Genomic DNA, 57,671 nt, shown 5'->3' on the forward strand with positions numbered 1-57,671 from the left:
CGTCCCCCCCTTTTTTAACCCACTTTAAAACTTGGGGGGGCCACTTCAACGGTACTCTAAGAGAATAATTGGCTTTTTACTGTTAAGTTGTTTGTAGTGATCGTAGGGAGTCTAATGATGCAATTTCTTTTATACTAAATCGGTATTTTCCTAGAATATTAATGTGTTCCCATTCTAATGGAGAAATATATTTCAATAATTCTTCATTAAGATGGGAATTACATAACTCAACTTTCGCACCTATAAAATAAGCGGGGAGATTTAGCTATATTGAATTTAGAGTCTATCAATTGTGTACTGTACAACTTGAGTAAAATGAAAAACACCTCGATCCTTGGTATAGTGAGATTACCTAGAAATCACTACCACAGAAGAGGTGCCTTAACTACAATAGCTCAAAATAACCAATATCATCAACTACCAAAAGAACTTAATTCTATTTTTTCCGAGCTTGAAATGAATATCCAGCTAAGGATGCAGTCTATCGCTTCTTATAAACGGTGCCAATGTTCAATTGGCTCCCTTTCCTGCTGCTGTTTAGTATGAATGCGATTAAAAAAGTAACTCGACTTACGAAAAAAACCGCTCCAAAGTTTTGATTGTGCTTATCATCGTAACCGCAGTAAAAAAGTTGAATTGCTAGCACACTATTTTGAAACCTTGATTAACTATTCCAACTTTGAAGTATTTCCTGTTTTTAATCAATGAGTAAGGGGCAAAATTCAAAGTATATGGTGGCACTATTTGTACTTCTTTCTGTAATCTCTACTCATCGAATAAATTTAGAGCTATCACTCATGCCTTCAGTTGAACACCCCGATGACTGAACTAAGATAAGTTATGGATGAAGCGCCCGTGCCATCGCATCAAAATAATTCTGACTGGCACGCTGACTCACTTCGGCTTCAGGCACAAGCACTTCAAAGCAATGGAAGCAGCCGGGGTAGAGATGAAATTCAACATCTACTCCTGCTTGTGCAAGTCGTGTTACATATTCAATAATTTCATCTCGGAATAAATCGAGTTGACCTACACATGTATAAGTTGGCGGTAGTCCTGCTAAGTTGTCTGCTCTCGAAGGTACGGCATAGGGATATGATTCGTTAGTATCGTTCTTCTTTCCCAAGTACATATTCCAAGCCGTTAAATTGTTTGATCTATTCCATGTTGCATTGTCTTCTATAATCTCATAGCTTGATGGTGTTATGTTGTGGCTATCAAGCATCGGGTACAGCGGCATCTGAAAAATAATAGATGGACCTCCTTTATCACGAGCCATTAACGCAAGTGCCGCTGTTAGTCCACCGCCTCCACTTGCACCGGCGATCGCAACTCTATTCACATCAATTCCAAGCGAGTCTGCCTCATTTGTCATCCAAACCAAGCATGCATAACAATCTTCAATAGCCGCTGGATAAGGATGTTCGGGCGCAAGTCGATAATCGACAGACACAACAACGCATTCAGCAGTCTGAACAAAGCGTTCACACAAAACATCGTCCATATCAGGGTGGCCCATTACGTATCCACCACCGTGAATCCACAGCATAGCTGGAAGTTTATCAAGATTTTTCTCAACGGGTTCGTAAATTTTAACTAACATATCGCCGGCTGCGCCAGGAATCATTCGCTTGGTCATGTGTACAAGCTCTGATTTTTCCAAATGTGGATTCGACAAGAGACTTCGACTCGCCTCCAAATCCCCCTCTAATTGAAAGCCTGGAAATTGTGAGAAAGCCTGTTTTAATTCTGGTAATACTCGACTGTCAATTTTCATATAAATTCCTCCAATTAAATAATGGAACTTGATGCAATCCTTATGGAATAATTAACGGAATAGATGTGTCTCCTGTTCTCCTTCAACTTCCCATTTGGCAATTTCCTCTCTTACACGAGGGGCAACTTCTGTTCCAAGCAATTCTATGGCACGCATGACTTGATCATGTGGCATGGTACTTAATGGTACATACATCATAAAGCGTGTAATCCCTACATGCTTACGAAGATGTATGATTTTTTCGGCGACTGTATCTGGATCACCAACATACAACGCCCCTTCAAAACTTCGTGCAGCATCAAAGCTGGAACGATCATAATAAGGCCACCCCCGCTCTTTACCAAGTTTATTCATGCCTGCCTGAGTGGAAGGGAAAAATGTATCTGCTGCCAATTCCGTATTCTCTCCAACAAATCCAATTGAATGAGATCCCACCTGAAGTTTTGATACATCATGACCAGCGTGAGCCGCCGCTTTCTTATATAGCTGTACAATTCGTGCAAAGTGCATTGGGCTACCACCAATAATCGCCAGCATAAGTGGTAATCCCAGAAAACCGGCACGGATAGCAGACTCCTGATTTCCACCGCTACCAACCCATATCGGTAAAGGATTTTGAACAGGTCTTGGATACACACCTAAATTATTAATTGCTGGTCGATGTCCGCCTTCCCAAGTCACTTTTTCGGACTGACGTATTTTGAGCAGTAGGTCCAAATGTTCTTCAAACAGTTCTTCATAGTCCTTCAAGTTATAGCCAAACAATGGAAAAGATTCGATAAAGGAACCACGACCCGCCATAATCTCTGCGCGTCCATTTGAAATGCCATCCAGTGTAGAAAAATCCTGAAAAACGCGCACAGGATCAGCTGAAGAAAGCACAGTTACTGCACTCGCGAGCCGTATCTTTTTCGTTTGTGGTGCCGCCGCTGATAGAACCATCGCTGGAGAGGATGCTGCATAATCCTTCCTATGGTGCTCACCAACACCAAACACATCAAGTCCTACTTGATCAGCAAGAACGATTTCTTCAACAACTTCACGCAATCGCTGTGCGTGACTTATCACTTCACCACTATGTACATCTGGTTTCGTTTCTACAAAAGACGTAATACCTATTTCCATTTGTTATCTCTCCTAGTCCAATTAGATTTTAAGTCAAAAAAATTAAGCATTTCCTTTATGGTAGTAACGTGTTTCTCATATTGGCTAACACACGTTTATTTCATGAAATCTTAACTCGTCTGGTCATAGCCCAAAAAAGAAGAGCGAAAGCACTGACAGAGGCTCCAAGTAAGGAAACCCCTCCCCAGCCAAAGTGTGCGTATATTTGAGTCGAAGCAATTGAACCACCAGCACTGCCGATAGAATAAAACACCATATATCCAGCAGTAAGTCGACTCCGTGCTTCTGTATGCAATGGAAGGATCATGGTTTGATTCGTGACATGTATTGCCTGTACGGCCAAATCAAGTAGAACTATCCCTATCACTAATGCGATTAACGACTGCTCTATATAACTGATGAACAACCATGAAATCAATAATAGAGCTAAAGCAATACCTGTCGTTCGTTGTCCGTAACCTTGATCGGCCAATTTCCCTGCCCGTGCCGCAGCTAAGGCTCCAGCCACACCTACAAGACCGAATGCGCCAATTGCACTATGAGATAGAGCAATTGGAGGTGTACTAAGTGGCAGTACTAGTGAAGTCCACAAAATGCTGAAATCAGCAAAAATCAGCATGGCTAGAACGGAGCGAACGCGTAACGTTCGTTCTTGAATAAACAAAGCAAGCACCGATCTAATCAACTGAGGGTAAGATAGCGATTTTACCTCGCGCTCAACATTGGGCAACATCTTTATAAACATAAAAACCATCAAAAGCATGAGCGCAGCAGAAAATAGATATACAGAACGCCATCCCGCAACATCTGTTAATATACCAGCAAAAGTACGTGCAAGAAGTATGCCAATAACAATCCCACTTGTTACAATGCCAACGACACGTCCTCTTTCTGTAGGGGAAGCGATGGTCGCTGCAAACGCCACGAGAGTCTGTGTCACAACTGCAAGCAGACCCACCAAAGCCATACCTGCGAAAAGTACCATGCTGGAGGAAGCAGTACCAACTATAACCAGAGCTGTTGTAGATAATAGCATCTGACCGACAATTAGACGTCGCTGGTTTAGCAAATCTCCAAGCGGTACGAGTAGCAGTAATCCCACTCCATAAAAAATTTGTGTAACGGTAATAACAATACCAATAATGGAATGGTTAATACTAAACTCATTAGATAGTTGATCAAGCAACGGCTGTGCAAAGTAAATATTGGCAACAGACATTCCACAGGCAGTCGCAAACAATAATGCCAAAGCGTGAGACATGGATGGCTGTTGATTCAAATTAGGTTTTGTTATGGAAGATTTATGACTTATCTTAGTGTAGAGTGGATCATCTTCTATATTTGTCTCTGTTCTGCACATACCTTAACCTCCAATCACATTAGATTTTCAATCATAACATACCGTTCAGTACAATATGATTACTGGTAAATATAACTTAGCCTTATTCATGATGTCAACGATTTTTTGCACTAAAATTAATATTGCATTAAATGAACGGAGCTTGATTTGACAGGAAGAATGGCTAATTATATAATAATTACATACTGTTTGGTAATAAAAACAACAATTGTAATTACCTACACACCTATCCTAAAACAATTAATAAAATCAAAGTTTGAGGAGGAGAATTCTTAATGGCAAGAACCCGTGAATTTGATGAGGATCAAGTTTTAGATGCAGCAATGCAGTTATTTTGGGAGAAGGGATATGAGGCTACCTCATTAAGTGATCTTACTTCTAGAATGGGCATTCAACGCCCTAGTATTTATTCGACTTTTGGAGATAAGAAAGAATTGTTTGAAGCCGCACTTCGCAGGTATACAATGTCTCGGGCCTCTGATATACGAAATAGGCTTCAAAGTCACTCCTCTGTAAAAGAGGCATTTTCTATTTTCTTTGCCGATGTCGTCAATGAAGAATACGCAGGGGATCTTAGTAAAGGTTGTTTTTGTATCAATACAATGGTTGAATTAGCACCTCATGATGAGAGATTTGAAATTTTGACCAGAGAACATCAAATGTACCTCGCCGTCATTTTTCAGGAGACGATCGAACGAGGAATCCAATCAGGTGAGCTGGAAGTCAACACAGATGCAAAGTCTTTGGCACAGGCACTGATTGTAGCGTTAATCGGTCTAACGGTTATGATGAAATCTCGCCCCCAACGTTCATTTGTCGACAATGTAATAGCAGCGACGCTCACATTACTTAAGTGACATGATTGTATATGAAAGTACGAAAACTATACCTTTATAGGGGTAGCGTCAAATCTCCATCAAATCAAAATCTCATACCACCTCCAGAACGAAAATTTTATGCATGTTGCTCGTATTTATTGTTTGGGGATAAATCGTTCTTTAAGCTTGATGGCGATTTCGTGCTATCCCTAAAACATCTGGACTTTAATAGCCAACTAAAAAATGCAAACAAAAAGACCTTTAATCAGTCGTTTTGTTTGCATTTCCTTTTTCTAAAACTACAGAAAAGATAAGTACTATAGTTAACACCATAATAAACCTTACTTCACTTCCATCACTTACAAAAAATGAATACAAAGTATAAATTAAAATTAATATTCCATAAATAACTTTGTGCAATGAACTCCCCCCTTTTTGCCGTATATATTTTAGTGTAAAAATTTAATTCAAGCCCTATATCAAAATGAAAATAAAAAGCACCTGTGATATACACAAAGTGCTTTTCTCTTGTCAATTTATCTATTTTCACTATATTTATCTATTTTCTTTTTATAACTCAAATTTCTTCGAATCGTACTTTTCTAGAGTTTGTTACAATTCATTTTGTTCATATGGAATATGTTTATCTGTCTGTACATCTTCAACATTTTCTCCACCTGTTAATAATCTCCTGTACTTAAAAGAGTGCCCTGTTAATACTGTTTAATCATTTTTTGTATTGCCCTCCTTTTGTTTGATTACTTGTATCATAAAACAAGTATCTGAAGTTAATATGTAGTTTATCTAGAGTGTATGTAAATTTAAAAAATCTCTAATAAAATGTTTATGTTGTAACGTTACCACCAAAACTAGTGCTTCAAACACCATGATTTGAAGAGACAGTAACCCATATTCTAGCTTGAATTCCCGCTACAGTTCTATATTGAGTAAAACTAGTTAATCCCTATAATATAAAAAGAGCACCACTTTTTGGATGCTCTTCGTTATAACTATATATTATTTAATTTCCTTCTTTTGTTGGTACCATTTTTCCTTCTTGAGAACCTGTGCCCTCTGTTCTTTCAACAGTTTTTGCATCTCCTTTAGGAGCTGCTGGCACTGCATCTTTAGGTACATCAAAGTTTTGTGAGAAAGATGTTGTTCCATCTGCACTCCGTGTAATTACTTGATTTGAACTATCTTCATTTGATTTTAAATTGTCCATTTTCGCATCATCTGCACCTACTGCACCCCCCGCTACCAATCCTGTACTTAAAAGTGCTCCTGCTAATAATGTTTTAATCATTTTTCATTACCTCCTTGTTTTGTTTGGAACTACATTTAGCATAAGACAAGAATCTATAGTTGATATGGACTGTATCTGGAGATTATGTAAAGAAAAATAGATGATCAGTTGTATATCCTAATGGGTGCTTAGGCAAGATTGAAACTTAATATGAGTTTGATAATTGAGTTTCCCTTCGTTTTTGGGTGTAAGGTTTTTGGCTGGGGTGAAGTGAGGAGCTAACCTTTTCTAATTTGAAACATTTACAAATAAATTTCTCAATATAGATATACTTGTTATTTATAGTTTCAATATTCAAAATTCAAAAAATAAAGTGTGATAAAAATATGATGATTATCCCTTATGTGTACTCCTTGTACTAAAGATAAGATTGAATTCTCCGATCTTATCTTTTTTGTTTGTAGAAATTTAATGCAAAAAAATAGAATCCTTGTAATAAGGATTCTGTAACAAGAAATGACAGATATATAGCAATAAAAAGAGTTACTTATATTATAATTTAAAATGCAACAACCACATTGATAAAATTCAAAACAAATTGAATATTACATATATGTTTCTCATGCAATTTTTGTTCAAAATCCCAATGTTATTTAAGACTTTCTCCACAATAACTGAATTAATTATCTTTAAACTGCAATTCTTCCGTAGAACCTTTCAGCGCTGTCGTAGATGAAGTTCCACCCGTAATCACTTGTGCTACTTCGTCAAAGTAACCTGTTCCGACTTCTCGTTGATGACGCATAGCAGAATAACCATGCTCTTCTGCTGCAAATTCGGCCTGTTGTAATTCAGAATACGCTGCCATACCACGTTCTTTATAGCCGCGTGCTAATTCGAACATACTGTGGTTTAACGAATGGAATCCTGCAAGTGTTACAAATTGGAGTTTGTAACCATATGATGCCATTTCTTTTTGAAAGTTTTCAATTGTTTTTTGATCTAATTTTTGTTTCCAATTAAACGACGGTGAACAGTTATATGCGAGTAACTTTCCTGGGTATCTCTTATGAATTGCTTCTGCAAAACGCTTCGCATCTTCTAAATTTGGTTCAGACGTTTCACACCAAATAAGATCTGCGTACGGTGCATATGCTAGGCCACGTGCAATTGCTTGATTGAGCCCCGCTTTTGTACGATAAAAACCTTCCGTTGTTCTTTCTCCTGTAATAAATTCTTGATCAATTGGATCAATGTCGCTCGTAATTAAATCTGCTGCATCTGTTCTTGCCACGATTACTGTCGGCACGCCCATAACATCCGCAGCTAAACGAGCAGAAATTAAATTACGTACCGCCGTTTGTGTCGGTAATAATACTTTTCCACCTAAATGTCCGCATTTCTTTTCTGAAGACAACTGATCTTCAAAATGTACACCTGCTGCACCTGCTTCAATCATTCCTTTCATTAATTCAAATACGTTTAATTGCCCACCAAAACCAGCTTCTGCATCTGCAACAATTGGTACGAAATAATCTATATCACTGCCACCTTCCATATGCTGAATTTGATCAGCACGTTGCAACGTTTGATTGATTCTTTTTACAACAGCGGGCACACTATTCACTGGATATAAACTTTGGTCTGGATACATATGTCCAGATAAATTGGCATCAGCAGCTACTTGCCAACCACTTACACAAATTGCTTTTAAACCTGCTTTCACTTGCTGCATTGCTTGATTTCCTGTTAATGCACCAAGCGCATTGATGTAGTCTTCTATATGAAGCAATTGCCAAAGTTTTTCTGCACCGTGGCGTGCTAGTGTATGTTCAATATCGATAGATCCTCGAAGACGAATAACATCTTCGGCACAATACGGGCGTTTTACCCCTTTCCAACGTTTATCTAACTCCCAATCTTCTTGTAATTGTTGAATTCTTTCGTTTTTCATTTCTTCCATCTCCTCGTATGTTATTTTTCAGTTATTCTTCCGAGTAACTATTGCACTAAATATTTTCTTGGCCGCCTGAGTATATTCCTGGATAATAAAGATAAGAATCAACGCTTTCTTTTATTTGTTCTTGGAAGAAAGATGCTAATATTTATTTTCCTGTTGAACAAATCCTATTTCTCTAGCTAATTTATCCAAGATATGTGATGACATATGTCGGGGGAATTTCTCAGTAAACAATTGTAGTTCATTTTTTCATTTTGGGGGAACAATGAGTTTCTTAACTTGATGGCAATGTGGCGGGACCACATGGCTATCAACCTAAAATTTTATAGTATCCCTAAAACGAGAAAATTGGCATCTCCAGATAAAAATATACATTTTTTGTTTTTGGGGTACTAGTTTCATTAGCTTGATGGGCATATTGGTGAAACCTCGAAATGGACATTTTGGTAGGCAATTCTTCTTCTCTTAAAATAACCTTAAATATATTATAGATTTAAGAATATTAGAAAAATAAATGGTATAATTTTCTAAAACATCCTGAATAAAGTTGATTTTAGAAAAGGAGTAGAGAGGAAATGTTTCAGAAGCTCAAATTTTATTTACTCAGTCTTGTAATTAGTTCAATGTTAGGTGGGATTATCATAGGTGCTAATTTCTTGGTCCATAACATCTACTATTTAGTTGTAGGTAAAGAATTTCATTTTAATATGTGGTCTTCCATTATTATATTTAGTATCGTATTTATTTCGGGTTTCTCGTATATGTTGAAAAAGGGTCCAGATATACTTGTTAATGATTAAACCAATAGTACTTATCGTAGGCGCTACCATGATCTGGTTCGCGTCTTGTTTGTTGTTAAGGAAAGAGAACAAAACAAAATTTCCTTAATCACAAGGCTTTAAAAGTAACCTATCCATAGTGATATTAAAGTTACTACTAACAAGGCAAGAAGAAATGTGATATTTCGAATCCACTTTTGTATATCATCAAAATACCGTTCTATAAATGCAACGTTGATATAAAACATGAGAAATACAACAAAGAAGGTAAAGTTACCAAATTTATCATTCAATTTTTCATTAGTAAATGTGCTTACATGAAGGAATAGTAAAGCAAAAGTTACTAAGAATAACTCAAATAGCCTTTTTTTGCTCACGCCACCACCACCCTACAGTAATTTCCTTTCGTTTTATTTTATCTGAACGTAGTGTGTAGCAGACTATGAATATTATACTTATGTAAAAAAAGGCTAACAATTCAAGATTGTTAGCCTTAATCGCGCCTTTTAAAAGAATAACTCAATACAACAAATGACTGATTCTTCAACTTGCAATATATTCTCCTTTAATTACAAAAAACGAACCTCGAATTGTTCCAGCAAGTTTAGACTTCTGTCTAGCAAACTTAAACTTCTCTACTAACTCCGTTGGTATCTCCATTCCCTCAGAAAGCTTAAATCCAACGGCCCGCTTCTTTGGGTTATCCAACGTATACATGACGTTGACTGCAAGACCATCCTCATAGAAGACATAGGCAAATTTAATATTTTCCACTTGAAAACACGATGTTTCTAAAGGTTTTACCGCAAACTCAATATCACGTTCTTCTTTCAAGATGCTGTTCACATAATCAAGAGTCTCCCCGCTTTCACTAGCTGGTACAACCGTAAATTCATGCTTGTATTTATTCATAAAGTAACGTGCTTCATGGGCACGTAAACCAGCAAGTGCTTCTGCTACAGGTGAAGACTCCATGCCAGCTGTAGTTACGTTTTTAAAATCAACTATATTGGACAATTCCATCTCTCCTTTTAACACTTTACTTCCTAACAACTGGAATCCATATTTCACCAAATACTAAGCCGTTTCGCTGCCCCATCTCAACTGTTGTATTTGGCCCACCAACATAGGAAAAATCTTTTACTTCTGCTAATGCTTGACCAAATGCAATACCAGTAAGCTTATTACTTAGCTCCTCAGCTGTATTGCCTTCCCCTTTAACTACTAGGTATTCTCCCCCCGGAAACTGGATAACTCTAGATTCTTCTTGTATCGTTGCCTCTGTCATGACACCAGCGTAATACATCATCTTGTTATTCACCGCTTCACTCACAGAAAAAATGTAATCATTTGTAGCTAAAGCTTTTAAAGTGTCCAACCTTCCATCTTGTTCGACGGCCAGCCAAAAGTCTGCCTTTTCCTTGTTTATGCCCGCAAAGTCTGTATAGTGGCTCTTAAGTTCAGTTCCAATACCTAACACGATAAAGCTATCTTTTTCTTCTATTGTATAATTTTTCATATTTAAAACCTTCCTCACTTTTAAATTAATCAAACGATTTATCTTTTCACTTGATGAGTTTATAATATCTTTAAATCATGTCAAAAAATGATACTGTTTAGGAGACCAACATGAAAAAAGTTGAACGGATTAATACGATCATGCGCTATATTAACAACCGCTCCCACTTTACAATTTCTGAAATCATACGAGAATTTAACATCTCACGATCGACAGCAATTAGAGACATTAGAGAGATTGAAGCCATGGGGATGCCGCTCGTCGCTGAAGTTGGAAGGGATGGGGGATATTTTGTCATGCATAACTCTATTCTGCCCGTTGTTCGCTTTACTGATAATGAGGTCAAAGCTCTTTTTATTGCCTTTATGGCCACAAGAAATCAACAACTTCCCTATCTAAAGAGTCGTCAGTCTTTAGCCGAAAAACTACTAGGACTCATCTCAGAAATCCAGCAAGATGACCTTGTTCTTTTAAATCAAATCTTGCTTTTTGAAGGGACTAACCCCCATAATCCCGACCTACTTGAGCTTTCTGACCTCCCCCATCCTATGTTAGAAAAACTCATCCAAATCCTTCTTTTGGATAGCCATTTATTGATTACCGTAAAAGAAGAGGAGGAAATCAAGTCTTATCCAATTTATCTACTACACCTTTATCAAGAAAAAAGCCATTGGATAATTGAAGGCTTTGGCATAAAAGAAGAAAAAAAGAAGATGTTTCTTGTCGATCATCTCATTAATGTCGAACCCTATACGACGAAAAAGAGATTAAGTAAGAAAAAGATTTTAGAAAAACTAAGTAAGAAGGACGAAGCACTCAACCTTGTACTTGAACTTGGTCCAAAAGCGATTGCCCAGTTCAAAAAATACCATCCCTTAAAAATTTCTATTTCCTATACAAATCCTTACCAATCCACAGCCATTCTAAAAACTTTTATCAATGTTAACAATCCCGATGAATTAACAGAAATAACAAATTGGCTACTTTTCCTAGGTAAAGATATCAAAATTAGGGAAGTTCCTGAAGAAGTGTTAGAAGGTTTAAAAGAGAGATTATGTTTATACTGCCCATAAGCAGTGGCCAGTTAAACCCAAAATAATATTGAGTTTGACTAGATGCCAGTTACCTCTATTTAAATACCTAGTAAAAACATTTTATTCGCTACCGCTACTTTAAACGCTCTTCTAAGAATAACGCCAACACAAAAAAAGACATGAACTAATCTTTGTTCATGTCTTTTTATATTAGAGTTTAACCCTCATAAAACAGCTTGTTTAAAATTCGAATATGGACTTATCTTATCCATAATCTCTTTCATTCTTTTTTCATATCCCACTATTTTAGCACTTGAACTAACAATAGCGAATTAGAATAATGACTTAATACTTGCTAGGACAGTAAGTATACCTACAACAATAACAAATACATTGCTCATTTTCCCTTTGTATTTAGCTAGTACTGGTACTTTACTAATCGCATACATCGGTAATAGACATAAGATAGCAGCAACTAATGGACCGCTCAGAGAATCAATAATTCCAAGAATACTTGGATTTGTATAAGCGACAAACCAGCATGTTAATACAACAAAAGTAAGAATCATTGTCTTAATTGTTTTTTCTTCAATAACTTTTCCACGTGTTTTACCGAACTTCATAATCACGTCACGCATTACCTCAAATGCTCCTATATAATGGCCAAGGAAAGACTTTGTAATAGCCACAAAAGCAATGATTGGAGCTGCAATAGTGATTACAGGCGAATTAAGCTCATTAGCAAGATATGAAAGGATTGATAAGTTTTGCTCTTTTGCCATTTTTAAATCCTCTGGAGTCAAACTCAGTGTACTACTCCAAACGAAGAACATAACTACAACGAATGTCATGATATAACAAACTTTTTGTATTTGTGCACATTTAGCATCAGTAGCTTCTATTCCATACGTAGCCTTCTGTTTCACAACAAATGATGAAATCATAGGTGAATGATTAAATGAGAATACGATGATTGGTAAAATCATTAATATCGTTCCAAAATATCCTGTTCCTGTTGAAGCAGTAGAAACACTTGAAAAGCTAAGCATTGACGTATTCCACTGTGGAATTAAAGATATTGCGATGAAAAGTAGAGAAGCTATGAAAGGATATACGAGCATACTCATGATTTTCACAGTAATATCTTGACCAAAATTTAGTATAGCAATAAGGCCGAGCACTAATACAAGAGATAAAATGGCCCTTGGAGGCTCCGGCATGTGCAATTGATGCACGATAAAACTACTTGCGGTATTTGTAAGCGCAACCGAATACATCAATACGATTGTATAAATTGAGCCGAAATATACGATGTTAAAAATGATACTTGCCTTATTTCCGAAATACTCTCTTATTGTGCCTGTAATCCCCTCATCAGCAGAATTAGAAGTGTAAATCATTTTAGCAAGTGCCCTATGTGAGTAATACATAACTGGATATGCAAGCAATGTAATTAGTAGTAATGATAATAAACCACCTGAACCTGCATTAATCGGTAAAAAGAGCACCCCTGCTCCAATTGCTGTTCCAAAAAGGCTCAATGCCCAGGTAGTATCTTGTTTATGCCACTTTTTAGGATCTAGATATTTCTCATTTTTCACTGCAGTATTTTCAGCTTGAAATTCTATTTTTTTTGCAGTATTCCCATTCATATAATAAATCCCCCTTGTATCCTATTTTTACGTCTCTTTTTAGGCTTAAGAATATAGACCATTCTTAAAAAATGAACCGCTTACTTGATGCACCATATTGTAAACGATTCCACCTAAAGCTGTCTCTCTTAATGTGCGAGGCATTTATCCTCCAACCCTATACTTACCCATTGATGATATTGTTTACACCAGCTAATACGATATCCGCTGCTGCTAAACTATTTTGAAGAAATCCCCCTTCTGGTCACACACCTTTCTGTAATTAATCGTTTCAGTCTGTCCAATTTTAAAATGTTTGATATTTTCTTCGTAGGTAATCGGTTACCTCTCGACGCCCTCATTATAACGTTTATATTTGCGAGTCTAATATTTTTTTATTTTTAGAAAGACAGAATAAACAGAATTATGAATAGATAATAAATTACAATTGGTATGTAGCAATTGTGTCTATTTTTTGAAGCTGTATTAGTTAATAGAAAAATAAACATAATACAGAGTTCCTTTCGTTAACACATTGATTATATTAGGAACTCGTTATAAAGATACTTATATTTCCCTTTGCCTTCACATCTTATCTTTGACATGAAGCTGTTGTAATAAATAATACACATTGATGTAAAGGAATAAATTTAGAAAACATAAAATTATTCTCATGAATTTTTATTACATATAACGAATTAATATTCATTTTTCAGAAAAGAAGAACTTTTCCAAAGGAGCCTACGCACCTTATATAATGGTTATCATGTTGAGCCTGTTAAAAGAATTACACCATAAGTTTCCATTTACTATATGTAATATTTATTAAGTGTAGTTTTTTCTAAATATGCATAATTACATATTTAGAAAAAGAGAGTATACTTTCGAATTGTGTAGTAAAGATATAGCCCACCTACGGAAATAGGTGGGCTTTTCATGTATAAAAATTGCATTTATTATATGGCAATTAGAATTGAGGTCAAAATATTATCTCTTCCCTTTTAACTCTCTCAGTCTGCTTTTTCTCAACGTCTGAGCCTACTTACGTACCAACTGCATAACCAGTAAGAATACTAACAATTATAGCAATAACTAAGATTAATGTGATTTAAATCCATTTTCCCATATATATATTATTCCAGAAGGTTTAGTTGTCATTGTGCACCGAACTGGTGGTGTTACCCTAACTGACGTTTAAATGCTTTGCCGGCGAAGAAGTAAGCGATAACCATAATGCCCACACACCAAGCAAGTGCAATCCAAATATCGTTGCCAACAGTCCCTTCATATAAGAGGGCACGAATCGCATTCACGATTGAAGTCACAGGCTGGTTTTCAGCGAACGCACGAACAATTTTTGGCATAGTTTCGGTAGGAACAAAGGCCGAACTAATAAAGGGCAGAAAAATTAGTGGATACGAGTAGGCTGTCGCCCCTTCCATAGACTTCGCTGTCAACCCAGGAATGATAGCCAACCATGTCAGCGCCAGCGTAAACATCCCGAGTATTCCAGCTACCGCGAGCCAATCCAGAATATTAGCACTGGAACGGAAGCCCATTAAGAGCGCAACAAGAATAACCACCACGATAGTAAGCACATTAGCAACAAGTGATGTTAATACGTGAGCCCATAATACCGACGAACGCTTGATAGGCATAGTAATGAAACGTGCCATCAGCCCGCTCTTTACATCCGTAAACAACCGTACGGAAGTGTAAGCGACACCGGATGCGATAGCCATCAGCAAGATTCCCGGCAATAAATAATTGACGTAGTTATCCGTTCCTGTCTTTATGGCGCCGCCAAATACGTAGACAAACAACAGCATCATCATAATCGGCGTAATCGCTACCGTAATAATTGTATCCGGACTGCGCATAATGTTGCGCATTAAACGCCCTAATAATACCCCTGTTTTGCTCTTCATTTACATCTCCTCCTTTTTGCCAATGATCGCAAGGAAAATTTCTTCCAATGTCGGCTGCTTCTCGATATACTCCACTTTTGTTGGCGGGAACATCTCTTTAAGTTCTGTAAGAGTACCAGTCGTAATAATTTTTCCGCCATGCAAGATAGCGATACGGTCCGCCAGTTGTTCGGCTTCCTCGAGATACTGGGTCGTGAGCAAGATGGTTGTGCCGCCGCCGGCAAGTTCCTTGACGGTATCCCACACTTCAATCCGCGCTTCGGGGTCAAGCCCTGTCGTCGGTTCATCGAGAAAAATGACTGCTGGCGTCCCAATCAAACTCATCGCGATATCAAGCCGGCGCTTCATCCCACCTGAGTACTGGTCTGCCCTCTGGTTGGCTGCATCAGTCAGGCTGAATCTTGCAAGCAAATTATCAGCGACTTGAGCAGGACTAGAAACTCCACGCAAATTGGCAATCATTATCAAGTTTTCTCTCCCCGTGAGCATACCGTCTAAAGCTGCAAACTGCCCTGTCAGACTGATACTTTGACGAACATGATCCGGTTGACGCTGAACGTCAAAACCACAAATACCTACTTCGCCGCCATCTTGCTTCATCAGCGTCGAGAGGATATTGACTATCGTCGTCTTGCCCGCTCCATTTGAGCCCAGCAGTGCGAAAATTTCGCCACGCTGCACTTCAAAATCTACCCCTTTTAACACTTCCTTATCTTTAAAGGATTTTTTTAATCCTTTTACAGAAATCGCTGTATTGGTCATGCTTTTTTCCTCCTAAAAAAATGTTTTGTAAAGATAGACTGCCTACACCCTCTATTTAGTATTACTGATAATCTGTATTACTTAGTACTGATTTAAAAATATAACTGAATAGCAGTGGCGTCAATTCACATTTGTAACCAGCTAATCAGTCGGTATTACCTGTTGCATTTATTTTTTTCTCAATTGCTTCATGATACTTTCATTCAAATCTTCACGATACTTGGAAACATAAGTTTTAGCGTTTGCCACTAGTTCGTCAGCAAAGGATGCCACGTCCTCCCCAGTGATTTCTAGCACTTGTCTGCCTTCCTCCGCACCGGCTTCAAACAAATCGATTAGTTCATACTGTATGTGTAGCATATCCATCCCGTTACCAGCTGAGAAATTCCACATGTAGTTTTGAATTTTCTTAAACACAAACTGATAGTCCTCTGGCAGAGCTCCAACACGTGCCATCATCATTTTGTACTCTTTTTTATCACCAATTAATTTTTTGAACATTTCCAACATATTATTTTTCCTCCTTTTTTATAAAGCAGAACAAGAAACTCCCAAAATATCGGCCGAATATTTAATCTTATGAGGCTAGTTTGACTTCAAGACGTTAATTTTTGATGATACAAAATCCCATTTTCTCCAAAACAATTCAAGTTCCTGACGGCCATCCTCATTTAGTGAATAAAACTTGCGAGGCGGCCCCATGTCTGACGGTTTCTTTTCAATATTCACAAGTTTTTTCTTCTCTAATCGCACAAGGATGGTATAGACCGTTCCTTCCACGACTTCAGTAAACCCAAGCTCATTCAGGTGGCGGGTAATCTCATAGCCATAAGTTTCACGGCGGCTAATGATTTCCAGAACACATCCTTCCAGCGAACCTTTCAGCATTTCAGTTAAATTTTCCATATTCTGATCCTCCTTTACCCCCTATTCTGTCTGACTTATATTCAGTATCACAGAGTACTAAGGCTAATTTTTACTGAATAGCTTTTGAGAAACCTCACTATTCAGTATTACTTATTACAACTACATTGTATGACTAAGTAGATGTAATGTCAACTCGATTTTTAAATTTTTTCTTAAATCCGCTTTTGCCTATTGGATACTGAATATATTTTTAAAAACTACGCTATTCAGTATTACTCATTACCACTACATTGTATGACTATGTAGATAGAATGTCAACTCGATTTTTAAATTTTTTCTTAAATCCGCTACTATCTATTGGATACTGCCTATTTTCTTCTTAAGAAATCTCACCACATACCTATCCAGCTAAGAAAAGGAAATACCCAAAACAAAAATTCCGCATTTTTATTTTGGGCGTTATAATATTCCGAAGTTAATGAATGTGGATAGCTCTCCTTATTAAAAGGACGGATCTTTTTTTTGTTCTTCTACTAATGCACCTGTGCATTTAATACATGAGCTTGCGAATACATACAAATTCTTTATAAAGTCAACTCTACATATAGGACATCCTTTTTGTTACGATAACATCATATTCATGTCTTCTGCTGCGGTTGTAATTAGTTTTAAACCGAATGTCTCTTGTAATACATCAAGCACACCAGGTGAAATAAATTCAGGCGCCTTTGGACCAATGCGAATATCTTGAATTCCAAGACTAAATAGCCCAAGTAAAATAGCAACCGCTTTTTGTTCAAACCATGATAAGACAATACTTACTGGCAATTCATTCACTTCACATTGGAAAGCATCTGCTAAAGCGGCCGCTATTTTCACTGTAGAAATTGAATTATTGCATTGTCCTAAATCAATGTAACGCGGAATCTCCGTACCAGGTACAACACCATAACTCACATCATTAAAACGGAATTTCCCGCAAGAAGTTGTTAAAATAACCGTTTCTGGCGGAAGCGACGTTGCTAATTCACGATAATATTCTCCGCCTTTTCCCGGAGCATCACAACCTGCGATGACAAAGAAACGCTTAATCTTTCCTTCTTTTACTGCATTAATAATTTCCGGAGCTAATGATAATACTGTATTATGATGAAACCCTGTTACTAACTGCTCATCCGACTCCATATGTACTTCTGGAAGTTCAAGCGCTTTTTGAATCAATGGTGCAAAATCATCATTTTCAATTTTTTGTACACCCTCTAAACCTGCAATATCATATGAAAAGAATCGATCAGAGTATGATCCTTTAATTGGCATAACACAGTTCGTTGTAGCTAATATGGCACCTGTAAATTTTTCGAAAAGGCGTCGTTGATCATACCATGCCTTACCGATGTTTCCTTTTAAATGTTTATATTTTTTCAGTTGTGGATATCCGTGTGCTGGTAGCATTTCAGAATGCGTATAAATATTAATTTCTTTTCCTTCTGTTTGCTTTAATAACTCTTCTAATGCAAATAAATTATGACCAGTAACTACAATTGCCTTACCTTCTACATGGTTCTGCGTAATTTGAACAGGCTCCGGAACACCAAAGTGATTCGTATGTGCCTCATCTAATAACTCCATTACTCGTAAAGCCGATTTCCCTACTTTCATAGCCATATCAATATGTTCTTGTTCATTAAAGTTAGAATTTGTTAATGTCATATATAGCGCTTCTTGAGTTGTAGCATCTACAAATGCATCTGTATACCCTAGCTGAGCAGCATGAGTACGATAAGCAGCAATTCCTTTTAATCCAAACACAATCGTATCTTGTAAACTTGCAATTGTTTCATTCTTACCACAAACACCCATCACTTTACATCCGCCTGTTGGCGTTTGTTCACATTGATAACAAAACATATCATCCCACCCTCTCCCAATCATTCCTTACAAATCAAGCATAATACCCATTAGGAAAAAAGGATGTGATATGAATCACAATAATATATATAAATTTGTGGCAGTTCATATTGTTGACATAATATTTTTATTGGCGCTAAAAAACGGACACCTTTGTTAATGCTTTCAAATAGCTAGATGATTGATTTAGAGAACTATTAGCAACTAATAAGCATACAAAAACGCTATTCTTTCTATCATTCAACAGAAAGAATAGCGTTTTTTCATTTTGAAGAACTATCAATTTTTTGATTAAAGATTTTATGGGAAATCGCTTTATTTACATTACATTTACACTACCTTAACATTTTTTACATTATTTATATGATATATTTATATAGAACTACTTAAGAAATTTCATGTACATTGTTATCTTTATAATCTCTTAACTGATTGATAAGAGATTATGTTACATTTTCATACCAGGGGTGAATTAGGATGACTGAAACTTTAAAGACACTTATAATGCTTGATGTTACTTACGTTGTTATAGCAATTATGACGGTACTGGTATTTGTATACTTGGAATTAAAATCTCAGTAACTTATGCAGGCATAATTGATAGCTTCGCATTTAAATATAGTTAGAAGAAAGCGAGGAGAAAATTATTTCTCCTCGCTTTTATATTCCCACAGTTTCTTATTTCAACAAATCCAATGTATGTAAAAGTAATCCTCTGTCCCCTACTTCTCCATGACCAGGCACTACTAAGTTCATATTTCCATATCGGTTCAACACATTCTCAATCGATGTGGACCATTCATTTACATATGCATCAGCAACATTCCCTAAATCTTTAGCTTCCGCAGATTTCACTAAACAGCCTCCAGCTAAAATGTTGTATTGCGGTAACCATACGACAATATTATCTTCTGTATGCCCTTTCCCTGGATAGAACGTTTCTACTTTTATATTTCCAAACTTCATATTCGTAATTGTTTGTAAGTCTCCAAGTGGCTCTTCATATCCATTTTTCTTTGCTAGTTCCGCAGTTAATGCTGTACTATGCGCTTTAATGCCTCTTTCTTTCAACGTTTTAATTCCGCCAATTCGATCAGCATGCGCATGTGTAATAATAACATCCGTTACGCGCTTCTTAAATTTCTTTTCTACCATCTCTATTAGTTCCTTCGTTAACTTATCATCCCAAGAAGAATCGACAAGCACTAACCCTTTAGAAGTGTTAAGAACTAGACCGTTCGAAGGAACTGCTACTCCATTAAAATAACCTAACTCAGTATGAACCCATACATTTTTGTTTAACTGAGAAATTGAAATAGTTCCTGTCTCATTCTTTATTACTTTTTGCTCTAGCTTTTGTTCCGCTTTCACAGAAGAAATTGTGCTAACAAATTGAATTGTTACTAGTAAACTAACACATACCCCTACTTTTAATAATATATTCTTTTTCATTTTCTCCACCCTTTCTTTCAAACTAAATAGTTATTTCCTATATTAGACAATTCGTCTCAAATGTTTGTTCCATCTTTTTTTACATATTTTTCATACCGTTAATAAAAAGCGCACAAAATTTTGTGCGCTTTTTAACCTTCCTTTTACCATTCACGTTTTTTATTAATCATCATTTTTTCTTCAAACGCCTTCTCTAAATCAATTTCTAACTTGTTTGCTAAATCACATACATTCCAAATTACATCAAACATTTCTAAACCAATCTCTCTTTTCGAATCTTGTATTTTATCACGCTTTAATATAACTTCCGCTAATTCACCTAATTCCGCCATCGCATACATCGTACGCTCTTCAATTGTTGTATCTTGAAATCCTTTTTCTTTACTGAAACTCGATACATATTGCTGGAATTCCGAAATATTCATATGTAATCTCCCTTCATCGTAAATATCTCATTTTTAATAAACTTAAAATCAAAAATGTATTTTGTTAAATTATAACATTCATACTATAATTTATTTATAGCCCTTTAACGGAGGTGTTCTCAATGACTCTCTTCGCTTCGCCATCATTATTCATACTAGCCATCATTTCATTTGCACTAGCTTATTTCATCGGAGTAAAACAATACACTTGGCTCTTATCAGGTTTCAATGAACGCCGTGTGTCAGATAAATTTAAGTTATCAAAGATAGTTGGTCTTTATAATTTAACCGCTGGTGTTATCGCCACAATTGGTAGTGTCTTCACTACCCCTAATGCAAAAATCGTATTTCCTATCATTATAATTGGCCACGTTATAATAGCTGCTTATGTAAATACACGTATGGTGCAGTGAAAAAAGATCACCCAAATGGATGATCTTTTTTATAATTTATCAACATATTGCTTCGCTTCTAGTAAGGAAAACCCAAAAGCCTCTCTTACTCTCTTAACTGCCGTAACTGTTTTTCCTTCTTCCATAAGCTGCCGCAACTCTTTATTAATTTCGGGTTCTCTATCTATCATTCCCATTTCTTTCGTAATTAGCTGTAATCTATCTTCCATCCGCTTTAAACGCGCATCCGTTTTCTTTTCGATTTTATTTAATTTTTCAACGATATAAATAAACCCAAAGACCGCTATCGGTATGATCATCCAAAATTCCATGACTATTCCTCCTCACTAGCTTTCATATGTTTTATTTAAGTAACTTATGTAAATTTTACCACGGGACACATTTAATGTATAATAGTAATATACAACACTGTTGAAAAAGTGAAACTTTAATCAGTGGGGGTTTTACTGCCCGTTAATGCGGGATAAAACCTTTTATTTTAGGGGGACACTTTATGAAAAGATTTTTTAAGACGTTACTACAATTTGTAGTTCTTTCAATTGCACTACATTTGTTATTTGATATAGTTGGTTGGCTTGTTTTCAATGCACCAATTAAAAACAAACAAATCTTTATTTCCTTTATAACAGCCTCATGGCTTATGTACATGTACAGAGATAAATTTTTTAAAGCATTTACTTCGAATTAACTTAAACTATGAAAACACTTCATCGATAAAAGATGAAGTGTTTTCCTTTTCTCTCTATTTACTACTGTATAATAAATTTAATATTCTGTTTTTAAAAGAAAGGAGTCACTATGAACTTAAAAAGTAACAATATATATGAGAAAATGAACCAATATTCTGTTTCAGGGTTAAGCTTTGCCATTATACGTGACGGTAAACTTGATGAAGCTACTGCTTTCGGAACACTTGAATCTGGAACAACTAGAACTGTCACTACGGATTCCATATTCAATTCTTGTTCTATTAGCAAATTCATCACTTCAATGCTCGTACTAACGTTATCAGATCAAGGAATCGTACATTTAGATGAAGACGTAAATGATAGACTCACATCTTGGAACATCCCTACCAATCTATTTACTTCACAGAAAAAAGTCACGCTGCGAAACTTATTAAGTCACCAATCTGGGATGATTGATCCTCCTAATAGTTTTGAACATTATACACTTGTACAAGGTCTACCTAAAATGGATGAGGTCCTTGCCGGTAAAACACTATATTGCCCCGTACCTATAGAGGTAACTTATAAACCAGAAAGCGAATTTCACTACTCTGACACAAACTTTTGTATTATCGAACTACTACTTGAAAATATAACTGGAAAACCATTCAACCTTTTACTTGAAGAATATATCTTTCAACCACTTCAACTGAAGAATAGTACGGTATTCCCTACTGAAGATATAAATAAATTAGATACATTTGCTTGTGGACATAATAAAGATGGCGCCATTACAAATGAGAAGTATCCATTTTATCCATTCGCAGCTGCTTCAGGCATTTGGACAACACCAACTGACTTATCAACTTTAATTATTGAAATCATTCAGTCCTTACAGGGAAATAGCAAACTGGAACTTTCTCAAAAAACAGTACAAGATATGATTTCTCCTCAAGGATGCACCAAATGGACTGGGTTAGGTGTTTTTCTAGAGTATTCTAATGAAGACTTACAAATTCATTCACTTGGCTGGGGTGTTGGATTTCAATGTATGATGGTATGTAATCCACACCGAGGTAATGGCGCTGTTATTATGACGAACTCGGATTTAGGTGTTCATCAAAAGGATGGGATTATTGGTGAGATTTTAAAAATGTTATCCTTATAATTAACGAAATAAAACAAAGAAAGAAGCTGATTCTCCCAGCTTCTTTCTTTATATAACATTTTTCACCACAATTTTAATATGTTCTGGTGCGATAATTTCCGTTATACTTTCTTGGAAATCTTCATGCAGCAGTTCTTCAATATGCTCTAACTGCACTTCGACATGTGTGCATTCTAAATTATGTATGTTTAATAGTGCATAATGATCTTTCTTCTTAATTACTAAATATTGATTTTCTTCTGTTATGAGTACAGAACCTAATCGTATCCCTAGTAGACGTTGATCATCAAACTTCACAATTTTTTCCCCTTTCCAACTGCGAATGTAATTACTATACAAAAAACCTAATTTAAGGAAAATAATCTTATATAGACTATATCATAATTTACTAAAATATAAATATCATATTTTCTTTCAATAGAAATCCCCGTTTTTTTATATATTTCGATACAAAAAACTTTCTCAACAAAAAATTATAATTTTCAGTTTTTTATTTCATGAAAATCTATTATACTAAAGCTAATAAACGTTTGAAATGTTTGACCTCTCCTAATTCATGTACATATGGATGATCAGTAGCTGTTGCTACTGATCTATTTTTTGATTTCAGAAAGCAAATACACCGCATCCTTTCCTACACCACAAATAAGCGCAGAACCCCTTTGAGATTGCCACGGCAGCCCAATATAATACAATCCTCTTACTGGACTCATTCCCTTTGTATGATTAGGAAATCCATTCATATTCACTGCCTTTTCTATTTCAATCCATTTATAATCTTGAACAAAACCAGTTGACCATATAATACTTTGTGCACTATACGTGCCACCATTCTGAAACATAATATTATTTCCTGATGCACTTACCACTTTTCCCTGTAGTTTTATTGCTCCACTACGAATAAGTTCCTTACCTTCAAAACCAAAAATGGGATCCTTTCGCTTCTGAAACCACCTTCCTCTCTTTGTATGTATTTCGGCATACAATAAACCCATTTTTTCTAACCAATTAAAAATGCTTTTTCTAAAAAGATATAACGGTAAAAAGGTTAACGGATGACTTATAGCCATTGTAACTTCATGAGTTTTTGCAAGTTCTACTGCTATTTGCATGCCTGAATTCCCACCACCTACTACAAGTACTTTTCCCTTTGGAATTTGTAATGGTGATTTATATTGTGATGAATGTATTTGAAAAATATGTGATGAAAGATGTTGTGAAAATGAGGGGATGAATGGTTGCTGAAAACTACCTGATGCGATAATAACTTTTTTCGATTGTAAAATTTCTGTAGGAGTGTGTAATTCAAATATTTCTTTCTCTTTTCTTATTTTTAAAACTTGAGTCTGTAATTGTACCGGCAATTGAAAATACCTTGCATATTCTTCTAAATAAATTGCAATTTCATCTTTACATGGAAATCCACTCCCTTCTCCTTTTAATATCATACCTGGTAAACTACTATATTCCCTTGGTGTGAAGAGCTGCAAAGAATCATAGCGGTCTCTCCAAGAATCGCCAATTCGGTTTCCCGCCTCAAGTAATAAGAAACTATATCCTTCCTGCTTCAAGTAGTATCCCATTGTTAATCCAGCTTGACCAGCTCCAACGATAATTATATCTTTCATTCCAATTCCTCCTTCTCACAAACACATGAATACATGTTCATTTGTTCATACGTTTCCATAATCATAACATTTTATTTTTTTATAATTCAATATCTATCCAAAATAAAAAAGAGCAGTTCACTATAAAGTAAACTCCCCTTAATATGTATCATCTCGTTACTCATTAATATTTCAATTGTCCCCAAAGGATCTAACGGCCCATACACACTACCACCTAAATTTATTATCATTTCGAATATCTTTTAATACCGCCTTTAAAGCGTGACTATTCCCATGAATATCTGAAATCATCGCTATTTTTCTCTTCATTGTAACCCCTACTTTGATAAATTATTTATAACACCTCAATTTCTAAACCCTTTCCTCATAAAATGTTATTCTATTTGAGAACGGATCAATCACAGTTAATTCAATTGTATCCCAAGGTGTTCTCTCTATATCAGGTTTTGAATACGCATAATCTTTACTTGATAAAATAGCATAATAACTTTTTAAATCCTCTATTTTCACACGAATTGCACCGCCTGGTGAAGCATCCCCATGATGTTCAGATAAATGTATTACAGTATCATTTAACGAAATTTGCATATATAATGGCATATTTTCCTCATACCGATGTTCCCAATCCAGTTTAAATCCTAAAAAATTAAAGTAAAATAACTGAGCCTTTTCAATATCAAAAATTCTAAATATAGGTGTAATCATTTATAATCCCCTCCTATTTATAAACATCCGCCGCCAATTCCCGCAAAACATCTACATTCATCACTTCAAAACAACCATTGCTTTTCTTTATAATTTCTTTATCACAAAACACATTTAATGTACGTAATAAATGCCGATAACTCGTCCCTAACAATTCAGCTATTTCCGTTAAATTCCCACTAAACACAATTCGATTCCCGTGCTGAACAGCGCGTTCCCCTGCTGCTAACATGTAACTCGCAAGTCGATTTTCAAGTGGATACAGTAAATTAATTGTACTATTTTTTGAAAGTCGATTTAATTTATGGGCTAAAGAACCGCAAATACATCTCAAAAATTTCGCATCATGAAATAATTGGTTTCTCACTTTCCCTAAAGGTAGCCCAACACAATACGAATCTGCCATCACTTGTACGTTTGAAGCAGTCTTTTGAGAATGAATTAACTCCACATCTCCTAGTAACTGCAAACTATCATAAAAACATAATAATACCGATTTCCCGTTACTTAATGTGTTAAACGCTTTCGCTTTTCCTTCAACAAAGAAATATAAATAATCTATCTCTTCGTTTTCTCTGCAAATGAACTCATTCTTTTTAAAAAATATAAGTTCCATATATGGTTTCATATCACTACTAAAAAATGAATCAATATTATTTTGTTTCATATACTCTGCTAATTTATTAGAATTACATACTTTCTTCATAGTCCCCCACCTTTACAACTCATCCCAATTGTAAACAAAATTTTCTTCTTTCACTATGACATATGTCATAGTAATACACAATTTCAGCATGATACAGTCATTACAAATATGAAATATAAAAAGGGGATATTACATTGTATAACTTTCTTTCTGTCTTTATTGGTGTGCTTATTGCCATTATGCTCCCATTGAATGGGATATTATCTGAGTTAATTGGCAAGTACACAGCGAGCGTTGTCATTCACCTTGTCGGTTTAATTGCAGTTATTTTCGTTTTAATCCTTAACAAAAATAAACTCCATTTTGATAAAGGTATTCCACTTTTTTTATATAGCGCTGGAGCAATTGGAGTATTCACTGTTCTTTTTAATAATATAAGTTTCTCTGCTCTTGGTGCCTCTATTACGATTGCATTAAGCTTACTTGGTCAATCCATCGCTTCCATAGTTATTGATCATTTCGGTTTATTAGGAATGAAAGTTTCGAAGTTTGATAAGAAAAAATTAATTGGATTAGTATTCATCTCTTCTGGAATTATAGTCATGACAATTTATTAATGGAGGTAAGAAAATGTTATATATTTGTATCGCTATTTTAGCTGGTGTTTCTATCGTTGTTGCTAGAATTATTAACGCGAATTTAGCAAAGGAAATTGGAAATTGGGAAGGCACATTTTTCAATTATATTACTGGATTATTTTTCTCCATGTTATTTTTAATTTTCAGTTCAGATTCGTTATATATTTCTAGTCATACGTTACAATCCATACCTATCGCTGTATACTTAGGCGGATTAGTAGGCGTTATCGTCATCTCATTATCAAACTATATTACTCCTAAAATATCAGCATTTTATTTAACGTTACTCATCTTTATCGGACAATTGTTTACGGGGACTATCATCGATTTCTTCCTGTCACACGAACTATCAACCGGAAAAATTATCGGTGGAATTCTCGTATTAACAGGGCTCACTTACAATTTACTCATTGATCGCCCTATAAAAACCGTGAAGCATAATCACGTTCAACTATAATACTTTACGCTTACCTATCATATATTAGTAGAAAAGCTCTTCACATGAAGTAATAGAGAGGAGAATATTCTATTAAGAAAATCATTTTACTGCTAGGTAGCGCATTGATTATTTTTGGAACCGTATGGTTTTTAAACTCTGGAAAATCTATTCAAGATCTCTATACAGCAAGTAAACCAAAGAAAAAAGCTACTATTATTTCAACTCAAAGAGACCCAAATGCACCTCCTGTTTTTTTAGGAAAACAGGAAATAAAAGATATACATGTAGAGTCGCTTAAGACAAAAAAATCTATCTTCCTTACAAAAACAGATGAATTAAAAACATTCATTAACAGTATGGATACAGCAAAAAAAGGCGATTTAACACTAGATGAAGAAGGTTCTGATTTAGTAGATTGTAACATGTGGATTACTTTCCAAGATGGAACTTATAAACAATATTTAATTTGGATAGTAGATAACAACAGTAGTGAAGTTATGATTGCCCATCAAAACACTCCTGATGACGTAGACCTTACTTATTATCAATTAAATGAAGGTAATTCAAAAAAAGTATATAACTTATTTAAAAAGGTTATTTAATAGAAAAAGTCATGAGCTACTTGGCCCATGACTTTTCTATTTATATATATTCAGGGAACACTTTACAACTCTTTTCCTGCTCTATATCATGTCCAAAGAAAACAATTGGGTTCTCTTTCCTAACAACTTCTTTTAAACGTTTAATTGAAGATAAAGCTAATTCCGAATCAAATCCAGCGAACGGCACTTCATCTTCAAAATTTTCTTTCGTATAAGATGCATCAATCGTTAATAACACAGGACCGGATTTTTCTGTCTCAATTAATAGCGACTGATGCCCCGGAGTATGTCCTGGTGTATACAATAATTGAACTCCTGGTACAACTTCATAATCCCCTTCAATGATCTTGTATTTCAAATTCGGCAATATACATTCTTTCATATATTCTTCACTATATTGTGCCGCCTCATATTCAGCACGCTGCACAATAATCGGTGTATTTGTAAAAGCACCATTTCCTCCTGCATGATCAAAATGCAAGTGGGAACTAATAATATAAAGAAGGTCTTCCGGTTCATATCCAACGCGTTTTAAAATATTTATGATTCTATCTTCTTCAGTCATTTTCGGTAAAATATGTCCTTGAACAAATGTACCGTTAAAAAGATCTTCGTTATTAACCGCACTTTCTGGCATACCTGTATCTACTAAAATAGGCCCCTCTTCTGTCTCCAACAAATAGCACCATACAGGTAAGTTCAATAAATCCCCCGGTGTGAGCGTACTATTAACAGAGGAATGATCTAACATACAACGACCAGCTGGTACGAAATAAAGCTTCTTTACCGTCATTATGTATCCACCTTTACATTTAGTTTTGAATAAAACAATACAGTAAAGAATTCCTCTTGTTAGAAATAAACTCCTTCTCACTTTTCATTGTTTCAGCTATTATTTTTGAGTCATTCACAAATTCTCCTTACATCGTTAATTACTATTCGTTACCTCCTAAAAATCGAGAGTAATAAAACAACTGTTTGTATTCTGAAATAAAGTTCGAAGTAAGAAAGTACTTTAAGCAATACAGAAACAAACGCTAGTATACGAATGGAAAGGATACACACTTAAACGAATGTTACATATAAAATAACCGACTACCTACATGTTGAGAAAAGGAGTCGGTTATTTTTCTTATTTATTATTGCTCTTTATGTGTGGCGAGCTGAGTTTATAAAAGATAATATGCTATTGTTTTTTTACTGTAATATTTCCGTTATGTGTGTTTAATTTAATTACATTTTCTCCCTTTCCAATAACCGTATTCCCGTTATATTTATCCAGGATATTCGCGTTGCCATTGCCGACAGAAACATTAAATTGCACATTAGTTGGTTCTTTTTCGGTTTCAATATTAATTTTTCCATTGTGAGCCGTAAAATTGAGATTTCGATCCAGTTCATTCGTTTTCAGAGTAAGACTTCCATTTTTAGTTTGCCCCTCTATTTCACCTTCAACATGGTCTAGCATTATTCGTCCGTTGCTCGATTTCACATGAATATTTTGTGCCAATATATCTTTGAAATCCATAATTCCATTGTTTGTTTCCGCGATAATTTTTGGCGAATTGATTTCTCTTAATTCAACACGTCCATTGTTTGTATTTGCATTCAAATGCGTTGTGTTTAATTTTTTTATAGAAACGAAACCATTACTATTAGAAACTTTTAATGAATCATATTGTTTTTCGGGTAGATACACATTTAATGTTAATGGCGCCAATACTTCAGAAATATTAAAATTGAACCAGCTCTGTTGTTTTTCTTTGTAAGAAATAAGAAGCGTCGAATCTTTCTCATCCGTAGCTAATGTTCTTTTTATGTTAGGATTAACTTCGCCATCTAATTTTACTTTAATGTTACTATCTGTTGTAGGATTGATGTTAACACGAACGTTATTCGTATCGATAATGACGCTTGACACATTATTATTAATGACCTTTTCTTCTGAAATTGGTACTGCAGCAATTGAACGATAAGTGAATAAACTTCCGATAATACCAATAATGAAAATAATACCTGCAATAATTGAAAGACTTTTTTTATTTATCATGCTTCAAACCACCTTTTACTAGTGCTATATTGAACTTTAAATAACGAACAAATCCATTCTTTGCTAGCTTCGTCAAAAATAACATAGCAATAACAATGAAATATCCAAGTCCACAAAGTGCTAAACAAACGAAAAGATTAAATAACAAGAATGTATTTGGATGTATAATAGTATCAACTAAAACAAGTAATGGTGCACCTAAAAATGAGATACCTAGAACCCATCCTGAAAAAATCAATGCCGCTAATGTAATTGCAGGTCCAAGTACGATTAACAAATTGAAAAAACCTAATCCAATTACTGCCCAAATTGCCCGAAAAACATTTCCTGTTGTTGCACTTGTTGTTACTTTCTCAGTATGATAATCTGCTAATAACTCTTTGGCGATTTGAGCTGGAGAACCTAATGAAGCTACAATTTCTTCTTCACTTTTCCCTTCCTCTAATCCGAAAGTAAAATGTTCTTCATAATCTTTTAAAATATCTGCACGCTCTTTTTCAGATAATCTTTTTAGAGATGCATTTAATTGTTGTAAAAATTTATTTTTCGTCATTACGTACACCTTCTTTTATTAATTGATTGACACCTTGTGAGAACTCATTCCATTCCTCCAAAAGTTGGTACAAATACGTTCTACCTTTATCCGTCAGTGTATAATACTTCCTTGAAGGCCCTTCTGAAGACTCCTGTAAATACGTTGTAAAATATTCTTCTTTAGTTAATCTACGAAGTAGAGGATAAACAGACCCTTCTGATATTTCAATTTGATTGGAAATACTTCGAACTAATTCATACCCATAACGGTCTTGCTGATCAAGTAAGACAAGAACACAAAGTTCTAAAACTCCTTTTTTAAATTGTACATTCAATATTCATTCACCCTATTCTAATTGACATCTACTACTGTTTATTATTTAGTACTGTTTTATAATAAGTAACTACAAGTATAATATAACACTCGGTATTGTTCATTGCAAGGTACACTGGAAAAATAAGTATACCTTTCATCCGACGCTTATAAAATCAAAACGATGGCTGGTCCTCTCCAGTTACAAAGTACTAAATGCGGCTGAAACAGGCCTTTTAGAAAATGGAAAGGACTCAACTTTTTACATAATGACACTTTACCTACTATAATAAAAGAGAAAAACTCTTACTTTAATGGAGGGAATAAAAATGAAAGCAATTGGTTTACATGAATACTTACCTATTGAAGAAGAAAACAGTTTAATTGATATTGAAGTTGAAAGACCTGTTGCCACAGGAAGAGATATACTTGTTAAAATTAACGCTATTTCCGTTAATCCAGTTGATACAAAAGTTCGATCTCCGAAAGATAAAAAAGAAGATATAGCAAAAATACTCGGCTGGGATGCTAGCGGTGTTGTCGTGCAAACTGGCGATGGTTGTACGTTATTTAAAGAAGGCGATGAAGTGTTTTACGCTGGAAGCATTACAAGGCAAGGTACATACAGTGAATACCATTTAGTTGATGAAAGAATTGTTGGTAAAAAACCAAAAACGTTAAGTGATGCTGAATCTGCAGCACTTCCTTTAACAGCTATTACAGCATGGGAAGGTTTATTCGAGCGTTTAGGAATTGATTATAATAAGAAAGATACAAATACATTCAAAAACATTTTAATTATTGGCGGAGCTGGTGGTGTTGGCTCGATTGCTATTCAATTAGCAAAATGGGCTGGACTGAATGTAATCACAACTGCATCCCGCAATGAAACGATACACTGGGTCGAAAAATTCGGTGCCGATTATATCGTTAACCATCACCAACCTTTAAAAGATCAAATATTAGAGTTTGGGCTAAAAGATGTAGATTATATTTTCTGCTTAAACAATACAGATCAACATTGGCAAGCAATATGTGACCTCATTAAACCACAAGGAAAAATTTGCTCTATCGTAGAAAATGAGCACCCTCTTGAAATGGGGATTTTGAAAAGTAAAAGTGCTACATTCGTTTGGGAGTTTATGTTCACAAAAGCGATGTATGAAACTGGTGATATGAGTACGCAGCACGAACTATTAAATAAAGTGAGTGAGCTATTAGATGAAGGTATCCTTCATACAACTTTAAACGACACGTTAACACCAATAAATGCAGAAAACCTTAAAAGAGCACATGCATTGCTTGAGAGTGGACGTACAATTGGGAAGATTGTATTAGAGAAATTTTAATAACAAAAAGTCCGATTTCTAAATAAGAAATCGGACTTTTTTATTACCTTTATTTACTTGAAATCTCTTGATTATTTTGAACGTCTAACGGAGCTCGCTTCCCTATTCCGAAAGCATAGAAACTAATTGTTACGATAGCTAAGAAAACAATACCTACAATTAGTGAAATACGTGTATCATCGTTAAACCACATTCCGATTAATACCATAATTAAAAAGGCAATTGTTAAATAGTTTGTAACAGGAGCAAATGGCATTTTGAATGGATGATCTTTCATCTCTGCTCCCTTTTCTTTTCTAAAACGAATTTGACTAATTAAAATGACAAACCATGGCACCATACCTGGAAGTACACTCGCACTATATACATATACGAATAAGTTTTTCGGTGCAATATAACTTAAAACAACACCAACCGCTAAACCGACAATTACACCAACTGTACCGAATAAAGGTACACCGTTATTCGAGATCTTCGTAAAGTATTTCGGTGCTTGTCCATTTACACCTAGTGTATAAAGCATACGTCCAGCACTATAAATACCACTGTTACAACCAGACATTGCGGCTGTAATAACAACGAAGTTAATAAGTCCCGCAGCTGCCGTAATACCAACTTTCGCAAAAGTTGCTACGAACGGACTACCAATTGAACTTAATTGATCCCAAGGATAAACAGTTACAATAACGAAAATAGCACCAATATAGAAAATTAAAATACGCCAAATTGTACTTTGAATTGCTCTAGTAAGTGTCTTCTTCGGATCTTTCGCTTCACCAGCAGTAATCCCGATTAATTCCACACCTTGATACGCCCCAACTACAAGTGATAATGCAAAGAAGAATCCTGAAAAACCACCTGTGAAGAAACCGCCGTTTGCCCAAAGATTAGATATGCCGATTGCTTCTCCTCCATTCCCAATTCCGAAGAAAATGAGGCCGAATCCGGCAATAATCATTAATAAAATCGTAACGATTTTAATCATCGCAAACCAAAATTCAAATTCACCAAATGACTTAACCGAAATTAAGTTAGCCGCACCAAGAATAACCATCGCGATAATACCAGGTATCCAAGCCGGTAAATCCGGGAACCAATATTTCATATACGCTCCAACTGCGATAATCTCTGACATCCCAACAATAACCCACTGGAACCAGTTACTCCACGCTGTCATATAACCAGCTAACGGATGAATATATTTGTGACCAAATGTCGCAAATGAACCTGTGCTTGGCTCCATATACAACATTTCTCCCATGGCACGCATAATGAAGAAGATGAAAACACCTGCGATTGCATATGCAAGCATTACTGACGGACCTGTCCATTTAATCGTGCTGGCTGACCCCATAAACAAACCAACACCAATTGTTCCGCCTAAAGCAATCATTTGAATATGACGTGCTTCTAAACCTCGTTTCAATTCTTTGTTTGCCACTTCATTTCCCCCTCTTAGATGATTCATAGCCGCATTTAAAGTAAGATGGTGTACCCTAATTCCTGTTTGGCCCTGAAAATGATGAAACAAACGTCATTTTAGACTAACTTTAAAGCTATCCTAAAATCTCATTTTGCCTCTTATAAAATTTCCAAAACCCCTCATCTTCCTATTTTCTATAAAATTTAAAATTGCTCACTTCATATTAATTCATTTATCTGAAAAGTTCAATTATTTTTTCGGTAAATTATTATATATTAGTTTGATTAATTTTTAACTAAATTAACAATAAAATACATCTATTCAATATGATTCCGGTATGAATGTTATTACAATATAAATAACCGAGGAGAAAATATCCGCCTCGGTTTCATACTGTATATACTTCACTCTTTATAGTTTGTACTGTAATTGCTTACACATGCGATTAACGTATCACGCAGAAATTTAATATATTAGTAGAACTACAAAGTCACTAACTTCTACTTTTCTTAATTATCCCATTATCACAGCTGAAAATTCTCTTTCCCATCTCCTACTTTAAGAAAAATATAACCGCACTTAAAACAATCAACAATACACCGGAAAGAGGAAAACTCTTCTCCTCAGCTTTTATCTTTTCCTTAATAATACCTTTAATTTTTGTCTTTATATCCTCTGGGCATTTTCTAAATAAAATATTAGTTGTATGTAATGGTCTATTCAATATTCGAATTTTAACAGGAGATTCTGATAAATATATATTATTTTTATCCAATGTAAATTCTATGTTCGCTTCGGTTAACCCGTCTTTCACTAATATATTCACTCGGCTAGAAGGTAGATTAAATACCGTATAATCATTAAAAGCGAGCCCTCTAATCTCGAAATGTGAGTATATAAGAATAAAAGTTATCAGCAACAAACATAGTATCAATATGGTTTTTGTTAACGAAAGTTTCTCTAATACGTAGGAAGATGTTGTCATATAAGCGCAAAAGAATGCCATTAAATTACAAAGATAGTGGTTTACAATGAAAGTTTTTCGTATAACTACTGTAAGTCCGGAAATGATTAGTAGAGCGCATGCTAAATTCATTAACATATCTTCACCCTCCCCAATAACTATAACTATACAACTTTGTTATATTTTAATATTAATTACATATTCATACCTATAGTTATGTTCATAAAATATAAAAGAGTCTCATTAAAAAATGAGACTCTTTTACAATTTCATATTTAAATCATTTTTGAAGTTTGTTTACCTAAAATAAACACTTTAGTAAATACCATCATGATAACTACTATAGCCAGAAAATAAAGCGGCATCACCATTAACGAGCCCGTATGAAGCTGACTCATTCCCCAAATTGTCATCGTTACAATTACATAGTAGCCTAAGCTAAACAATGCTCCAGCTGTACCAATGACATCTTGAAAATCTACTAATGCTAAACTTAAACAGTTAGGCAATGCTACCCCAATTCCTAATAGCAATATAAACATCGCTACTAAAAATCCAATCATATATATTATGTTTGGATTTGATCCAAATGAATTAATAACAGTTAAGAAGATAGCTCCTCCTGTCATTACAAGACAACCGATATATATAATTTTCTCTGGTTTATAAGTAGCAAGTAACCGCTTTGAAACTTTCGCTCCAATAATAGAAGCGGAAGCAACAACAATTCCTAGAAATCCGTACATACTAGGCGATAACTGAAAGTATTCAATAAAGATAAACGGCGCTTCTGCATAGTAGCTAAATAAAACACCATTCGCTCCTCCAATTAATAATCCATACGTTACTACTTTCGGATTTGTAATTAACCTCTTCAAGACTGAAAACACATTTATTTTATTCGTTACGGAGTCCGCCTTTGTTTCGGGAAGAGAAACAAACGTATACAGAAAAATCCCGATACTCATAACTACTAAACTTAAAAATACGATTTTAAATCCAAACATTTGATCAAGAAAGCCCCCAATTAACGGTCCTATCGCTGGTGTAAAAGCAATGACTGCCGAGATTTGAGCAAACATAACATGACGTTTATGCCCCTCTACACTTTCACGAAGAATCGTTTGTGTCACAACTGAACCAGCACTTGCTCCAAATGCTTGAATAAAACGACTAAACAATAAAAATTCAATAGAATTTGCAATATAGCATAAGAAACTTCCAGCGCCATATACAACAATTCCAAATAACATTGCTGGGCGACGACCAATTATATCTGATAACCATCCAATAAAAAATACACCTAAAGCAAATCCAGCAAAATAAACACTAAGCGTTAACTGTACCTCATTATTACTTACGTGCAACGCCTTTGAAATATCCGGTAAAGACGGTGTGTAAATTGTTTCACTAATTTGCGGAAATGCCACCAGAATGATCATTAACCAAAGTGATGGTACTGAGACTTTTTTCACTTTTAATACCCTCCTATAACTTTGAAAATCTCAGAAATGAATAGACTTTCCTTAGCTATGGAACAGGAGGGGCCATTATAGAAATTCGATCATAAAACAACAAAGAAAACACCTCAATTACGCATGTTAATACTTATAGGAGGGTAATATTAACATTGATTTTTTAAATATACTTTTTCAATTATATTACATATTGCGTTTCTTTTTCTAGTGTTGGGCCTTAGAGTATTTGTTAAAAAGATAACTTGATGCTACCACCTTTTTATGGAATAATTAGGAATAGTTTGAACTTACAGTTCTAATTATTAAACGATAGACTAGCATATTTTAATGTCGTGAAACTTACAAACAGGAGGCCTTTCGTAATGATTGAAATTTTAAAGACAGTAATAAATTTCCTGATTGCTCTATTCTCAGGAGAATTACCAATTGTCTATTATGTGTGGATTATTACCCTATTCCTAATTCAAATAAGCCAATCTACTCTGAATTATAAACTCTTTAACAAGAAAGATAATTTCAGCACTTATACATCGGAAGGATTACTTGCTTTTATTATTTTATTATTTGGAGGTATGTTAGTATCTAAGTTACTTGCTTACATAATAGACAATCCTACTATTAGTATGACAAATTTAACACATTATTTTATTTCTCTTATTATATTAACTATATTTGTCGTCATAAGCTGTCTTAAAGATTTTATAGAAACATCTATCAAAAATAAAAATGTGTCTCTTTTTAGCTTTTTAGTAGTTTCCTTAATAACAAGTATACTTTCATTCAAGTTTTTATCGCCTTTAATCGAAGGTTCTTTTTCTCTTTCTAAATCTTTTATAACCACTTTAATCATTCTTGTAACTATATCAATTCCTCTATTAATTGCCTTAGAGGAAAAGTATGCAGATAAAAAAGAAACGGAAAATTTATAGCTTCTCATTTACATAAAAGAAAGGGGAAGCTCCCCTCTTTCTTTTATATCGTCCTATTTCACAAGATTAAATCATCCCTTTTAATATCAACCCCAAAACTGACATTACCATTGCACTTATAATAATTCGCAAAATCCAAGTTATGTTTGTACTTATTTTTTCCAATTGCTTATTGATTGTTGCTATGTCTTTCTCATTAATAGTGGTACGCGTTTCTAAATTACGAATGTCTCTCATAATTTCTTTTTGCTCCGCCTTGAGACTGTCAATTTTAGCGTAAACATCTTCCATATATTCACACCATCTGTTCATCTCAATAGAAAAAACTATATATATATTATGAGACAACCCTCTTACCTGTGAATACATTCCGTATATCCGCACACCAAATTATTTGTACAATCTAATTGAATTACTTACACGTTTCCATTCTCCTATATATAAGTATTCGTTTAGATAATATGTGGTATAAAAAGAAATCTCATTATTCCACTTTAATAATGTATTCTAAGTACTCTTTATATGCCGTTTCATAAAGACCTGTAGCATATTTAAAGCCTTTTTTATTTTTTTAACAACAAACAAGATGCAATCCAACATGCGGTAGCACCTACGATAATTACTATTAGTTAAATCACCATTCTCACATTTAAAACTCAATATAGTCAGTATTCTCTTCTTAAAAATCATCTTTTTTAGCTACTTAATGTGTACTAATATTAATATGCACTAGCTGTATTGATAAACTCTCTAGTACAAGAAATATACTAGCTGAAGCAGATCTATATCCGATATTTTTCCCATGAACATTAATGCTGATTTCCACTAAATGTGTTTGAATAGCATTGTTTTCAAAAATTTCATCCTCAACTTTTACAATATCAGCTTTACTATCCACTTCTTTAAAGGTTTTCAATAATTTTGTTTCTAATAGACTAAAATCAAAATTTTCATCTTTTATTACAGCAAATTTAATCTTCATATCGATTTCCCCATTTTTAACAAACTAAAATCATTTAATCAATATGAATATATATCAATCTATTAAATAATTCAAAATATACGCTTCTCATACACTATTACTAAATATCATTTCTAAAAGGATTAAGTGCAAAAAAGAAAGAAAGTAAATAAAGAAAAAAATTAGTACTCTCACAATTAAGTAAACTCTAGTTTTTTCTTCTATCTACTTATTATTTAAGGTTAATAGTGATATAACCAGACTAAAAAATTTGACTTAAATTCATTGATGAATGGAGAGGTTTATATGAAATTAAAAGACAAAGTAGCAATCATAACTGGTGGTGCAAGTGGAATTGGTGAATCCACTGTTCGCCTTTTTATTGAAGAAGGTGCAAAAGTAGTTATTGCTGACTTTTCTGAACGTGGAAAAGGCCTATCAGATGAATTGAATGCACATGGATATAATACATTATTTATTAAAACTGATGTAACAAAAGAAGCAGATATTAAACAGCTAATCCATGAGACAGTAAGTAAATACGGTAAATTAGATATTATGTATGCCAATGCCGGCGTTGCTGATGATGCACCGGCAAACGAACTGTCCTATGAAAAATGGAAAAGAACCATTGATATTAACTTGTCTGGGGTATTCCTTTCTGATAAATATTCGATTGAACAATTTCTTAAACAAGGTACAGGCGGTGTCATCGTTAACGCTGGTTCGATTCATAGTTTTGTTTCATTACCTACCCCAACAGCATACTCCTCTGCAAAAGGTGGTGTGAAACTATTAACTCAAAATTTATGTACTGCCTACGCTAAATATGGAATACGTATTAATGCGGTGTGCCCTGGCTATATTGACACCCCTTTACTTGGTAGTGTTAATCCTCAACAGAAAGAATATTTAGCTTCACTTCATCCACAAGGCAGACTTGGAACACCAAAAGAAATAGCCAAATCTGTCTTATTTTTAGCAAGTGATGATGCTAGCTTTGTTAATGGTACAACACTTCTTGTTGATGGAGGCTATACTGCACGCTAATTTTAAAATTTGAAGTACGGCTCTAAGAAATATATAGTCTTTAATAGAAAAAGCGCCATCACAAGTGACGGCGCTTTTTCTATGTAAGAGCTACTAGAAGGTACCCTTCTAGCCTACTCCCATTTATAAGTCCAAAACTGTTCAAGTTGCAGCCATTTTAATGTTGCTGCGTCTTTGTTTTTTATTTTTGCATGCGTTTCTTCTAGCATCGCTTCCGTTTGTGAACGATGCGCGCCTAGTGCAGCTAATTTATGTTCAAATACTTCACTAATATTATTTACAACATCCGGTTCACCGAGTACTGCTTCGCGATTTCTTGTAATCGCAACCGCATGAATGGCTGGACGTTCTTCTTTTGGCATACGTGATACAGCGCGAACTACAGCGCGGCCAAATGCATCATGATCCGGATGTACGCCGTGTTCTGGATAAAATGTAATAATTCGAGATGGATTTACTTCTTGAATAATCGCTTCGATTTTATCGGCAACAAAATCAACATCTTCAAATTCTAACGTTTTATCATGGAAACCGAGCATTCTTAAATCTTGAATCCCCATCGCTTCACATGCATCTTTTAATTCTTTTTCACGTATATTTGGAATCGTTTCACGGTTAGCGAATACGTTTTTCCCCATGTTACGTCCCATTTGTCCAAGAGTACCACATGCGTACGTTACAGGTACTCCTTGATCTGTTAATAAGCGAATTGTTCCTCCCGCAGCAAATGCTTCATCATCTGGATGCGGAAATACAACAAGTACATGTCTCTCCATAAGTTTCCCTCCTTCTTACTTAAATGGCGTTAAGCTTAGCTCAAGCGCTACCGCTAAGCGGCCTTGGTTATCATGCCCTGCTAGTAATAAACGCTCTTTATCGTCTACTTCCCAGTGCGTAATGCCTTCTGCATATACCCAGCCATGATCCATTTTCAAACCAACTCGGTATGGGTTTGTTCCAGTTATTTTCCCACGCTCAAAGCGAATAATTGCATTTCGAATGAATGCTCCTACTGTCATCATCTTTTCATTAAAGTGTGACGCATACGCTCCGTTTGTCGTTTCTAAATGAATATATACATCTTTATTTACAAAACGTTCGATTTCATTTTGAATAAGAGAACTATCTTTTACTATTTCCATCGGAATTCACCTCTTTAAACCATTTTACGCAAAAATAATGTAAATTGCTATCTCTATATTAGAGGACAACGCTCACTTTTCCTAATAATTTGCACTGTGTTTTTTTATTTTTTTATATCATATGTAGAATTGATGTTTTTTCCTTCACTTTGTTAAATAGTTTTCTTTCTTTTTTGAATTTGCTACAATATAAATTACGCAGAGGGATGCATTTTTACAATTGAATACATACTTTAAAGAAGGTGACATGTTTGGAACATTCAGCACATGAAGTAGCAAATTGGCAATATTATTTTGCAATTGCCGTATTTTTAGTCACGTACGGTTTTATTATTTCTGAGAAATTGAATCGTGCTGTAATCGCACTATTCGGTGCTGCTATTATGATTATTTTTGGAATTGTAGATTTACATACTGCTTTCACATCACATATTCAATGGGAAACAATCACCCTTTTAATTGGGATGATGATTCTCGTACATATTACGAGTCAATCAGGCGTATTTGAATTTGTAGCCATTAAAGCAGCAAAAACAGCTGGCGGAAAACCAATCCGCATTTTATTATTACTATCCCTATTAACCGCTGTCGGTTCTGCATTTTTGGACAACGTAACAACCGTATTATTAATCGTACCTGTTACACTATCCATTACACGTATTTTAAAAGTAAATCCTGTTCCTTATTTGATTTCAGAAGTACTATTTTCAAATATAGGCGGAACAGCAACATTAATTGGTGACCCGCCGAACATTATGATTGGATCAGCTAATAAACATTTAGACTTTAATGCCTTTTTACTAAACTTAGCTCCAATCGTAATCATTATTTCTATCGTTACACTTGGCATTATTTACTTCATGTATCGCAACAAACTAAAAACAACACCTGAGCAAATCGAAAAGCTAATGGCATTAAATGAAAAAGATTATATTAAAGATCAGAGCCTCCTTTTAAAATCCATTACGATTTTAGGACTAACTATTTTAGGCTTTGTACTTCATTCTATTATTCATGTAGACGCTGCCGTTATTGCGATGACAGGTGCTACACTTCTTATGTTAATCGGTGTGAAAGAACATGATATTGAAGATGTATTTGCCCACGTTGAATGGGTAACAATTTTCTTCTTCGCTGGACTATTCGTTCTCGTTGGCGGATTAATTGATATCGGACTTATTTCTTCACTTGCAAAAGAAGTACTCGACGTAACAAATGGCGATATCGGTTTCGCTGCTATACTTATCTTATGGGTATCTGGCATCGCATCTGCGACAATTGATAACATCCCATTTGTCGCAACGATGATTCCACTTATTCAAGATTTAGCTACAGGACTCGGACTATCTGTCGATTCTCCGCAAATTGAAGTACTATGGTGGGCGTTATCACTTGGAGCTTGCCTAGGAGGCAACGGAACATTAATTGGAGCATCAGCAAACGTAGTCGTTGCTGGTATTGCAAAACGTGAAGGACATGGGTTCTCTTATATGGACTTCTTAAAAATCGGTTTCCCCTTAACGATCATTGCGCTATTGTTATCACATGCTTACATTTATTTACGTTATTTAATGTAGAAGTTGTATTGCATGAAATTATGTCGTCAAATAAAAAAGGTTTGCAGCACTATGCTACAAACCTTTTTTCATCACCAAAATATACCTATAATTGCTAATCCACCTAAAATCATACCACCAATTTGTCCGATGATTGTTGGTGATAGTTGAACACCTTTTCTCACTTCAACAACTGGTCTTTCGTGCCTTAGTTGCTGCACTTCACTTTGAAGTTGATGTACACTTCCGTGTAGTTCTTTAATTAGTTCTTTTAATTCAGCGACCTCTTCATTTACTGGCTTACTTTTTTCTAAGTTCATCTCGCATAACTCCTTATAAATTCAATCAGTTCACTGTAAAATTTCGCCAATTATCGTTATATCTCCTGCATACTACATATATAATATGGAATGTACCTTTATTAACAAGACCCTGTTAAGAACAAATTTAGATATTTTAAAAAGACAACTTTCATTAGTTCTTTATATATATAAAGGACTAATATATTCAACAATTCTATTCTTTATAGTTTCTTTTTCATACAAAAAGCTTCACTAAAATTTAGCAGGTGTACCTTGATGAAAATACATTTGCCATCTTCCTTCTCTAAATTTCCATATCGAACTACGTAACGAGTGTTGATTATTTATTTCATTGAATATTCGATAAGTAGTTAATGCTACATCTTTGGATAATGGATGTACTTCGAAATCACTCAAAGTCATTTTTACCACACCAATTCCACTTTTATCGATATCCTCATTTTTATATAAAACTTTACCAGAACTCCCAAACTCAAAAAAATCAGCGGCAAGTATCTTTTTAAGCTCCTTTTGAGATGTGCGAACCCCTGGTTTAAGTAATCGTTCCTCTAGCTGATATAAACACTCTCTTAATGAAGATAAACCTTCCATTAGTACACTCCTCCGCTCATAATTACCCAAATATTACAACTTTTCACTCTACACTACACAATTATTCTGTATGTTTTTGCTAGTTCTGCAGCTCTATCCATTCATCCCGCAATATCCCCATAATCATACGATCAAAACACTTTCCGTCTCGCTGAACTGCTTCTCTCATACACCCTTCCATCTGAAAACCCATCTTTTTATACAACGCAATGGCTGCTTTATTATAAGAAATAACATCGAGACCGACGCGGTGTAAATTCATTTCATAGAACGCATACTTTAGAATAATATGTATCGCTTCTTTCCCATATCCCTTCCCTCTATCATTTTCCTCTCCTATACCAATTGCTAATAGACCTGTTCTGTTATTCCACTCTATGCCGTGAATTGCAACAAAACCAATTAAACGATCATCTTGAACTGTTCTTAACATGAAAGAAATACTATTCGATCTCCGTCCCTTTAATAGCCCATCACTCGCTATTTCATGTAACGATTGCGGGAATGCTAAGTCTGTATCTACATTTCTTAAATATTCACTATCTTCTTGCCACACAGCCATTACTTCAGCATCTGTCGCTCTAATAGCTGATAATTTAATAGTTTTATTTTGAAAAAGATTCATTGTCATCTAAAACTCCCCTTTTTTTAAAATAGCGGGGACAATTATTCTGGCCTATTATCCCCTTGTCCTTTGAACTGTTGTATTAACGGGATACTTACAATAAGCGCTGACATTGGCACATCTCCCTTGCATTGAATTAACTTCATTGTATAATTTTTCATTTATTCTAACAATAACAACGATAAAAAGACCCTCCAAATTTAGAGGGCCTTTCCTAATAGCAAAACTGTATTATTTCGTAAACATTTTCTCTGCTTCATCCATTGCCATTTTGTTACCTAAAGCAGAATAGTCAAGCCATGGTTGATCATTAATAATGTATACGTGCTTACCTTTAACAGCTTTTAAGTCTTTCCAAATTGGTGTTTCTTGCAGTTGTTTAAATGCTGCTTTCGCTTTATCGTCTCTGTTTACGACAACGAAAATAGCATCCGCATCAAAGTCAGGTAATACTTCTTGTGAAATTACTTCGAAAGGACGGTTTCCATCAATTTTCTCTACACCATTTGCAGGTTGTAATCCTAAGTCTTGGAATAGAATTGGTCCCATCGGTCTTTTCGTACTAAATACACGTAATTCTTTTGCAGTAACGCGAATTGCCATTACTTTTTCGTTATTACCTAACTCTTTATCTATTAAACTTTTTACTCGTTTTGATTGTTCTTCATAGTCTTGAATATATTTATCTGCTTCTTTCTCACGGTTTACAAGTTTACCTACTTCTTTTAAATGATCTCTCCACGTACCTTCATCTAAATTAAAAGTATGTGTTTTTGCAATTTTTTCGTATTTCGCTAAATCTTTACCAGCATATTTTTCATCAACATAAATTTCAGATGGCTTTAATTGAAGTAACGCTTCCATATTCGGATCTGTTACAACGCCAAGTTTCTTCGTATCTTTCAATTGTTCTTTCACGTGAGGTAAGAAATCTTTTAAATCTCCACCAATTACAGAACCTACCGGTGTAATTCCTAATGCAAGTAAGTTATTCGTTAAATGAATAGACATAGAAGCAATTTTTGGATCATTACTTTTTTCAGTTTTTTTAGTTGCCTCTTCACTAGATTTCGTTTGACCACATGCTGATAATACTAAAATAAACATAATGCTAAATAAAATAGTAAGTTTCTTTTTCATATGTTCTCCTCTTTGAAGTATTTATTTTGTTTTTGTAAGTAAATAAAGAAAATATGGCGCACCTAAAGCCGCTACTACTACGCCAGCTGGAATAGAGTTTGGCTCAAATAAAGATCGCCCTATCGTATCCGCGAGTACTAAAATAATCATTCCAATTATGCCAGTTAACGGAAGGAAATGTTGATATGTACTACCTACTAACTTTCTTGCGATATGCGGAGAAACTAAGCCGATAAAGCCAATTCCCCCTGCCATTGATACACTTGCACAAGACAATCCTACCGCTGTAGCTAAAAGCAGTAACCGTTCTTTTTGAACAGATACACCAAGTCCTGCTGCTACACTATCACCTAGTGACAGTGCATTTAACGTTTTGGATTTCAGCCATGCGTACGGAGTTAGTATCAAAATCCAAGGTAATAATGCTAGGACATGAATCCAATCTCTTCCCCACACGTTACCAACTAACCACCTAGAAGCGAATGTATACGTCTCATCATTTAACTTGAGCGAGAAAAATAACGAAAGTGCACTAAAACCAGCTGAAACTGCAATACCAACAAGAATAAGTCTAATGGGAAGTAAACCTTTCGACCGATCACTCGCAAGCAAAACAATAAGAAATGCAGCTAACACTCCTCCGCCAAATGTAAATAACGGTATTAAAATCGATGCACTCTCGTTAATAGAATGAAAGAAAGTAACAAATACAATAAGCCCGAAAGATGCACCGGAGTGTAATCCGAGAATACCAGGATCTGCGAGAGCATTCCGAGATAATCCTTGCAAAATCGCACCGGAAACTCCAAGGCCAATACCAGCTAACATTGTGATTATAATTCTTGGCATACGATAATCGTATAGCACGGTTGCACTCTCAAAATCACCATAGCCAAAAAGCGTTTGAATTACTTTGAGCGGTGCGATGCTCAGCGTTCCCGTATTTAAGCTAATCAAAACTATAGCAATACTTATACATCCGAAAATTGTAGTTACAGTAATAGCTTTCTTTTTATCCGTGCTAAAAAGATTCTTCACTTATAGCTCACTCCCAACTTTACGTGCTATATAGAGGAAGAACGGAACTCCAACAAGAGCTACCATAATTCCTATCGCAAGTTCTTTAGGAGGATTTACTGTTCTTGCTCCTAAATCAGCTAAAACTAATAAAATAGCTCCTAATAATGCTGACATAGGAATAATAAGTTGATAATTAACACCTACTAATTTTCTAGCAATGTGCGGGATGACCAATCCTACAAATCCAATGGAACCAACAGCTGAAACAGAAACACCTGCTAGAATCACTACCATAATCATCCCGAGTATTCTCGTTCGGTTCGTTTTTACACCTAAATTTGTAGCGACATCATCCCCCATGGATATGAGTGAAATAGATCGCCCTAGCGCTGTCGCAAAAACAATTGTTATGAGAATAATAGGCACTAAAAATTTCAAGTGTTCCCACTTAACTCCCGCAACACCACCAGCATACCAAAACGCTAAATCTTGGCTTAAGTCATAATAAATCGCGACACCTGAACTTAACGAATGTAAAAGCGCGGCCATAACTGCCCCTGCAATCGTTAACCTCATCGGCGTTAGCCCGCCTGATGTTGCTGATCCAATAATAAAAATGAGTACTGTACTTAAAACTGCTCCAATAAAGGAGACAATCATTAAATAGGAATACGGCATATGCGGGAAAAAAGCAAAGCTAAGTGCTACTACAAACATCGCACCTGCATTTATTCCAAGTACACCTGCATCAGCTAAAGGATTTCGTGTTACCCCTTGCATAACAGCTCCAGCGACTGCAAAAGCAGCTCCTACAACTGCTGCGCCAATTACCCTTGGGAGCCTTAATTCATAAATAATTTGATGCTGTGTTAATTTCGGATTATAATCAAAAACCGCTGCCCACACAGTTTGCAAATGGATATCCTTTGCACCAAATGCAACGGCTAAAAATATAGCTCCAATTAAACATATAATTGTTAAGCTCATGAAACATATGAACTTAATATGTATCCAGCGATTATTGCCAGCATGTACAGTAGACTTATGTAACATGTTTCATTTCATCCTTTATATTCAGTTCTTTTTTATAATTATTTTTTATTTATAATCATTATTGATAATAATTATCATTTTCATTTAGATATTATATCCCCACTTTTTTTAAATAGCAAACTATTTTTTTACTTTGTTAAACTATCAAAATACTTATTACAATTCCCTTCTAAAACTTCCAAATACATGCAAAATGATGTACTGTTTTATTTTCAAATTTGTAGTATACTAAGTTATTATTTTGATTTTTCAAATAATAATCCTGAAGGTGAAAACATGTTTTATGTAAAACAATTACTCTATTTTACTTATGAACAAGCATTATCCTGTTTGTTCCCTGTCGTTATTTTTTTAACACTTGCTCTTTCAAAAATCATTTCGATTCCAGGGCTGTACCGATATGATTTCATACTCATCGTATGTCTTCTTATGCAGTGGATTATGTACAAAACAGGTCTTGAAACAAAAGATGAACTAAAAGTAATTACTGTCTTCCACCTCATCGGCCTTTTACTAGAAATATATAAAGTACATTTCGGTTCATGGAGTTATCCTGAAGAGGCGTATTCAAAAGTTTTCGGAGTTCCGCTTTACAGCGGTTTTATGTATGCGAGTGTCGCAAGTTGCATATGCCAAGCGTGGAGAAGATTGCATTTACAAATGTATCATTGGCCGAAAGCTATTTTTGCAATACCTCTAGGAGCAATGATTTACTTTAATTTTTTTACACATCATTTTCTATATGACTTTAGATGGGTATTAACTTTAATTTTATTCATTGTTTTCTTTCGCACATTTGTGGAATTTTCATTACGAGGCGTTACATATAAAATGCCGCTCGTACTCTCACTTTTCCTTATCGGATTCTTTATTTGGATTGCAGAAAACATCGCTACCTTCTTCGGAGCATGGCAATATCCAAATCAACGGGAAACATGGAGCCTCGTTCACTTAAGCAAAATTAGCTCATGGTTTTTACTCGTTGTTATTAGCATTATGATTGTTACACAACTCAAACATTTGAAGCAGTCGAAAAGATAATGCTGATTATGTAAAAACAGTTAGCCCATCACTCATTAGAGAGTGATGAGCCTTTTTTAAACCATCCTCATCAAAGGCATTAATTTACGAGAGCATAAGCAGTTGCACATTATGAACTAGTACTAGCAGAAGAGGTTGCTGCAGATGAAGCGGCAATCGTTGCCATCATAGCTGCCTGTTGTGCTTGTATGAGGACTTCTATCATAGTTTGTAAACCTGTGTTGGTAGCTTTACTCTCCTCACCTTTCTGACTTACAAACAGTTGAATAGCAATAAGAATATTCGTATCTGTATGCCAACGGAATAATTTCTCCCCCTGCAATTTTTCAATCAATGCTTTAATAGAATGAATCTCTTTTTCTCCATCCTCAAGTAACGCTAGTAACCCGATAGCTGGATAATGCATCTGTTTCACTTTTATCTTTTCTTGTTTTAACAAATTCCATATGTTTGTACATGTTGCAACTAACATTTCTTCACGGACATCCTTCTTTAGTGAGAGGATATGACTTAAAAACTGAAGATCATTCCCTTTACGCAAACCAGCTTTCGCTAGTTTCTGATAAAGACGTTCTACTCGGTCCATAAGTGTTTCTACATTCTCTGATTGTCCTGCTAGTAAAACCGCGAGTGGATAATCATTTGTACCTGTAAGAAAAAGATGATCCTCTTTCATCCGTTTATATACTTGCATCGAACGCTGAATGTGCGTGCCATGCTGTTCATTTTCTTCTGTTAAAAGCACAGCTGCTGCGAGATAAGTAAATATACTCCGGCTAAAGCCACCAGCGACCAATTGTTCATATAAATCTAAAAACCTCTGAAAAGCTTCCTTGTAATCTGTAAAGTGAATATCTAATGTTGCGGACACCACAAAGCGATGATAAGACTTTAAGTATGAAAACATCCCTACCTGATTCTTAATATAACTACTAATTTCTAAAAAACGTCCGAGATCAAACAGTTTATCACTACCTGCATACATAGCAGCAATCATCATACCTGTTCGAGAATCACTCGTTTTCCATTTTAGTTCTCCCTTTAACTGTGCATATGTATGTGTGTATTGCTCCAACTTTTGTTCCAATGTAATCATAGTATTCCCCCATTTTCTAGTTCCTCTCTTTTATTATACGTATATTCCATATTTAGGAATACCCTATTTCATACAGATTTTGCAACCTTATACTTTCTTCTGTATTATTTTCAATATTTTTCTATTAAGTAATACAAAAAAATAATAACTACCATAAAATTTAGGATGTTTCTTTATCCTAATTGGTTGGTTTTCTTTCCTTCTTCATCAGCATCACGATGATTAGCGTTCATAATCCTTAATCCTTCAAGAAGTTCAACAACAAAAAAGGATAGATAATAAATTATCTACCCTTTTTTGTCTATATATTATTTAACTTTACCCAAAACTAAAGAGCCTTAATAATACGTTCCATCGCCTTCATTTGCCCAATATGGTCTGCTTCATGATAAAGCATCATACCGTAAAGCTCTCCAACTGTTTCCAACCCTAAAAATGGCTCTGGAAGTTTATTTTCAAATGCTTCTGCTGGAATTTCTTGAATGCGCTTCGCTTGTTCTTTTAATTGAACCGTTAACACTTCTAATGATGGCCCTTCTGTTTTCCATTTAGATGGTCTTGAACCATATCCAAACATACCTGGATATTCAGTTGGTAATTGTTTAAATTCTTTTCCAAACATGAAAACTTCTGCTGCCGTTAACACATGACCGATATGCCAGCGAATTGTATTGTTAAAGCCCTCCGGCTGCGTATCCGCAGTTTTGTCATCTAACGTTTCCATAAATTGAAGTAATGCCCCACGCGTTATTTCAAATTGTTTTAAACCAATTATTCTATTCATTTTATCGTCTCCTTTTTTATGTACAATTTATTATGAACTAAGGATGTTAAACTTATTAAAGTTTCACCTTGTTTAATCTATCAGAAACAATTAAAAAATACATCTAATATGCTTACTGAAAACAATAAAAAAGGACCACTCCTCATAAATATAGAAATACTTACTGCACAAATATTACAGTAAACAAAAGAGGAGTGTAATTACATGTTACATGTTTTAAAACAACAATATAATCTTATTCGTTCTACAAGAGAAAATCTATTTACATTTTTGGAAGAAATTCCACGAGAAAAATTGCACAGTACAGTTCCTAATTTCGGAAGTGGCAGCATTTTAAAAACCCATATTCATGTAGCCGATTGCTATCGATACTGGCTTGGAACATTCGCATTTAACCAAAAACGAGCAGATTTCTCATTTGCTAGCGATTATGAAATTGAACATGCAGATGTCACAAAAGTCCGTGCTAGATTTAAGATAGTAGATGAGACTGTACAACGCTTTTTAGATGAATACAATGACCGGTGGCTCGAAAATATAGCAAATGAAGTGAAATGGCAAAAAGAACCTTGGAGCACAACTCCACTATGGCTTTTAACTCATGCGGAAACACATGAATTTCATCATAAAGGTCAACTTGTATCAATGGCTCGTCACCTCGGATACACTCCTCCTGACACAGACCTTAGTTAATTAATTACTGCAACTGAACTTAATAAAGTGAAGGCTAATAATCAGTGGGGGCTTTGTTCGTCCTCCACTAATTATTAGCCTTCACCAATCGGGCGTTTACGGGCAGTAAGACTCCCTCGTCACCTCAATAAATTGCTGCAGTGGCGCTGTCATCCATTTATCTTTATGCCAAGCAATTTGCGTATAGATCGGAGTGATTGTATTCTTTAAGACTAATTCCTTTATCGTTCCCTCTCGTATATCTTTTTCTACTACTATTGCTGGCAAAACTGCTATACCTAAATCTGCAATAACGCATTGTTTAATTGCCTCGACACTAACAAATTCAATCTTATTTGCTGGGTATACATCTTCCGCACGGAATAACTCTTCAAATAAAGTCCGATACGAGCAACCTAGTTCTGTTAGTAAAAGTGTTTCGCTTTCTAAATCTTTTGTAGAAACGGAAGGTTGTTCAAGTAAACGATGCGTATGAGCAGCTACTACTTTTAATTCTTCTTTCATAAGCGGCTCCACATGTAAAACATCCTCTGTTTTACATTCGTCCAAAATAAATACAAGATCTACTTTCCCCTCCATCAATTGTTCCTTCGCATCTTTATTTGAATGCGCAGGTTTAAATATAAGCTTTATTTGCGGAAATTGTGCTTTAAATTTCTTTAATATAGATGGAAGCCTATATGTACATTGACTTTCTTGTGCACCGATTATTAACGTACCCGCTATTTCCTCATCATCTTTCACAGCCATTTTCGCTTCGTTACTGAGTGCAATCATCTTATCAGCATATAGTTGAAACTTCCTGCCTGCTTCAGTTAAGAAAAGACGTTTTCCTAATCTTTCAAATAACGGCGTACCTAGCTCAGCTTCTAACGTTTTAATTTGCGCCGTTACGCTCGATTGAGCAAAGTTCAATTTCTTCGCAGTTTGCGTAAAGTTCAAAGTGTCCGCTGCTACTTTAAATGTAATTAATTGTTTTATCTCCATTTATCATCCCTCTTTTCAATCGATATTTCCGATTGATTTCATCGAAATAATCCTCTTTGTCTATTGATATTTGTATTGTATGATAAATAGCATCGACAAACAATAAAATGGAGGTATTCCATATGAAAGCACTTTGTTTCGAACAGTTTGGAAGTCCAGATGTACTACAATATAAAGAAATACCTGATCCAATCATAGATTCAAATGAAATTCTTGTTCGCATGCAAGCAATCGGTTTAAATTTCGCTGATATTTATAGACGCCGCGGTGATTATCATCTCGCTGGTAACCCGCCTTATATATTAGGTTATGAAGGCGCTGGTATTGTTGAAAAAGTAGGAGCAGACGTTACTACTATCAATCCTGGAGACCGTATTGCATTTGCTGACGTTCCATTCTCAAATGCAGAATTAGTTGCCGTTCCATCTGAAAAAGCAATTACGCTTCTAGATTCTATTTCTTTTGAAACAGCCGCTTCTGTCTTATTACAAGGATTAACAGCTCATTATTTAACGAAAGATAGCTATCAAATAAAACAGGGTGATATAGCTTTAGTACATGCCGCAGCTGGTGGTGTTGGTCAACTTCTCATCCAAATGATTAAACTACAAGGCGGAAAAGTAATCGGTCTTACGTCATCAAAAGAAAAAGCACAGATAGCCACGTTAGCTGGTGCTGATCACGTATTTTTATATACTGAAGCATGGCATACGAATGTACTTGAAATGACTAATGGTGCCGGAGTAAATGTTGTGTATGAATCCGTAGGTTCTACGCTCGCGGAAAGCTTTAAAGCAACTAAAACTGGTGGTACTGTCGTATTTTACGGAATGGCCGGTGGTAATCCTGCGCCAGTTGATCCACGTATGCTTATGGATACTTCGAAAACTTTAACTGGCGGAGACCTTTGGAACGTTCTTACTACGTATGAAGAACGTAAGCAACGCTCTACTCAATTATTTGATTGGATCACTGCAGGAGAATTAAATATCGCGAGTCCAACTACATTCGCTTTACAAGATGGTGCTCTTGCACATGAATTATTAGAGAGCCGAAAAAGTACTGGGAAGATTTTATTAATTCCATAACCGTTCTACTTTAAAAAGGAAAAGATAAGCATATAAAAGAGCATCGATTCCGATGCTCTTTTAGTATGGAATTTTATTAGTTTCTTTTTATTCCAGTAATTTTCGGCTCATCATATGAAATAATGTCGATGATATGGTTCAAACAAGGAATTTGATAGTGGACGAACTGCTCTTCAGGAAATATAAATTCAGCAATTGTTCCTGCTTTAATGAAATCCAAATATCTTGATTTTGAGTAAATCCTAAAAATTCTACCTTCTGAAATTTCGTAGTCATCCATTACAGTAAACGATTCATTAGTAATGGAGTAAGCAACATACGTTTCAAAATCCAATTGCACAATTGGTAGATTGTCATCAACATCAATGGATGACCCTTCTATTTCAACCTCATTTGTAATTTTCATAAGTCCCTTAGTTTTGTTAACTTTGCACCTATCAATAAGTACCCTCAGTGAATTTTCTTCAGGTTCAATCAATTTGTTTAAATATATATATCCTTTAAATTCCATCAAATCTTGAAAATCCATTATTCCCCCCATTTTGAAAATCTAAAAGGAATCGTAATACACCCTGTTAAATTTCCACACTTTCTTTCCCTTTTGCAACATAACTCATATCCCCAACTGATTCTACTGTATATTCCCCATCTTGATATACAACTTTCGTTACACTTGCATTCTCTACTCCAAGTTTTGTTTTGGTACTGTCTAACATTTCTATTAAGGCAGTAATCAAAAGCCCATGAACGACAACTAAAACGTTGCCACCTCCATTTTTAGCAGCTTCTTCACTAATTTTATCAATCTCTGTTTTTATACGAGTAGAAAATAATTCCCAATCTTCCGCCTGTTTCGTAGGGTCTGCTGCTCTAATCAGATTAATCACTTCTTGAATAGAAAACTTCATGAGTTCTTCTGGTGATGCAACGCCCGCAGCTTTTCCAACCACATCCCACATATTTTCAAGTTTTTCACCTTCAAAAATACCAAAATTTAATTCTCGTAAATTTTTCCTTTGCTCAAGTTTTAAGTTTGATTGCTCACTATATTTTAATACTAAATTAGCAGTTTCAATCGCTCGGCCGCTATCACTACTATACGCATTCGCAAAATGAACATCTTTTAATCCTGTTCCTAAATTAGAGGCAACTTCCACACCTTTTTCTACTAACGGAGAATCTGCCCAACCTTGCGCGCGCTGGTTCGTATTTAATATTGTTTTTCCATGTCTTGTAACATATAACGTAACTACATTCTCATTGCTATCTGTTTCTCGATTCTTCATCATATTCTCTCCCTTTACATTTCTATATCAATTTTACCATCTCAATTATTCATTGAGCAAAATATACGTAAGTAGATCTGCTTAATAAAAAAAGCTATCTTTCTGTATATCCCTACAAAAAGATAGCACCTTTTATGATTATTCCTTAATCGATTCTCCTACTCAGCAAAAGCACTCGAATACTGTACAACTCCTTCTACACCTTGAAGAGCATTCTCTCTTAATTCCATCACCATAAACACTTCATCTGGCACTTCAAATGGTGCTTTTATATTCCAATCACTTGCTTTTTTAAATCCAAATTTCGGATAGTACTCTGGATGTCCTAATACCACAACAGATTCATATCCTAGTTCTTTCGCTTTTTCTAAAGCAGCTACGATCAATTTTCCGCCAATTCCTTTTTTCTGATGGCCCCTAGCAACTGAAACTGGTGCGAGTGCTAATGATTCTACAGAAGTTCCGTCTTGTTCTATCTTAATTTTTGATAACATAATATGCCCGACTATTTCCTCATCTACTGCAACGATTGATAATTCAGGAATAAACGCGTCACATTCTCTAATACGTTTTACAAGTTCATGTTCCTTTTTATCACTAAATTCTTCATTTGAAAATGCTTGTTTTACAACTTCTTCAGTTTTACTACAATCATTTTGTTGTTCTTGTCTAATCGTTACCATTCTATATTATCCTCTATTCTTTCTTATTTCTTTTTCAATTTTACGAAGCGCTTTTTTCGATCCGCGCTCCATATCGTGCTGCATTTTTCTTTCTTTATAATCGACAAATAGTGTATTTAAATCATATCCTTCTGGGTATAATTCTTTCGCCGCTACCTCTAAAGTAATACGTTTCACATTCACTTCAACGAATTCACCGTTATAATATACAACGACATTATAGAAATTATCTTTTTCCTTATATACAATCCCGAAATCGTTATGATCTAACAAATTCACACGGTCGCCGATTTTATATTCATAGTCATTTTCTCTTTTTTCTTGCACCATTTTCGGTTTTCTAATCTTACTTTCATTCACTTTTTCTATAGCGTATTCTTTATTTCCCATATACTCTTTCGCTCTTTGCAGTACATGTTCTCTCACATTCATTTTATTCGCAATCCAAAGTGCATTACTTTCACCTGATTTACCGATCACTAATTTATAAAGTGGCTCTAGTGTTTCACTATTAAATTGCATTGCTGCGTTCATAAAATCATCGTGCATTTCTGAAAAGCGTTTAATTTCACCGTAATGCGTACTCGCAATTGTAATACATCCCGCAAGATAAAATTCTTCTAAAATAGATATCGCAAGCGCCGCACCTTCATTCGGTTCTGTACCGCTTCCTATTTCGTCAAATAACAGTAACGTATTATTATTTGACATCCTCATAATTTCAGAAAGATTTTTCATATGAGATGAAAATGTACTTAGTGCATTTTCGATACTTTGGTTATCACCAATGTCTACAAATACATTTTCGAAAATAGCAATTTCCGTTTCTTTATCTCCAGCGATGTGAAGGCCTGACATTGTCGCTAATGTTAACAATCCAATTGTTTTTAGCACAATTGTTTTCCCGCCTGCATTCGGCCCAGTAATAATTAAACTACGGTATTCTTGACCGATTTCAAAGTTTAATGGTACTACTTTTCCACTTAAAAGCGGATGCTTACAATTCATTAAATGAATGTAGCCATGATCGTTTAATTTCGGCTCTATTCCATCGATTGATTTACTAAACTTCGCTTTCGCAAATACCATATCATATTGACTAATTAGTTCCATATTAATTTTTATATGATAAATATTTTCTAATACCATTCCTGATAAAGTCGCTAAAATTTGATACTCTTCCATCGCTTCTTCTGCTTTCCAACTTGCGAGTTCCGTATTTAACTTTGTAACCGTATGCGGTTCTACAAATACAGTTGAACCTTTAGCGGAAGCTTCAACTATACTTCCCGCAACTTGATTTTTATAAGAAGATTTAATTGGAATCGTATACCTATCGTCCTTCTTACTAATAAAGAATTCCTGAATATATTTCTTATTTGCACTACTATTTAAAAACTTCGTTAAACGTTCTTTTATTTTTCCGTCTACAGAATCAATGTTATTTCGAATTCGTTTTAACTCTTTACTAGCCGCTGCATCAATGCTATTTCCTTTAATTGAAAAGTTAATTTCCTCTTCAATACTTTTAAATTCAGTCATCGAATTTGCATAGGAAGCTAATACTGGTGCAAAAAATTCTTTATCTAACATAAATTTTTTAATCTTTCTACATCCACGTAAAAAGTCTGAAACACTCACTAACTCTGCTGGATCTAAAATCATCCCTTTTTCTAATTTTTGAATTGTACTAGCGATATTAGAAATTCCGAAGAAAGGCACATGCCCTTCTGCATCTACTATAGCTCGTGCTTCTGTCGTTTCATTCAAGCGATTCCTCACTACTTTTATACTCGTACTCGGCTCTAATTTATTTAATAGTTCTTTACCTAATCCACTTACACAATAAGATTTCACTATATCCTTTAATTCGTTATATTGTAACTTTTCAAAAGTCATCATATTCATTTTGTTTCTCCTCACTATGATTGGTTTTTATCATCAATGAAGATACCTACTCATTAGATTCCAATGAGTTCTACATTATTCAATTATCATTTTTATACATTAAAAACATATACAAAAAAGCTGCGGGGATACCGCAGCTTTTACATTTACAAGGCATGTGTAATAACATATGAGAAAATAAGCCATAAAAACAGATGGCAATCCCCTTATTACACGCTTTATAAAGTATTGTAGGTATCTTCATAGGTTTCGAAATAAATGCATGACAAAATTAGGGGTATGATATACATAAAAATCCCCTGGTCTTATCCGATTTATTTCATTAAATTTTTCCTATTTAGTACCTACCGCACTCACAAAAAGCACCTCTCATTAATTTATATTTTATGTTCATTGAAATCTAATTTATTGAAATCATCATACTATATGTTTTATAAGAAGTAAAGGTGTCATACTTTAATAACTATGCAGAATGTAAAAAAGAAGAGGAGAACTTATATTTCAGTCTGCCCCTTCTTTTTTATCACAAATTTACTGCTGAATATATATTGAAACTGAGCCTCCACTTACATAGAACTGCCCCCATCCGTCCTTATTAATTGTTACAGTATTTGTTTGATTACCCGTAATATCGTACCATACTTCCCCAGCGTTATTCTTTCCAACATCCATCCACTTTGATCCTCCTGGTCCGTCCGAGAGTAATGTCGCTAAACCAGAATTAGCATGTACACCATCGCCTTCTCTTGTCCAGCCAATCACATCTGGATGGTCTAAATAATCACGCTGCGTACCATATGCAAAGTTTTTCCGTGCCGTCAAAATTGGATCAATTTTACCTTTTAACGCTGGAATTTCATAACTACTATTTCCGCTTGTCCCATAGTAATCACCATAGAAAACTGAAGGATAGCCCTCTGCACGAGTTAAAATAAATGCATATGCCAGCGGCTTAAACCACGGACTTACTACAGATTCCAATGACTGCCCAGGCTGAGAATCATGATTCTCAACGAGAGTAACTGCGAGTGCAGGGTGATTTTTCATTACTGTTCCATTTAAAATATTTCTCATATCATAATTCCCATTTCCTGTTGAAGCATAATGAAAGTTGTAATGAAGCGGTGCATCAAACACAGATTGATTATAATTGACTTTCGCTAAATAATTGTTTAAATCCTGAACATCATTTTGCCAATATTCAGCTACTGTAAACATTTCTTTCCCCGTTTGCTGTCTGGCATGATTTACCCAATCGCGTAAATATTCATGATCAATATGTTTAACAGCGTCCAAACGAAAGCCATCTAAATTTAATTCATTCGCATACCATGTTCCCCAATTTTTCATCTCATTCGCAACATCAGGATGATCAAAATCAAGATCTGCATACATCAAATAATCATAATTCCCATTCTCGCTAGACACTTCCGAGTCCCATGCTTTACCTACACCCCTAAATTTATAAATTCGATTTAATTTCCTTCCTTCATCCCAATCCGTTCCGTCAAAATGATACCATTTCCATTTGAAATTAGAATAAGCATCTCCGCGCCCTGGAAAATTAAACCCCGTCCATGCACTAATTTGATAATCACCTGATACTTCAATATTTCGATTGTTACGGTCTACCTCAACAGCTGTTACGGTTTCAGTATAATCAGCCCCACCTTTATGATTCATAACTACATCACCGTATACGTCGATGTTTTGCTTATGTAATGCGTCAATTGCAGATTTCAACTGTGCTTTTGTCCCATATTTCGTCCGCACCGTTCCTTTTTGATTGAACTCCCCTAAATCATATAAATCATAGGCCCCATACCCTACATCATTTTGCGAAGTCCCTTTATATGCAGGTGGTATCCATACAGATGTGATTCCTTTATGAGCTAAACTTTCAGCATCGGAGCGCAAACGATTCCAATGATTCCCATCATTCGGAGCGTACCACTCAAAATACTGCATTAATGTTCCATTGTTCACTGTTGCTGCTTCTGCCTTATTTCCCTCATATATATTAGGAAAAAGCAAAATAAACAATAAACAGACTACCGTAATCCTTTTCAACATATTTACACCATCCCCTTCAAGAAAACGTTTGCA

62 protein-coding genes and 3 pseudogenes are annotated in these 57,671 nt (G+C 35.1%); 16 read left to right on the forward strand and 49 right to left on the reverse strand.

Going from position 1 to position 57,671, the window contains the following annotated elements:
- Window positions 1-838: 838 nt before the first annotated feature.
- The 3 genes from MR066_RS16755 to MR066_RS16765 all read right to left on the reverse strand — a co-directional run bounded on the left by MR066_RS16755 (window position 839) and on the right by MR066_RS16765 (window position 4,262).
- Entirely contained in the window at window positions 839-1,777 is a 939-nt protein-coding gene (locus MR066_RS16755) for an alpha/beta hydrolase (protein WP_215586664.1), read from the reverse strand.
- Between the two features lie 51 nt (window positions 1,778-1,828).
- The gene (locus MR066_RS16760; protein WP_215586665.1) at window positions 1,829-2,902 is read right to left on the reverse strand and encodes an LLM class flavin-dependent oxidoreductase; all 1,074 of its coding nucleotides are present in this window, start codon (window positions 2,900-2,902) and stop codon (window positions 1,829-1,831) included.
- Window positions 2,903-3,002: 100 nt separating this feature from the next.
- Entirely contained in the window at window positions 3,003-4,262 is a 1,260-nt protein-coding gene (locus tag MR066_RS16765) for an MFS transporter (protein WP_242247800.1), read from the reverse strand.
- A gap of 275 nt (window positions 4,263-4,537) precedes the next feature.
- Between MR066_RS16765 and MR066_RS16770 the strand changes: the two genes are divergently transcribed.
- Complete coding sequence (locus MR066_RS16770) at window positions 4,538-5,119, forward strand: TetR/AcrR family transcriptional regulator (protein ID WP_000124675.1); 582 nt, start codon at window positions 4,538-4,540, stop codon at window positions 5,117-5,119.
- A gap of 222 nt (window positions 5,120-5,341) precedes the next feature.
- Here the strand turns inward: MR066_RS16770 and MR066_RS16775 are convergent, their stop codons facing one another.
- The 4 genes and pseudogenes from MR066_RS16775 to aceA all read right to left on the reverse strand — a co-directional run bounded on the left by MR066_RS16775 (window position 5,342) and on the right by aceA (window position 8,280).
- A complete protein-coding gene (locus tag MR066_RS16775; RefSeq protein WP_002087303.1) occupies window positions 5,342-5,500 on the reverse strand; it encodes a hypothetical protein in 159 nt (52 codons plus the stop codon).
- Window positions 5,501-5,616: 116 nt separating this feature from the next.
- Window positions 5,617-5,858: pseudogene (locus tag MR066_RS27305) on the reverse strand (hypothetical protein).
- A gap of 249 nt (window positions 5,859-6,107) precedes the next feature.
- Window positions 6,108-6,386: pseudogene (locus MR066_RS16780) on the reverse strand (hypothetical protein); the annotation flags it as partial.
- Between the two features lie 619 nt (window positions 6,387-7,005).
- On the reverse strand, window positions 7,006-8,280 hold the full coding sequence (gene aceA, locus MR066_RS16785) for an isocitrate lyase (protein WP_242247801.1): 1,275 nt from the start codon (window positions 8,278-8,280) through the stop codon (window positions 7,006-7,008).
- Between the two features lie 581 nt (window positions 8,281-8,861).
- On the opposite strand from aceA, the gene MR066_RS16790 reads away from it, so the two are divergent.
- Complete coding sequence (locus MR066_RS16790) at window positions 8,862-9,086, forward strand: hypothetical protein (protein ID WP_002190252.1); 225 nt, start codon at window positions 8,862-8,864, stop codon at window positions 9,084-9,086.
- Window positions 9,087-9,184: 98 nt separating this feature from the next.
- Here the strand turns inward: MR066_RS16790 and MR066_RS16795 are convergent, their stop codons facing one another.
- The 3 genes from MR066_RS16795 to MR066_RS16805 all read right to left on the reverse strand — a co-directional run bounded on the left by MR066_RS16795 (window position 9,185) and on the right by MR066_RS16805 (window position 10,584).
- On the reverse strand, window positions 9,185-9,442 hold the full coding sequence (locus tag MR066_RS16795) for a DUF3963 domain-containing protein (protein ID WP_002128363.1): 258 nt from the start codon (window positions 9,440-9,442) through the stop codon (window positions 9,185-9,187).
- A gap of 166 nt (window positions 9,443-9,608) precedes the next feature.
- Entirely contained in the window at window positions 9,609-10,118 is a 510-nt protein-coding gene (locus tag MR066_RS16800; RefSeq protein WP_242248035.1) for a phage tail protein, read from the reverse strand.
- Complete coding sequence (locus MR066_RS16805; RefSeq protein ID WP_242247803.1) at window positions 10,105-10,584, reverse strand: GyrI-like domain-containing protein; 480 nt, start codon at window positions 10,582-10,584, stop codon at window positions 10,105-10,107. The genes MR066_RS16800 and MR066_RS16805 overlap by 14 nt, the downstream gene beginning before the upstream one ends.
- A 110-nt stretch (window positions 10,585-10,694) precedes the next feature.
- On the opposite strand from MR066_RS16805, the gene MR066_RS16810 reads away from it, so the two are divergent.
- Entirely contained in the window at window positions 10,695-11,657 is a 963-nt protein-coding gene (locus tag MR066_RS16810; RefSeq protein ID WP_242247805.1) for a helix-turn-helix transcriptional regulator, read from the forward strand.
- 293 nt (window positions 11,658-11,950) lie between these two features.
- Here MR066_RS16810 and MR066_RS16815 read toward each other — a convergent pair whose 3' ends face one another.
- The 8 genes from MR066_RS16815 to MR066_RS16850 form a co-directional block, all read right to left on the reverse strand.
- Window positions 11,951-13,270: an aromatic amino acid transport family protein gene (locus MR066_RS16815; protein ID WP_016100936.1), complete on the reverse strand. Its 1,320-nt coding sequence runs from the start codon at window positions 13,268-13,270 to the stop codon at window positions 11,951-11,953.
- A 1,157-nt stretch (window positions 13,271-14,427) separates the two neighbouring features.
- Entirely contained in the window at window positions 14,428-15,177 is a 750-nt protein-coding gene (locus tag MR066_RS16820; protein ID WP_002014105.1) for an ABC transporter permease, read from the reverse strand.
- Window positions 15,178-15,939 carry an ABC transporter ATP-binding protein gene (locus tag MR066_RS16825; protein WP_016100935.1) on the reverse strand — a complete coding sequence of 254 codons (762 nt, stop codon included), beginning with the start codon at window positions 15,937-15,939 and terminating at the stop codon, window positions 15,178-15,180.
- A gap of 168 nt (window positions 15,940-16,107) precedes the next feature.
- On the reverse strand, window positions 16,108-16,449 hold the full coding sequence (locus tag MR066_RS16830; protein ID WP_242247806.1) for a DUF1048 domain-containing protein: 342 nt from the start codon (window positions 16,447-16,449) through the stop codon (window positions 16,108-16,110).
- Between the two features lie 75 nt (window positions 16,450-16,524).
- On the reverse strand, window positions 16,525-16,845 hold the full coding sequence (locus MR066_RS16835) for a PadR family transcriptional regulator (protein WP_002128372.1): 321 nt from the start codon (window positions 16,843-16,845) through the stop codon (window positions 16,525-16,527).
- Window positions 16,846-17,427: 582 nt separating this feature from the next.
- Window positions 17,428-18,714, reverse strand: a complete 1,287-nt coding sequence (hcp, locus tag MR066_RS16840) for a hydroxylamine reductase (protein WP_002137545.1) — start codon at window positions 18,712-18,714, stop codon at window positions 17,428-17,430.
- Between the two features lie 678 nt (window positions 18,715-19,392).
- Window positions 19,393-20,166 (reverse strand): BcII family subclass B1 metallo-beta-lactamase, encoded by a 774-nt coding sequence (gene bla2, locus MR066_RS16845; protein WP_242247810.1) that lies wholly within the window; start codon window positions 20,164-20,166, stop codon window positions 19,393-19,395.
- Between the two features lie 143 nt (window positions 20,167-20,309).
- On the reverse strand, window positions 20,310-20,591 hold the full coding sequence (locus tag MR066_RS16850) for a MazG nucleotide pyrophosphohydrolase domain-containing protein (protein WP_012261329.1): 282 nt from the start codon (window positions 20,589-20,591) through the stop codon (window positions 20,310-20,312).
- Between the two features lie 122 nt (window positions 20,592-20,713).
- On the opposite strand from MR066_RS16850, the gene MR066_RS16855 reads away from it, so the two are divergent.
- On the forward strand, window positions 20,714-21,004 hold the full coding sequence (locus MR066_RS16855) for a DUF3784 domain-containing protein (protein ID WP_016100932.1): 291 nt from the start codon (window positions 20,714-20,716) through the stop codon (window positions 21,002-21,004).
- A gap of 29 nt (window positions 21,005-21,033) precedes the next feature.
- Here MR066_RS16855 and MR066_RS16860 read toward each other — a convergent pair whose 3' ends face one another.
- Window positions 21,034-21,315 carry a hypothetical protein gene (locus tag MR066_RS16860; protein ID WP_242247812.1) on the reverse strand — a complete coding sequence of 94 codons (282 nt, stop codon included), beginning with the start codon at window positions 21,313-21,315 and terminating at the stop codon, window positions 21,034-21,036.
- A 182-nt stretch (window positions 21,316-21,497) separates the two neighbouring features.
- Here MR066_RS16860 and MR066_RS16865 point away from each other — a divergent pair, with 182 nt between their 5' ends.
- Together MR066_RS16865 and MR066_RS16870 are read left to right on the forward strand one after the other, a co-directional pair.
- Entirely contained in the window at window positions 21,498-21,692 is a 195-nt protein-coding gene (locus MR066_RS16865) for a hypothetical protein (protein WP_002087600.1), read from the forward strand.
- Window positions 21,693-21,802: 110 nt separating this feature from the next.
- Window positions 21,803-22,840 (forward strand): serine hydrolase domain-containing protein, encoded by a 1,038-nt coding sequence (locus tag MR066_RS16870; protein WP_242247814.1) that lies wholly within the window; start codon window positions 21,803-21,805, stop codon window positions 22,838-22,840.
- A 48-nt stretch (window positions 22,841-22,888) separates the two neighbouring features.
- On the opposite strand, the gene MR066_RS16875 is transcribed toward MR066_RS16870, so the two are convergent.
- The 5 genes from MR066_RS16875 to yeiL all read right to left on the reverse strand — a co-directional run bounded on the left by MR066_RS16875 (window position 22,889) and on the right by yeiL (window position 25,879).
- Window positions 22,889-23,137: a hypothetical protein gene (locus tag MR066_RS16875; protein WP_002087603.1), complete on the reverse strand. Its 249-nt coding sequence runs from the start codon at window positions 23,135-23,137 to the stop codon at window positions 22,889-22,891.
- A 296-nt stretch (window positions 23,138-23,433) separates the two neighbouring features.
- Window positions 23,434-24,468: a flavin-containing monooxygenase gene (locus MR066_RS16880; protein WP_242247816.1), complete on the reverse strand. Its 1,035-nt coding sequence runs from the start codon at window positions 24,466-24,468 to the stop codon at window positions 23,434-23,436.
- 207 nt (window positions 24,469-24,675) lie between these two features.
- A complete protein-coding gene (locus tag MR066_RS27400) occupies window positions 24,676-24,777 on the reverse strand; it encodes a metallophosphatase family protein (protein WP_242247818.1) in 102 nt (33 codons plus the stop codon).
- Between the two features lie 42 nt (window positions 24,778-24,819).
- A complete protein-coding gene (locus MR066_RS16890) occupies window positions 24,820-25,173 on the reverse strand; it encodes a glyoxalase superfamily protein (RefSeq protein ID WP_002066393.1) in 354 nt (117 codons plus the stop codon).
- A gap of 13 nt (window positions 25,174-25,186) precedes the next feature.
- The gene (yeiL, locus tag MR066_RS16895) at window positions 25,187-25,879 is read right to left on the reverse strand and encodes a transcriptional regulator YeiL (RefSeq protein WP_002165330.1); all 693 of its coding nucleotides are present in this window, start codon (window positions 25,877-25,879) and stop codon (window positions 25,187-25,189) included.
- A 134-nt stretch (window positions 25,880-26,013) separates the two neighbouring features.
- Between yeiL and MR066_RS16900 the strand changes: the two genes are divergently transcribed.
- The 3 genes from MR066_RS16900 to MR066_RS16910 all read left to right on the forward strand — a co-directional run bounded on the left by MR066_RS16900 (window position 26,014) and on the right by MR066_RS16910 (window position 27,498).
- Window positions 26,014-26,436: a DMT family transporter gene (locus tag MR066_RS16900; RefSeq protein ID WP_061689262.1), complete on the forward strand. Its 423-nt coding sequence runs from the start codon at window positions 26,014-26,016 to the stop codon at window positions 26,434-26,436.
- Window positions 26,437-26,449: 13 nt separating this feature from the next.
- Window positions 26,450-26,914 carry a DMT family transporter gene (locus tag MR066_RS16905; RefSeq protein WP_012261337.1) on the forward strand — a complete coding sequence of 155 codons (465 nt, stop codon included), beginning with the start codon at window positions 26,450-26,452 and terminating at the stop codon, window positions 26,912-26,914.
- 104 nt (window positions 26,915-27,018) lie between these two features.
- Window positions 27,019-27,498: a hypothetical protein gene (locus tag MR066_RS16910; protein WP_002033404.1), complete on the forward strand. Its 480-nt coding sequence runs from the start codon at window positions 27,019-27,021 to the stop codon at window positions 27,496-27,498.
- 40 nt (window positions 27,499-27,538) lie between these two features.
- On the opposite strand, the gene aiiA is transcribed toward MR066_RS16910, so the two are convergent.
- The 4 genes from aiiA to MR066_RS16930 form a co-directional block, all read right to left on the reverse strand.
- Window positions 27,539-28,291 (reverse strand): quorum-quenching N-acyl homoserine lactonase AiiA, encoded by a 753-nt coding sequence (aiiA, locus tag MR066_RS16915; RefSeq protein ID WP_215559905.1) that lies wholly within the window; start codon window positions 28,289-28,291, stop codon window positions 27,539-27,541.
- 393 nt (window positions 28,292-28,684) lie between these two features.
- Window positions 28,685-29,548 carry a DUF4097 family beta strand repeat-containing protein gene (locus MR066_RS16920; RefSeq protein WP_242247820.1) on the reverse strand — a complete coding sequence of 288 codons (864 nt, stop codon included), beginning with the start codon at window positions 29,546-29,548 and terminating at the stop codon, window positions 28,685-28,687.
- Entirely contained in the window at window positions 29,538-30,101 is a 564-nt protein-coding gene (locus MR066_RS16925) for an HAAS signaling domain-containing protein (protein WP_242247822.1), read from the reverse strand. Before MR066_RS16925 ends, MR066_RS16920 begins: the two co-directional genes overlap by 11 nt.
- Entirely contained in the window at window positions 30,088-30,417 is a 330-nt protein-coding gene (locus tag MR066_RS16930; protein WP_016100924.1) for a PadR family transcriptional regulator, read from the reverse strand. The genes MR066_RS16925 and MR066_RS16930 overlap by 14 nt, the downstream gene beginning before the upstream one ends.
- 307 nt (window positions 30,418-30,724) lie before the next feature.
- Between MR066_RS16930 and MR066_RS16935 the strand changes: the two genes are divergently transcribed.
- Complete coding sequence (locus tag MR066_RS16935) at window positions 30,725-31,744, forward strand: zinc-binding alcohol dehydrogenase family protein (RefSeq protein ID WP_242247824.1); 1,020 nt, start codon at window positions 30,725-30,727, stop codon at window positions 31,742-31,744.
- Between the two features lie 49 nt (window positions 31,745-31,793).
- Here MR066_RS16935 and MR066_RS16940 read toward each other — a convergent pair whose 3' ends face one another.
- The 3 genes from MR066_RS16940 to MR066_RS16950 all read right to left on the reverse strand — a co-directional run bounded on the left by MR066_RS16940 (window position 31,794) and on the right by MR066_RS16950 (window position 35,606).
- On the reverse strand, window positions 31,794-33,185 hold the full coding sequence (locus MR066_RS16940) for an amino acid permease (RefSeq protein ID WP_242247826.1): 1,392 nt from the start codon (window positions 33,183-33,185) through the stop codon (window positions 31,794-31,796).
- A gap of 535 nt (window positions 33,186-33,720) precedes the next feature.
- Entirely contained in the window at window positions 33,721-34,269 is a 549-nt protein-coding gene (locus MR066_RS16945) for a hypothetical protein (protein WP_088039886.1), read from the reverse strand.
- 137 nt (window positions 34,270-34,406) lie between these two features.
- A complete protein-coding gene (locus tag MR066_RS16950; protein WP_242247830.1) occupies window positions 34,407-35,606 on the reverse strand; it encodes a multidrug effflux MFS transporter in 1,200 nt (399 codons plus the stop codon).
- 365 nt (window positions 35,607-35,971) lie between these two features.
- Here MR066_RS16950 and MR066_RS16955 point away from each other — a divergent pair, with 365 nt between their 5' ends.
- Window positions 35,972-36,538, forward strand: a complete 567-nt coding sequence (locus MR066_RS16955) for a DUF5823 family protein (protein WP_242247836.1) — start codon at window positions 35,972-35,974, stop codon at window positions 36,536-36,538.
- A gap of 66 nt (window positions 36,539-36,604) precedes the next feature.
- On the opposite strand, the gene MR066_RS16960 is transcribed toward MR066_RS16955, so the two are convergent.
- Together MR066_RS16960 and MR066_RS16965 are read right to left on the reverse strand one after the other, a co-directional pair.
- Window positions 36,605-36,829, reverse strand: a complete 225-nt coding sequence (locus MR066_RS16960) for a hemolysin XhlA family protein (RefSeq protein ID WP_242247838.1) — start codon at window positions 36,827-36,829, stop codon at window positions 36,605-36,607.
- 412 nt (window positions 36,830-37,241) lie between these two features.
- Complete coding sequence (locus MR066_RS16965; RefSeq protein WP_193665539.1) at window positions 37,242-37,520, reverse strand: hypothetical protein; 279 nt, start codon at window positions 37,518-37,520, stop codon at window positions 37,242-37,244.
- 285 nt (window positions 37,521-37,805) lie between these two features.
- Between MR066_RS16965 and MR066_RS16970 the strand changes: the two genes are divergently transcribed.
- Window positions 37,806-38,549 (forward strand): SDR family NAD(P)-dependent oxidoreductase, encoded by a 744-nt coding sequence (locus tag MR066_RS16970; RefSeq protein ID WP_242248037.1) that lies wholly within the window; start codon window positions 37,806-37,808, stop codon window positions 38,547-38,549.
- Between the two features lie 113 nt (window positions 38,550-38,662).
- Here MR066_RS16970 and bshB2 read toward each other — a convergent pair whose 3' ends face one another.
- Entirely contained in the window at window positions 38,663-39,325 is a 663-nt protein-coding gene (gene bshB2 / locus MR066_RS16975; RefSeq protein WP_000439465.1) for a bacillithiol biosynthesis deacetylase BshB2, read from the reverse strand.
- 15 nt (window positions 39,326-39,340) lie between these two features.
- Window positions 39,341-39,691 (reverse strand): YojF family protein, encoded by a 351-nt coding sequence (locus MR066_RS16980; protein WP_000407039.1) that lies wholly within the window; start codon window positions 39,689-39,691, stop codon window positions 39,341-39,343.
- Between the two features lie 251 nt (window positions 39,692-39,942).
- On the opposite strand from MR066_RS16980, the gene MR066_RS16985 reads away from it, so the two are divergent.
- Entirely contained in the window at window positions 39,943-41,268 is a 1,326-nt protein-coding gene (locus tag MR066_RS16985; RefSeq protein ID WP_002142598.1) for an ArsB/NhaD family transporter, read from the forward strand.
- Window positions 41,269-41,339: 71 nt separating this feature from the next.
- On the opposite strand, the gene MR066_RS16990 is transcribed toward MR066_RS16985, so the two are convergent.
- The 6 genes from MR066_RS16990 to MR066_RS17015 form a co-directional block, all read right to left on the reverse strand.
- Window positions 41,340-41,567, reverse strand: a complete 228-nt coding sequence (locus MR066_RS16990) for a coiled-coil domain-containing protein (RefSeq protein WP_002033458.1) — start codon at window positions 41,565-41,567, stop codon at window positions 41,340-41,342.
- A gap of 234 nt (window positions 41,568-41,801) precedes the next feature.
- Entirely contained in the window at window positions 41,802-42,161 is a 360-nt protein-coding gene (locus MR066_RS16995; RefSeq protein ID WP_002033457.1) for a nuclear transport factor 2 family protein, read from the reverse strand.
- A gap of 79 nt (window positions 42,162-42,240) precedes the next feature.
- On the reverse strand, window positions 42,241-42,792 hold the full coding sequence (locus tag MR066_RS17000) for a GNAT family N-acetyltransferase (RefSeq protein ID WP_242247844.1): 552 nt from the start codon (window positions 42,790-42,792) through the stop codon (window positions 42,241-42,243).
- 225 nt (window positions 42,793-43,017) lie between these two features.
- Window positions 43,018-43,926 (reverse strand): iron-hydroxamate ABC transporter substrate-binding protein, encoded by a 909-nt coding sequence (locus MR066_RS17005; RefSeq protein WP_002014213.1) that lies wholly within the window; start codon window positions 43,924-43,926, stop codon window positions 43,018-43,020.
- A gap of 21 nt (window positions 43,927-43,947) precedes the next feature.
- Window positions 43,948-44,964 carry a FecCD family ABC transporter permease gene (locus MR066_RS17010; RefSeq protein ID WP_242247845.1) on the reverse strand — a complete coding sequence of 339 codons (1,017 nt, stop codon included), beginning with the start codon at window positions 44,962-44,964 and terminating at the stop codon, window positions 43,948-43,950.
- Complete coding sequence (locus MR066_RS17015; RefSeq protein ID WP_002142603.1) at window positions 44,965-45,999, reverse strand: FecCD family ABC transporter permease; 1,035 nt, start codon at window positions 45,997-45,999, stop codon at window positions 44,965-44,967.
- Between the two features lie 276 nt (window positions 46,000-46,275).
- On the opposite strand from MR066_RS17015, the gene MR066_RS17020 reads away from it, so the two are divergent.
- The gene (locus MR066_RS17020) at window positions 46,276-47,040 is read left to right on the forward strand and encodes a DUF817 domain-containing protein (protein ID WP_242247846.1); all 765 of its coding nucleotides are present in this window, start codon (window positions 46,276-46,278) and stop codon (window positions 47,038-47,040) included.
- Between the two features lie 109 nt (window positions 47,041-47,149).
- On the opposite strand, the pseudogene MR066_RS17025 reads toward MR066_RS17020, so the two are convergent.
- Together MR066_RS17025 and MR066_RS17030 are read right to left on the reverse strand one after the other, a co-directional pair.
- A pseudogene (locus tag MR066_RS17025) lies at window positions 47,150-48,186 on the reverse strand (DUF4003 domain-containing protein).
- Window positions 48,187-48,464: 278 nt separating this feature from the next.
- Window positions 48,465-48,920, reverse strand: coding sequence for a DinB family protein (locus MR066_RS17030; RefSeq protein WP_002033453.1), 456 nt, complete (start codon window positions 48,918-48,920; stop codon window positions 48,465-48,467).
- A gap of 204 nt (window positions 48,921-49,124) precedes the next feature.
- Here MR066_RS17030 and MR066_RS17035 point away from each other — a divergent pair, with 204 nt between their 5' ends.
- Window positions 49,125-49,613 carry a DinB family protein gene (locus MR066_RS17035; protein WP_242247847.1) on the forward strand — a complete coding sequence of 163 codons (489 nt, stop codon included), beginning with the start codon at window positions 49,125-49,127 and terminating at the stop codon, window positions 49,611-49,613.
- 96 nt (window positions 49,614-49,709) lie between these two features.
- Here MR066_RS17035 and MR066_RS17040 read toward each other — a convergent pair whose 3' ends face one another.
- On the reverse strand, window positions 49,710-50,600 hold the full coding sequence (locus MR066_RS17040; protein WP_242247849.1) for a LysR family transcriptional regulator: 891 nt from the start codon (window positions 50,598-50,600) through the stop codon (window positions 49,710-49,712).
- Window positions 50,601-50,722: 122 nt separating this feature from the next.
- On the opposite strand from MR066_RS17040, the gene MR066_RS17045 reads away from it, so the two are divergent.
- On the forward strand, window positions 50,723-51,688 hold the full coding sequence (locus tag MR066_RS17045; protein ID WP_242247850.1) for a quinone oxidoreductase family protein: 966 nt from the start codon (window positions 50,723-50,725) through the stop codon (window positions 51,686-51,688).
- Between the two features lie 76 nt (window positions 51,689-51,764).
- Here MR066_RS17045 and MR066_RS17050 read toward each other — a convergent pair whose 3' ends face one another.
- The 5 genes from MR066_RS17050 to amyS form a co-directional block, all read right to left on the reverse strand.
- The gene (locus MR066_RS17050; protein WP_215577268.1) at window positions 51,765-52,217 is read right to left on the reverse strand and encodes a hypothetical protein; all 453 of its coding nucleotides are present in this window, start codon (window positions 52,215-52,217) and stop codon (window positions 51,765-51,767) included.
- A 46-nt stretch (window positions 52,218-52,263) separates the two neighbouring features.
- Window positions 52,264-52,974, reverse strand: coding sequence for a histidine phosphatase family protein (locus MR066_RS17055; protein ID WP_219303240.1), 711 nt, complete (start codon window positions 52,972-52,974; stop codon window positions 52,264-52,266).
- A gap of 158 nt (window positions 52,975-53,132) precedes the next feature.
- The gene (locus MR066_RS17060; RefSeq protein WP_002137597.1) at window positions 53,133-53,657 is read right to left on the reverse strand and encodes a GNAT family N-acetyltransferase; all 525 of its coding nucleotides are present in this window, start codon (window positions 53,655-53,657) and stop codon (window positions 53,133-53,135) included.
- 6 nt (window positions 53,658-53,663) lie between these two features.
- Entirely contained in the window at window positions 53,664-55,565 is a 1,902-nt protein-coding gene (locus tag MR066_RS17065) for an endonuclease MutS2 (protein ID WP_242247852.1), read from the reverse strand.
- 531 nt (window positions 55,566-56,096) lie between these two features.
- A complete protein-coding gene (gene amyS / locus MR066_RS17070) occupies window positions 56,097-57,638 on the reverse strand; it encodes an alpha-amylase (protein WP_242247857.1) in 1,542 nt (513 codons plus the stop codon).
- Between the last annotated feature and the right edge of the window lie 33 nt (window positions 57,639-57,671).

Origin of the sequence: Bacillus cereus group sp. BfR-BA-01523 (genome assembly GCF_022662615.1) — a bacterium.
Taxonomy (GTDB): domain Bacteria; phylum Bacillota; class Bacilli; order Bacillales; family Bacillaceae_G; genus Bacillus_A; species Bacillus_A mycoides.

What these genes read in the sequence shown, in the direction of transcription:
- bla2 (WP_242247810.1), bottom strand. Translation starts at nt 20,166, where the DNA reads ATGAAAAAGAATATATTATTAAAAGTAGGGGTATGTGTTAGTTTACTA.
- MR066_RS16970 (WP_242248037.1), top strand. Translation starts at nt 37,806, where the DNA reads ATGAAATTAAAAGACAAAGTAGCAATCATAACTGGTGGTGCAAGTGGA.
- MR066_RS16880 (WP_242247816.1), bottom strand. Translation starts at nt 24,468, where the DNA reads ATGAAAGATATAATTATCGTTGGAGCTGGTCAAGCTGGATTAACAATG.
- aiiA (WP_215559905.1), bottom strand. Translation starts at nt 28,291, where the DNA reads ATGACGGTAAAGAAGCTTTATTTCGTACCAGCTGGTCGTTGTATGTTA.
- MR066_RS16830 (WP_242247806.1), bottom strand. Translation starts at nt 16,449, where the DNA reads ATGTTGGAAATGTTCAAAAAATTAATTGGTGATAAAAAAGAGTACAAA.
- MR066_RS17035 (WP_242247847.1), top strand. Translation starts at nt 49,125, where the DNA reads ATGTTACATGTTTTAAAACAACAATATAATCTTATTCGTTCTACAAGA.
- MR066_RS16815 (WP_016100936.1), bottom strand. Translation starts at nt 13,270, where the DNA reads ATGAATGGGAATACTGCAAAAAAAATAGAATTTCAAGCTGAAAATACT.
- MR066_RS16865 (WP_002087600.1), top strand. Translation starts at nt 21,498, where the DNA reads ATGAAAAGATTTTTTAAGACGTTACTACAATTTGTAGTTCTTTCAATT.
- MR066_RS16820 (WP_002014105.1), bottom strand. Translation starts at nt 15,177, where the DNA reads ATGAAGAGCAAAACAGGGGTATTATTAGGGCGTTTAATGCGCAACATT.
- MR066_RS16905 (WP_012261337.1), top strand. Translation starts at nt 26,450, where the DNA reads ATGTTATATATTTGTATCGCTATTTTAGCTGGTGTTTCTATCGTTGTT.
- amyS (WP_242247857.1), bottom strand. Translation starts at nt 57,638, where the DNA reads ATGTTGAAAAGGATTACGGTAGTCTGTTTATTGTTTATTTTGCTTTTT.
- MR066_RS16990 (WP_002033458.1), bottom strand. Translation starts at nt 41,567, where the DNA reads ATGAACTTAGAAAAAAGTAAGCCAGTAAATGAAGAGGTCGCTGAATTA.
- MR066_RS27400 (WP_242247818.1), bottom strand. Translation starts at nt 24,777, where the DNA reads ATGAAGAGAAAAATAGCGATGATTTCAGATATTCATGGGAATAGTCAC.
- MR066_RS17020 (WP_242247846.1), top strand. Translation starts at nt 46,276, where the DNA reads ATGTTTTATGTAAAACAATTACTCTATTTTACTTATGAACAAGCATTA.
- MR066_RS16995 (WP_002033457.1), bottom strand. Translation starts at nt 42,161, where the DNA reads ATGGAAGGTTTATCTTCATTAAGAGAGTGTTTATATCAGCTAGAGGAA.
- hcp (WP_002137545.1), bottom strand. Translation starts at nt 18,714, where the DNA reads ATGTTTTGTTATCAATGTGAACAAACGCCAACAGGCGGATGTAAAGTG.
- MR066_RS17045 (WP_242247850.1), top strand. Translation starts at nt 50,723, where the DNA reads ATGAAAGCACTTTGTTTCGAACAGTTTGGAAGTCCAGATGTACTACAA.
- MR066_RS16810 (WP_242247805.1), top strand. Translation starts at nt 10,695, where the DNA reads ATGAAAAAAGTTGAACGGATTAATACGATCATGCGCTATATTAACAAC.
- MR066_RS16770 (WP_000124675.1), top strand. Translation starts at nt 4,538, where the DNA reads ATGGCAAGAACCCGTGAATTTGATGAGGATCAAGTTTTAGATGCAGCA.
- MR066_RS16860 (WP_242247812.1), bottom strand. Translation starts at nt 21,315, where the DNA reads ATGGAATTTTGGATGATCATACCGATAGCGGTCTTTGGGTTTATTTAT.
- MR066_RS16920 (WP_242247820.1), bottom strand. Translation starts at nt 29,548, where the DNA reads ATGATAAATAAAAAAAGTCTTTCAATTATTGCAGGTATTATTTTCATT.
- MR066_RS16790 (WP_002190252.1), top strand. Translation starts at nt 8,862, where the DNA reads ATGTTTCAGAAGCTCAAATTTTATTTACTCAGTCTTGTAATTAGTTCA.
- MR066_RS16835 (WP_002128372.1), bottom strand. Translation starts at nt 16,845, where the DNA reads ATGGAAAATTTAACTGAAATGCTGAAAGGTTCGCTGGAAGGATGTGTT.
- MR066_RS16965 (WP_193665539.1), bottom strand. Translation starts at nt 37,520, where the DNA reads ATGAAGATTAAATTTGCTGTAATAAAAGATGAAAATTTTGATTTTAGT.
- MR066_RS17040 (WP_242247849.1), bottom strand. Translation starts at nt 50,600, where the DNA reads ATGGAGATAAAACAATTAATTACATTTAAAGTAGCAGCGGACACTTTG.
- MR066_RS17060 (WP_002137597.1), bottom strand. Translation starts at nt 53,657, where the DNA reads ATGGTAACGATTAGACAAGAACAACAAAATGATTGTAGTAAAACTGAA.
- MR066_RS16850 (WP_012261329.1), bottom strand. Translation starts at nt 20,591, where the DNA reads ATGAATATTTCGGAATTCCAGCAATATGTATCGAGTTTCAGTAAAGAA.
- MR066_RS16945 (WP_088039886.1), bottom strand. Translation starts at nt 34,269, where the DNA reads ATGTTAATGAATTTAGCATGCGCTCTACTAATCATTTCCGGACTTACA.
- MR066_RS16955 (WP_242247836.1), top strand. Translation starts at nt 35,972, where the DNA reads ATGATTGAAATTTTAAAGACAGTAATAAATTTCCTGATTGCTCTATTC.
- MR066_RS16960 (WP_242247838.1), bottom strand. Translation starts at nt 36,829, where the DNA reads ATGGAAGATGTTTACGCTAAAATTGACAGTCTCAAGGCGGAGCAAAAA.
- MR066_RS16760 (WP_215586665.1), bottom strand. Translation starts at nt 2,902, where the DNA reads ATGGAAATAGGTATTACGTCTTTTGTAGAAACGAAACCAGATGTACAT.
- MR066_RS16755 (WP_215586664.1), bottom strand. Translation starts at nt 1,777, where the DNA reads ATGAAAATTGACAGTCGAGTATTACCAGAATTAAAACAGGCTTTCTCA.
- MR066_RS17015 (WP_002142603.1), bottom strand. Translation starts at nt 45,999, where the DNA reads ATGTTACATAAGTCTACTGTACATGCTGGCAATAATCGCTGGATACAT.
- MR066_RS16925 (WP_242247822.1), bottom strand. Translation starts at nt 30,101, where the DNA reads ATGACGAAAAATAAATTTTTACAACAATTAAATGCATCTCTAAAAAGA.
- MR066_RS17030 (WP_002033453.1), bottom strand. Translation starts at nt 48,920, where the DNA reads ATGAATAGAATAATTGGTTTAAAACAATTTGAAATAACGCGTGGGGCA.
- yeiL (WP_002165330.1), bottom strand. Translation starts at nt 25,879, where the DNA reads ATGAAGAAAGTATGTAATTCTAATAAATTAGCAGAGTATATGAAACAA.
- aceA (WP_242247801.1), bottom strand. Translation starts at nt 8,280, where the DNA reads ATGAAAAACGAAAGAATTCAACAATTACAAGAAGATTGGGAGTTAGAT.
- MR066_RS16870 (WP_242247814.1), top strand. Translation starts at nt 21,803, where the DNA reads ATGAACTTAAAAAGTAACAATATATATGAGAAAATGAACCAATATTCT.
- MR066_RS16935 (WP_242247824.1), top strand. Translation starts at nt 30,725, where the DNA reads ATGAAAGCAATTGGTTTACATGAATACTTACCTATTGAAGAAGAAAAC.
- MR066_RS16855 (WP_016100932.1), top strand. Translation starts at nt 20,714, where the DNA reads ATGACTCTCTTCGCTTCGCCATCATTATTCATACTAGCCATCATTTCA.
- MR066_RS16765 (WP_242247800.1), bottom strand. Translation starts at nt 4,262, where the DNA reads ATGTGCAGAACAGAGACAAATATAGAAGATGATCCACTCTACACTAAG.
- MR066_RS16890 (WP_002066393.1), bottom strand. Translation starts at nt 25,173, where the DNA reads ATGATTACACCTATATTTAGAATTTTTGATATTGAAAAGGCTCAGTTA.
- MR066_RS17065 (WP_242247852.1), bottom strand. Translation starts at nt 55,565, where the DNA reads ATGAATATGATGACTTTTGAAAAGTTACAATATAACGAATTAAAGGAT.
- MR066_RS17005 (WP_002014213.1), bottom strand. Translation starts at nt 43,926, where the DNA reads ATGAAAAAGAAACTTACTATTTTATTTAGCATTATGTTTATTTTAGTA.
- MR066_RS16805 (WP_242247803.1), bottom strand. Translation starts at nt 10,584, where the DNA reads ATGAAAAATTATACAATAGAAGAAAAAGATAGCTTTATCGTGTTAGGT.
- MR066_RS16825 (WP_016100935.1), bottom strand. Translation starts at nt 15,939, where the DNA reads ATGACCAATACAGCGATTTCTGTAAAAGGATTAAAAAAATCCTTTAAA.
- bshB2 (WP_000439465.1), bottom strand. Translation starts at nt 39,325, where the DNA reads ATGGAGAGACATGTACTTGTTGTATTTCCGCATCCAGATGATGAAGCA.
- MR066_RS17000 (WP_242247844.1), bottom strand. Translation starts at nt 42,792, where the DNA reads ATGACAATGAATCTTTTTCAAAATAAAACTATTAAATTATCAGCTATT.
- MR066_RS17055 (WP_219303240.1), bottom strand. Translation starts at nt 52,974, where the DNA reads ATGAAGAATCGAGAAACAGATAGCAATGAGAATGTAGTTACGTTATAT.
- MR066_RS17050 (WP_215577268.1), bottom strand. Translation starts at nt 52,217, where the DNA reads ATGGATTTTCAAGATTTGATGGAATTTAAAGGATATATATATTTAAAC.
- MR066_RS16980 (WP_000407039.1), bottom strand. Translation starts at nt 39,691, where the DNA reads ATGGAAATAGTAAAAGATAGTTCTCTTATTCAAAATGAAATCGAACGT.